The organism is Paenibacillus glycanilyticus (assembly GCF_051200795.1).
Taxonomy (GTDB): Bacteria; Bacillota; Bacilli; order Paenibacillales; family Paenibacillaceae; genus Pristimantibacillus; species Pristimantibacillus glycanilyticus.
Map to the genome: position 1 here is coordinate 6,453,009 of NZ_CP195155.1, position 57,671 is coordinate 6,510,679.

A 57,671-nucleotide genomic window follows, 5' to 3' on the forward strand; every position below is an offset into this window, starting at 1 on the left:
CAACAAGGCAAAAGTGGATGCCATTCTAGGCAAGTTTATTTAATGCTTCTCCTTCATAAATGCCGGGGTTGCAGGGAAAGGTAATACCGTCAAATTACGATGAGGCGGTGCGGCGAAATGGGAAGACGAAGCAGAAGATTACTTGTTCCTGAAGCAGGAGCGGCCATGCAGACCTTAAAGGCAAACGTGATGCGCCAGGAAGGCTACTCGGTCGACGAGAACAGACCGGATGACGTGAAATACGAAGTAGCTAGCGAAATGGGAATCCGGATGAACCGCAATGGCGACAACGGGAGTATGAAGACCGAGGATGCCGGCCATGTCGGCGGAAAAATCGGCGGTGCCATGATCCGGGAAATGATCCGGATGGCGCAGGAGAAATTAGCAAAGCGGCAGCCTTAAGCTGCCGCTTTATTTTTTGCCTGAATGAGGTTAAGGCAACGGTCTTAGCATTTTGGCCTGCCGGATATGGGCAACCCCTTCCTGACACAAACCGTATGGCTCCCATGGACAATCGTAGCAGAGCCTGTGAATGTCATCCGGTTGAACAGCGGCAGCAATATTCCCGATCAGCTCCTCCCAGCTTAATCGATTGCCTGCCGCCAGCCCGAGCTCGCCTAATATTTCGCTGTCTTTCCGGTATACGCTTGGATTATGGCAATGGTTCGGCTGGTCGGATGGAAAGGCCGCGCAGATCTTATCCGGGCCTTCGATAATTTCTATGATCGTCTTCGGGTCGTTCCGCAGCGTTTCATAAACGGCTGTCATGTTCGTGCAGAAGCTTTCCGAATATCCCTTGCCGCGGTATCCAAGCAAACAAAACAGATGATGCCCTCTTAACGCGATGCTTTGCATGGGAACTGCTCCTCCCCTTCAAATGTTAACCCGATTTTACCACAAAGGTTAACATATGGGGAGAGTTATCTATCGGGCGGAATATCCGGTTCATGCCTGTATTCATCCAAATCAATCATTCCGTTAATCCCTATATACACGCCTTCGGCCTCCAGCATATGCCTCTGCAGCATCCGTGATTCGTCTTCCTGGATAGCGATTTCTCCTTTGGCGTTCACCACCCGATGCCAGGGAAGCTGATGGACGCTGCTCAAGGAATGCAGGATACGAACGACCTGTCTTGCCCCGCGACTGCTGCCTGCCAATCCCGCGATTTGCCCGTAGGTCATCACTTTCCCTTCCGGGATCTGCTTAATAATATCGACTACTCTCTGCGTATAAGGCTGTAACATAAGCGTTTGTCCTTTCCCCTTATACTCAAAAAGGATCGGTTCCACTAGCGTTGGCTAATGAAACTGACCCTATTCTCGGTTAATTGATTTCCATTATCCCATATGAAGCCCTTCGAGAGCCGCTTCCGGCTGGTCGGCCTGCGCGCTCTCTCCGGAATTTTTCTTGCCTCTGCGCAGCAGAAGCCCCAGCAAGGCTCCGGTTATAGCCACAAACACCATAATGCCGAAGGTGTAGTCAAACGCATCGACCGCCAAGGCGAGGAGCTGCTGCAGCTGCTCCGGACTCGCCTGCGCGGCGCCGCTTCCCGCGGTCTGATTCGCCAGCGCTTCGGGCGGCACGTTCGCTTCAACCATAAGCTTTGCAATCCGCTTCGTCAGAATCGTGACGAGCAGCGCTACCGCCAGCGAGCTGATTACCTGCTGCATCGCGCTCGTAAGCGAAGTAACCCGGCTAACCAGCTCTCGAGGCGTCTTGTTGATCAGATGGGAATTAAGCGGCATCATCATAAGCCCCATTCCCGAACCGGCCATGATAAGCGGCAGCAGCAGATCCTCTCTTCCCGTATGAATGTCGAGATTCGAGTATTGGAAGATTGCTCCGGAAACAAGGCTGAGCCCGATAACCACCAGCCAGCGGACCCCGATCCGGTCGAATAAATACCCGCCGATCGGCATCATGCAGGCTGAAGCCAGCGCTTGCGGGAACAAGGTAAGGCCGGTATCAAAGGCCCCGTAGCCGCGGCCCTGCTGAAGAAACTGCGGCAGCAGGAAAATCGCGCCAAACAGCGAGAACTGGACAATCCACTGCACCACTATGCCGAACGAGAAATCAACCGAGCGGAACACCCGAAGATCCAGCAGCGGATGCTTCGCGCGCAGCTCTACGAAAATAAAGACGATTAACGCGATGCCGCCAACGATAAGGCCGGTGAGCGTTTTGTCCGAGGTCCAGCTTTCGGCGCCCTGGTTAACGCCATAGGATAAAGCGGCGAAAGCGAGCGGCCCCAGAATCATGCCCGGAATATCCAAGCCGGCAAGCTTCTTGGTTGCCAGCTTCGGCAGACTCCATAGCCCAAACAATACGCTGATAATCCCTACCGGCAGATTGATTAGGAAGATCCAGCGCCAGGAATGGTATTCGACCAGCCAGCCCGAGAGAATAGGGCCAATCGCCGGCGCCAGAAGGATCGGCACGCCAAGCATGCCCATGACCTGCCCCACCTTATTCGGCGGACTCAGCCGGTAAACGTAAGCCATCGCAACCGGCAGCACGAACCCGCCGCCAAGCCCTTGGATAACTCGGAACATAATCAACGTCTGCGGGTCGTTCGGCAGCGCGCATAGGAGCGAGCCAATCGTAAAGAGAATAACCGAAGTCAGAAAAACCGTCTTGGCGCCGAAACGGTCGGACAGCCAGCCCGCAAGCGGAATGACGGCGGCCTGCGCCAGCATATACCCCGTTACGGTCCACTGCAGAGTGGGAAGCTGCGTATGGAAATCCTCCACGAGCTTCGATAAAGCGACGTTCATCGCCGTTGTATCGAGAATAACCATAAAACAACCGAGAATAATCGCGACAAGCGGAAGCAGAATGCTTTTCATGCTGAATTCCTGCTCCTGCGGGTTATCCGTTAACCGTTGTTCCATCCGTATAACCTCCTACATGGAATATCCCATTACGCCAAGGTTGAGAAGGACAACGGCAGTCTGTAATGGTAGTGTGCAATCCCATGTTACTGAGCAAAATAGGCGAAGTCAATCGATTTTTTGGTAAAAAATAGATAAACCGTTTTCAGCTTAATTCCGCTATTTCATCAGTCTTTTGATGATCGACAGGCCGCCCTTGGCCGACGGATAACGGAAGGCGAAATCGAATCGGGTCGTTTGCTTCAGGACGCTTTTCATATGGGAAAAGGTCTTGAAGCTGTATTCGCCATGATAGGCCCCGATACCGCTCTCGCCCACTCCGCCAAACGGCAAATACGGCGTCGCCAGATGCATAAGCGTATCGTTGATGCATCCGCCGCCAAACGGCACCGCTTCGGTCACCCGCTTCTGAATAGCCGCGTTCTCGCTGAACAGGTAGAGAGCAAGCGGCTTCGGACGCGCATTGATCTGATCAATCGCCTCCTGCAGCTCGTCATAGACCAAGACCGGCAGAATCGGGCCGAAAATCTCCTCCTGCATGACCGGCATATTCCAGTCCACGCGGGTTAATACGGTAGGCTCGATCCGGAGCGCCATTTCGTCTGCCCCTCCGCCCATGACAACCTCCCCATCGCGAAGGAAACCTGCAAGCCGCCGGAAATGCCTCTCCGAAATGATTTTGCCGTAATCCTTATGCTCAAGCGGATTCTGGCCATAGAACTTCGTTACCGACTTGCGGAGCTGCCGCAGGAACTCCTCCAGCACGCTGTGATGCACGAGCGCGTAATCGGGCGCGATGCAGGTCTGCCCGGCGTTAATGAATTTGCCGAAGGCAAGACGTCTAGCGGCCAGCTTGAGATTGGCGTCATGATGCACGATAGCCGGGCTTTTTCCCCCAAGCTCCAGCGTAACCGGCGTCAAATGCTTGGCTGCCGCCGCCATGACCTGCTTGCCGACGTTCACGCTGCCCGTGAAGAAAATTTTATCGAACGGCAGGTCCAGCAGCTCTTTGCTTACTTCAACTCCGCCTTCCATAACGGCTATGTAAGAAGGGTCAAACGTATCCTGAACAAGCGAAGACATGACCTCCGATACGGCCGGAGACAGCTCCGAGGGCTTCAGGACTGCGGTATTGCCCGCCGCTATAGCTCCGACAAGCGGCGCCATCGCAAGCTGGAACGGATAGTTCCACGGAGCGATAATAAGCGCGGTGCCAAGCGGTTCCGGCACGATATACCCCTTGCTGCCCATGTGGGTAAGCGCCGTTTTGACCTTGGCGGGCTTCATCCACCGCTTCAGCCGCTTCTGCACAAAAGAGATTTCCTTCAGGACAAGTCCAATCTCGAGCATATAGGACTCCTGCTCGCTCCGGTTCAGGTCAAGCCGAAGCGCCTGCATAATCGCATCCTCGCGTTCCGTGACGGCCTGGCGCAGCTTGGCCAGCTGAGCCTGCCGGAATTCGAGACTCCGGGTTGCCCCCGTTCCGTAATAATGTCGCTGCTTCTCAAGCAACGCTTGAGCTGTATTCGTGTTCGAGTTCAAGTTCATATTCATGCGATACCCCGCCTTTTTTCGATATAAATCCGGACTTGCAAAATGAAATTGTATGCTATAGTTAGGAAAAAGGAGCGATGACGATTGAACAAAATGCTGCCTGCCCTTATTCTGCTTACAGGCTTGCTTTACATTTTTATCATTCCTGCTGAACCGCATGCCGTCAAGCTAATTTTCAAAGCGATTCCAATGCTTCTGATCATCGCTTATGCTTACTTGCAGTCCGCTCCAAACGGTAAACGGTTTCAATGGATCCTGCTGGCCGGTCTTGTCTTCAGCGTGGTTGGCGATGTTACCCTGGGTAACTTCGTTGTGGGACTGTCCGCCTTTTTGATCGGCCATTTGTTTTATTTAAGCGGATTTTTCGGGCAATGGCGATTTTCCTTCTGGCGGCTCGTCACTATTGTTCCGATCGGCGCGTATGCCGTGTATATGGGCTACGAGCTGCTTGATGCGCTTGCGAAATCGGGGGACGACGCTCTGAAAATCCCCGTTCTTGTCTATGTAACGGCTATTTCGCTGATGGGCTGGTCGGCTATGATGTCCGGCAACGCATGGGCGATTGCGGGAGCCCTGCTCTTTATGGCTTCCGACTCCATTCTCGCCTGGAATAAGTTTATTTCGGATATTGCCGGGTCAGACGTGCTCATTATGACCACTTATTATGCCGCCCAATTCTGCATCGCCACCTGCATCGGATACCGGAGCCGCACCGCTCCTAAGCAAAAAGCCATGATCCTCTGATCATGGCTTTGATTATGACGGCCCGGTTGTTATCCGGCTTTTTCCTTGTTCATTTGCTTGCTGCGCAGCTGGCCGCAAGCCGCGTCGATGTCGGCGCCATGCTCGAGGCGGACGCTGACGCTGACGTCTTGTTTTTTGAGCGTATCGTAGAAGCCCTTAATGGAATCGTTCTCGCTGCGCTGGTATTGGCTATGCTCGTCAACCGGATTGTAAGGAATCAGGTTCACGTTCACGAGGGAGCGGCGGCGGTCGCCCACCAGCTCGGCAAGCTCAAGCGCATGCTCCGGCTGGTCGTTGACGTCCTTGAGCAAAATATATTCCAGCGTAATGCGGCGGTTCGTCCGCTCCAGATAATAATCGATCGCATCCATCAGCTTCTCGATCGGAATCGCGCGGTTGATCTTCATAATCCGCGTCCGCAGCTCATTATTAGGCGCATGCAGCGATACGGCGAGGTTAACCCCTTGATCCTTGTCGGCAAACTCCCTGATTTTGTCCGCGAGACCGCTTGTCGATACCGTAATATGGCGCGGTCCGATAGCCAGACCTTTATGATCCTTGACCGTAGTAAGGAAGTCGTTCAGGTGAATAAAGTTATCGAACGGCTCGCCAATGCCCATGACAACGATATGGCTGACCTTCTCGCCTTGGCCCGCTTCGTCAAGATGGAGCTGAATCTTCATAATCTGCTCGACAATCTCGCCGCTTGTCAGATCCCTGCTCTTCTTCAGCAGGCCGCTGGCGCAGAAGCTGCAGCCGATGTTGCAGCCCACCTGCGTGGTTACGCAGACCGACAATCCGAACTTATGGCGCATCATTACCGTCTCGATCAGGTTGCCGTCATCCAATTTAAGCAGCAGCTTGACGGTACCGTCCTTCGACACCTGCTTCGTATGCTCGACCAGCGTCTGGATCGCAAAGTTCTCCTCCAGCAGCTTCACGCAGTCCGGATGAACATCCGTCATATCCGCAAAGCTCGTTACCCGCTTCCGGTACAAGTATTCCCACACCTGCGTCGCCCGGAATTTTTTATGCCCGCGCTCGCCAAGCCAAGCCGTTAATTGATCTAATGTAAATCCGTATATGGATGGTGTACTCATCGTTTTTCCTCTTTTCGTGAAACGCGGCCAAAACAAAACCGCATACTGCTCCTATTGTCCCAAAATTAGCTGACGAAAACAAGGGGCGAAAAAGTCCAATCGTTCCAGAATACGCCCATTCCTCCCTCTTATCTGGCAACCCGGATAAACCAATTTAGGCTTGGCATATACCTAAGTTTCACAACGAATTGCAGCATTCGGGAGATATAAGGTCCAAGAAGGAGCATGGTAGAGTTCCCTCCAAATGTAAACGCTCTAACCAAACTCCTTGTCAGAATTAGACAATATGCCGCCTCTACGGTTCATTTACAACTTCGGCCGTCAGGCGTAATATACGATTCAGCAAATGTAACAATCGCTGAGTTTCCGTTAAGGGAAACGGGGGAACCAATCGATAAGCGGCATGGCAACGGTGTGAGAGCCGGCGCGGCATGCTTATCCGGGGTGAATCCGGGAAAAGGCTGCGCGCGGCCGAACCCGGTAGGGCGACTCTCACCGTCCGAATCCGTCAGCTAACCTCGTAAGCGATGAAAATGCGACTGCCCATTAGGCAGGGCATTTTCCAAGTAGAGAGGATGATGTGATCTTGTGACCTTTAAAGGCCGCGGGGATCTTTCCTCTGCGGCTTTTTCTCATGCCATTTTTAATCAACTGTCTTTATCGCTTAATCCCCTTCTCGGGGAACGGGGGAACCAATCGGACGGGCGGCTGTTCCATACAGCCAGCTTGTCCACGGGGTGAATCGCCGAAGCAGCGCGGGACGCGCGGCATCGGCGTAGGGCGACTCTTACGCCCGAATCCGTCAGCTAACTTCGTCAGCGTACCAAGAGAGGCAACGATGATCGTGAATATAGGCGCGGTTTATTTTCTGCTGCGCTTATAAGCCGCGTGAAGAGTCCCTCTTCCGCGGCTTTTTTGTTTGTCGTTGATTCCTCTAACGAAAAGAGGAGCGTAAACCATGGACGATTATATACTCGTCTCCGCACCCAACGTGCAGGGCGAGGATTTCATTAAACAGCTGCTGCGCCGGCATATCCCGTTTGCCGCCATCGTAAACAACAAGACCGAATACGAGCGGATGCTGGAGCTTGGCGTATCCACGATCATCGTCATTAATACAACCGATGAAGCCACCTGGCGTGTTCCGGAGCTCCCCGTCGGACGGATCTTTTTATTCGAAAGAAGCTTGAACCTGTGCTGCCGTTATATCCAGATCTGCCGCAGCTGGACATCCAAATCGATCTGCGTCGTTACGGACAGCGCGAATCCCCGTCTGATCTATAAAGGGATGGGCGCCAATTACGTCATTCATTCCAGCCATGCGGATACTTCTTTTTTAATCATAAACGACCTCATGGCGAGCCAAGATAATCGGTAAGGTCGAAAGTTATTCGCCATTCTTTTAGGAGGAATTTGCTATGCAGGATATCTATATGGTGCTGCTTCTGGCAGCGATATTCATACTTTTCGCCGGCTTTATGCAATGGTGCGACCGGGCTATTCAAGAGGAGGATAAGCGATGATCGTCACGTTAGTGCTTGCCCTGTTTCTTTTTCTTTACTTGATTTACGCCTTGATCAATCCGGAGAAATTTTAAAACCTTATCGATCGCTGGGAGGCCACAATGGATATTTTACAGCTCATTATCGTGATTGGCGTGCTCGTACTGCTCGTCAAACCGCTCGGAACCTACGTGTACCACGTGTACTCGGATCAACCGAACCGGACCGACCGTTTATTCGGCGGCATAGAACGGTTCATCTATAAAGTCATCGGGCTGAAATCGCGTGACGGCATGACTTGGAAAAAGTACGCGTTAAGCTTCCTTCTTACGAATATCGTGCTCGTCGCGCTCAGTTATCTGATTCTGCGGCTGCAGGGCAGCCTTCCGGGCAATCCCAACGGCATCGGCGCTATGGAAGAAACGCTGTCGTTCAATACCGTCATCAGCTTTATTACGAATACGAACCTGCAGCATTACAGCGGCGAAACGGGGCTGTCCTATTTCTCGCAGATGGCCGTCATCATGATGATGATGTTCACCTCGGCGGCTACCGGCTTCTCGGTTGCGATTGCTTTTATCCGCGGCTTAACGAGCAGAGGCAGCACAATCGGCAATTTCTTTACCGATTTCGTGAAATCCCACACGCGGATTTTCCTGCCGCTCGCAACGCTTATTACGCTGGTTCTCGTGGCTCTTCACGTGCCGCAGACGCTGCAGCCTAACGTAACGGCAACAACGCTGGAAGGAGCAACGCAAAGCATCGCCATCGGGCCGGTTGCTTCGCTGGAATCGATCAAGCATCTGGGTACTAACGGCGGCGGCTTTATGGGAGCTAACTCGGCGCATCCTTTCGAGAATCCAAGCCCGCTGACGAACGTGATCGAGATTTTGTCCATGTGGGCGCTGCCTGCTTGTCTTCCTTATGTATACGGCCGTTTCGCCGGCAACCGCAAGCAAGGCTGGGTTGTGTTTGGCGCCATGATGTCGCTGTTCCTGGTATTTCTCGCGACGGTCTACACGGCTGAGCTGCACGGCAACCCGGTACTGAACAACCTTGGCGCAGACGCCTCGCAAGGCAGCATGGAAGGCAAGGAAGTCCGGTTCGGCATTGCCCAGTCCTCCCTCTTTACGGCGGTGACGACGGCGGCTACTACCGGTTCGGTCAACAACATGCATGATACGCTGACTCCGATCGGCGGTCTTGTTCCGCTGGCGGAGATGATGCTTAACGTCGTGTTTGGCGGCAAAGGCGTTGGTCTCGTCAATATGTTGATGTACGCGATTCTTGCCGTCTTTATCGCGGGACTAATGGTCGGTCGGACACCGGAGTTTCTCGGACGGAAAATCGAACCGAAGGAAATGAAGCTGATCGCGATCGCGATTCTCGTCCACCCGTTTATCATCTTGGCGCCAACCGCCATTGCTTTCCTGACGGATCTTGGCCAAGGTGCCATTACGAATCCGGGCTTTCACGGCATCTCGCAGGTGCTCTATGAATACACTTCTTCGGCTTCGAATAACGGCTCCGGCTTTGAAGGTCTTGCCGACAATACGCCGTTCTGGAACATGACGACCGGCCTTGTCATGCTGCTTGGACGGTATGTATCGATGATTGCCATGCTGGCTGTTGCCGGATCCCTGGTCCGCAAAAATACCGTACCGGAGACGATCGGCACATTCCGGACGGACAACGTGCTGTTTGGCGGCATTCTAGTAGGAACCGTCGTTATAGTTGGCGCGCTTACGTTCCTGCCTGCCGTTGTACTTGGACCTATTGCAGAGCATTTAACGATTCGCTAACGGATAAGGATGAGGTGAATAACCGTGACCACACAACGTAAATCTATGCTGACCTCGGCGATTATCAGTCGCGCGGTGAAGGACAGCTTTCTGAAATTAAATCCGCTGACCATGATGCGAAATCCCGTCATGTTTGTCGTGGAGGTCGGTACGCTGGTCGTGCTGCTGATGACGATCTTCCCCGGCTACTTCGGAACGGAGGGCCGGACCGGATTCAATCTGACCGTCTTTCTGATTCTGCTGTTCACCGTCCTGTTCGCCAACTTCGCGGAAGCGCTGGCCGAAGGACGCGGCAAAGCCCAGGCGGATTCGCTCAAGAAGAGCAAAAAGGATATTACGGCAAACAAAGTAACGGGCTCCACAACAAAGCAGGTGTCGTCAACCGAGCTTCGCAAAGGCGACATCGTCGTTGTCTCCGAAGGAGAGATGATTCCGGGTGACGGCGAGATTATCGAAGGTCTTGCCTCTGTCGATGAGTCGGCAATCACGGGTGAATCCGCTCCGGTGATCAAGGAAGCCGGCGGCGACTTCAGCTCGGTAACGGGCGGCACCCGCGTTGTCAGCGACCGTATCAAGGTCCGGATTATGAGCGATCCCGGCGAATCGTTTATCGACCGCATGATCTCTCTAGTTGAAGGCGCGAAACGCCAAAAGACGCCTAACGAGCTGGCGCTGAACACGCTGCTTACCAGTCTGACGCTGATCTTCCTGATCGTTGTGGTTACCCTTGCTCCAATCGCCAAATACGTTGGCGTAGAGCTCGATATTCCGGTGCTTATCGCCCTGCTGGTCTGTCTTATCCCGACTACCATCGGCGGTCTGCTGTCGGCAATCGGGATCGCCGGCATGGACCGCGTGACGCAGTTTAACGTGCTGGCCATGTCCGGTAAAGCGGTAGAAGCAGCAGGCGACATTAATACGATGATTCTGGATAAGACCGGTACCATCACGTACGGCAACCGGATGGCCAGTGACTTCCTGCCCGTCAAAGGCGTAACCGTTCAGGAGCTTGGCGAGTGGGCGGCGGTCAGCTCGGCCAAGGACGAAACGCCGGAGGGCCGTTCCGTGCTGGAGCTGATGAAGACCAAACAGCTGAGCTATCAGGCCCAGCTTGCCGAGAATGCGCAGGTCATTGCGTTTACGGCCGAGACCCGGATGAGCGGTCTGGATCTTCCGGACGGACGCAAAGTACGGAAAGGCGCCGTCGATGCCGTGAAGAAATGGGTAGCTTCCCAAGGCGGCACCGTGCCTTCCGACCTCGACGCTACCGGCGAAGGAGTTGCCGTGCTTGGCGGTACGCCGCTCGCCGTAGCGGTTGATAGCCGCATTTATGGGATTATTTATTTGAAGGATACCGTGAAGCCGGGCATGCAGGAGAGATTCGAGCAGCTGCGCCGCATGGGGATCAAGACGATCATGTGTACCGGCGATAACCCGTTGACTGCGGCAACGATTGCCCGCGAAGCCGGGGTTGACGATTTTGTGGCGGAGAGCAAGCCCGAGGATAAAATAGCGCTGATCCGCCGCGAGCAGGCGGCAGGCAGCCTCGTTGCCATGACGGGCGACGGGACGAATGACGCTCCGGCCCTTGCCCAGGCCGACGTTGGCCTTGCCATGAACAGCGGTACCGTTGCCGCGAAGGAAGCGGCCAATATGATCGACCTGGATTCCGACCCGTCCAAAATTATCGAGGTGGTTGCCATCGGCAAGCAGCTCCTGATGACGCGCGGCGCGCTGACGACCTTTAGCATCGCGAACGATATCGCCAAATATTTCGCTATTATTCCGGCTATGTTTATGATCGCGATCCCTCAGATGGACGCCCTGAACATTATGAAGCTGGGTTCGCCCTCTTCGGCGATTCTGTCCGCGCTTATTTTTAACGCGATCATCATTCCGCTGCTCATTCCGCTCGCTATGCGCGGGGTGCAGTACAAACCGATGAGCGCGTCGAAGCTGTTAAGCAAAAACCTGCTGATCTACGGACTTGGCGGCGTCCTTGCTCCGTTTATCGGCATTAAGCTGATCGACCTGCTTGTTCATGTATGGATCTAACCGATCTGAAAGGATGAGATAATCATGACGAACTCCACATCTTCATCGGGATCAAACGGCTCTCTCTTTATGATTGCCCTAAGAGCCAGTATCGCGTTTATTCTGCTATGCGGCATTATTTACCCGCTCGTGTCAACGGGCCTTGCACAGCTGCTCTTTCCCCATCAGGCGAACGGCAGCACGATCAAGGATTCGAACGGCCGGATTATCGGCTCCTCCTTGATCGGGCAAAGCTTCACCGACCCTGCTTATTTTCAAGGACGGGTATCCAGCATCGACTATAAAGCGGAAGCATCCGGCTCCAACAACTACGCGCCTTCGAATCCCGACATGCTTCAGCGGACCAAAGATTCGATTGCCGCCTGGCAGGCTGCCAATCCCGACGTCCCGGTCAGCCAGCTTCCCCTTGCGCTGATTACCAACTCCGGCTCGGGTCTTGACCCGCATATTACGCCGGCATCGGCAGAAGTCCAAATCCCCCGCATCAGCAAGCTGACCGGTCTATCGGCGGACACGCTGAAAGAGCTGGTGAAAAAGCATACCAACGGACGGGATCTTGGCGTCTTTGGCGATCCCCGCGTGAATGTACTGGAGCTGAACATCGAATTAAGCCAGCTCCGCAAGTAAGGTTAAGCCCCGCCTGCCCGCAAGTGGCGCAGACGGGGCTTTCCCGAGGTTTACGGAGAGGAGGAATGACCGAACATGAACGACAGCTATCGCCGCAAAACACCCGAAGAGCTTCTGAAGGCCATAACGAAGCTGCATCACGGACGGCTCAAAATTTATATCGGTGCCGTCAGCGGGGCCGGCAAAACGTATCATATGCTGCGAGAAGGCCAGCAGCTTCGGAAGCAAGGCATCGACGTAGTCACCTGCGCCGTCTCCACGATGCAGCGGCCGGAGACGATGGAGCAGCTTGCCGAGCTGGAACGAATCCCGAGCATTCATTGGCAAAAGGACGGGATAGAGCGCAAAGATCTTGATATGACGGCTATTAAAGCGCGCAATCCCGAGGTTGTGCTCGTGGACGGCCTTGCTCACCGAAACCGGCCGGATAGTCTGCTTCCCACTCGCCTTGAAGATATTCGTCATTTGCTGGAATGCGGCATCAGCGTGATTACAACGCTTAACGTGTACGAGCTGAACGGCGTATCGGACCTGGCCTTTCAGTTGACCGGCATCGAGGCCGAGCATACCGTTCCCGACGATATTCTGGAGCTGGCCGATGAAGTCCGATTAATCGACGTATCGCCGGAAACGATTCTAACCCGCTTGAATGAGGGGCATTTGCGCAACGCAAGCTCCCCCCATTTGCTGCTTAGGGGCAATCTCGGCAAGCTGAGAGAGTTAGCGCTGCGGCTGATGGCGGAGGATGTGAACGATTCGCTTGAAGATCACCGGAGACAGCAAGGCCTGGTAGGTCCGTCCGGCGCAGCCGAGCGGATCCTGGTTGCCGCCCAATATCACTGGAACGGCTCGATCCATATCCGGAGGGGCCAGCAGGTTGCCAGAAGGCTGAACGGGGAGCTCCTTGTCGTATCCTTCGTCAAAGCGGAGAAAGCAATGACGAAGGAAGCAGCCGCGTTCAAGCGGTCCATTATCAAGCTTACCCAGAAGATTGGGGCAGGCTTTGAAGAGCTTGCCGTTCCCCATCTGCACCGGCGCCATCTGTCCGAGCAGATGGCGAGATACGCGATGGATCACGGCGTGACCCGCATCGTGCTCGGCCATTCAAAGCATACGCCGCTGCAGGAGCTGCTTCACGGCTCGGTTGTAAACGGCATTTTGCGCTATGCGCGCCATATCGACGTCTTTTTCGTTGCGGACCGCACCGAAGCGGAAGGCGAGCGTATCCTGCCGGCCAGACATCGAACTACGCCGGAGCCCGTTTATAAAAGACTCAGCCCCACCCAGCAACAGCAAACCACGGAGCGGCTCAAGAGGGGCACCTTCAAGGTCTATATCGGGGCCGCGCCAGGCGTCGGCAAAACCTACACGATGCTGAGGGAAGGAAATGTCCTTCTCCGCAAAGGCATTGATGTTGTCATTGGGCTCCTCGAGACGCATGGACGCAAGGAAACCTTGGAGCAGATCGGCGATCTTGAGATGATCCCTAAAGCCACTATCCCTTACAAAGGAACGCAGCTTGCGGAAATGGATGTTCCCGCAATTCTGGAGCGTTTCCCGGAGGTTGTGCTTATTGACGAGCTGGCCCATACGAATGTGCCGGGAAGCGAGTACAAGAAGCGGTTCGAAGATGTCCTTGCCATTCTGGATGCCGGCATTTCGGTTATTTCAACCGTAAACGTCCAGCATCTCGAGAGCTTAAATGATGCGGTTGAGCAAATTACAGGCGTTAGGGTAAGAGAGACAATCCCGGACCGTATGCTTCGGCTGGCGGATGAGGTTGAGCTGATTGACGTATCGCCCAAAGCGCTGCAGGAGCGGATGCGGCAGGGAAAGATCTATCCGATGAACAAGGTCGAGGAGTCGCTTGGCGCGTTTTTTCAATTGGGCAATCTGATTGCCCTTCGGGAGCTGGCTTTACGCGAAATCGCCGATGACGTGGATGAACGGCTGGAGTCGTGGGAGAGAACGGGCGCGTTGCGCGGTCCCTGGCGGAGACAGGAGGTTATTTTCGTAGCCATAACCGATCTTGCCCACGGTGAGCGGCTGATCCGCAGGGGCTTCCGCATCGCCTACCGGCTAAAAGCGGAATGGCATGTCATGGCCGTGGATAACGGCCAAGCGGATCGTGCCGCGACAGAACGCCGCTTGGAGGAGCTGCGGCAATTAACGGAGCAGCTTGGAGGTGCGTTTAACCGAAAAGAGATGAAGCAGACGCGCGATATTCCGGCTTTTCTGCTTACCCATGCCAACGCGCGAAAATCCACGCAGCTAATCGTTGCCCAGGAGAAAAAGGGCTGGCTTGCGCGGCTGTTCCGGCCATCCATTATGAAGAAGCTGCTGCAGGGCGGCCGGAACATGGACGTGATGGTGGTCAGCTGCCTTCCTTCGCAAGAGCAATAATATCCTTCGGATCAAGAATATGGCGGTCGTAATCGGTATATGAGGTCTGAATCATGGCGAGGCCCACCTGACGCAGCGTAATGAGATGGTTAGGGAAGAGCGGCCTTAGAATCGGGTACAGCCAGGTTAACGCTTTTGCCCACTTCGGAACCCTTACCTGTCCTTTGCTTGGGTGCATATAGCCCGGACGGAACATAAAGGCCCGGCGGAACGGCAGCTGCAGCAGGTGATTCTCGGTTCTTCCCTTCACTCTCGCCCACATGCTTTTGCCCTGCTCCGTACTGTCCGTCCCGCCGCCCGTTACGTAACAGAACACCATATCCGGGTTCAGGCTGGAGAGCAGACGTGCGACATGCATCGTGAGATCGTAAGTCACACGGGTATAGTCGGCCTCCGACATGCCGATGGAGGAGACGCCAAGGCAGAAATAGCAGGCATTGTAGCCTTTTAGCTCGTCTTGGATCGGGGTCAAATCATGAAAGTCCTTATGGATGATTTCCTTCAGCTTCGGGTGCGCAACGCCGCAAGGTCGCCGGGTAATGACAAGTACCTGCTCAACATCGGGGTGAAGCAGGCACTCCATCAGAACGCCTTCTCCCACCATGCCCGTCGCTCCGGTCACAATCGCTTTAATTTTTGGTTTCGCCGGCTTCTCTTCCATCTCTCGCATCTCTCCCTTATTTGCAATCACTACAACCATTATGGCATAGGCAATAAACAGGTACAAAAAAAAGGACGGAGCAGCTATCGGGCTGCTCCGTCCTTGCCTTGTATTAGACCATCATTTGCTTCACAAGCTCGCGGTTCCGTTCTTTGAATAATTCATTATGGGAGGAGACCATTCCGTACTTATTGGCTTCCGGTTGAATGTAGGATTTCGCTCTGTTTACCGCATTCGCCGCATCCTGGAAACAGCCTGCAATAAGATGCAGCTTGCCGTCATGCATCAGGATATCCCCTGCCGCAAACATGCCCGGTACGGAGGTTTCGCCGCTTGGATTGCCCTTCACATACCAATTGTCGACCATCTCGATATTCAGCTTGCTGTTCTCGAGCAGCGAGGAATCCCGGTCGTAACCGTGATTAATGACCACCTCGTCAATCGACAGACGGGATACTTCGCCGGACTTGCCGTTCGTCAGTTCCACGTGTTCAACAAGCTCATCGCCGGAATTTGCCAGCAGCTTCGTAATTTCGGTATGGAACAAGCATTCGACTTTCGGGCTGTTCAGCAGCGTCGTTACATTCGCTTCATGCCCGGACAAAGCCTCTTTGCGATAAGTAATATAGATCTTCTTCGCGAATGGCAGGAGCTCCATCGCCCAGTCCACGGCCGAATTGCCGCCGCCGGAGATCACGACGTTCTTGTCTTTGAATCTCTTCAATGACTTAACGGTATAGTGAAGGTTGGTTACCTCAAACTTCTCCGCGCCTTCAATCGCAAGCTTGGTCGGATTCAGAATGCCGCCGCCAACCGCAACGATAACGGTCTTCGAATAATGGATGCGTCCCGATGAGCCATGGAGCTCAAAGATATTGTCTTCGTTCTTGGTAATGGATTCGACCTTCTCATTTAGGACAACCTTAGGATCGAAGGTCAGCCCCTGTTTCACCAGTTGCTCGATCAGCTGCGCGCCTGGCGTTGGCGTTAAGCCTCCAATGTCCCAGATCATTTTCTCCGGATACACATGAACCTTGCCGCCCAGAAACGGCTGGAATTCGATCAGCTTTGTCTTCAATTCTCTAAGACCGCTATAAAAAGTCGAGTAAAGCCCCGCAGGACCGCCCCCGATTACCGTTACGTCATACAACTCTTCTTGCGTCATGAACGTTCCTCCTCGGAAAAGCACCGTCGTAATTGATTATCATTATCAACAGTATAAAGCTTTTGAGAATAATTTTCAATAAGCGGTTGACAATTGGATCGAATCCCTATAATTTAGTAAATGGCACTAATAGTGATAATCATTATCATTAAGTGAGTGTTACATTGAGTATATCGCTTCGTTGCTTATGTATTCCATTCCAATATAAAGGAGTTCACACACCCATGAAAAAAGCACTTATCTCCCTCATGATGCTCTTCGTTATTATTCTGAGCGCATGCGGCAACAACAACTCTGGCCATAATGCCGAACCAGGGAACACGGCAGCAACAAACAACGCCGGGGCGGCAAACGCGTCTCCGTCTGCGGACGCGGCAACTGAAGCAACAGGCACGATTACGTTCCAATCGGAGAGCGGTCCTATGGAAGTGCCTGCTAACCCGCAGCGCGTCGTTGTTCTGTCCTCTTTCGTAGGCGATGTCCTACAGCTTGGCGTTCCCCTTGCAGGCGTTGACTCTTGGTCGAAGGATAACCCGAATTTCGCAGACAAGCTGAAGGATGTTCCCGTTGTATCCGAAGAGGATCCCGAGAAAATTCTCGAGCTTGATCCGGATCTGATTATCGGCCTCGACACGACAAAAAACGTGGATAAATTGAAGCAAATCGCTCCAACGGTTATCTTCACTTACAATAAAGTCGACTATCTGACGCAGTTCATTGAAGTCGGCAAAGCGCTCAACAAGGAGAAAGAAGCAACGGCTTGGGTGGAAGACTTCAAAGCCCGCGCAGCTCAAATCGGCAACGAGATTAAAGCGAAGATTGGCGAGGACGCTACCGTTACGGTCATCGAGAACTTCGACAAGGATCTGTACGTATTCGGCGATGCTTGGGGCCGCGGCACAGAGATTCTATATCAGGCGATGGGCCTGAAAATGCAGGAGAAGGTAAAAGAAATGGCTATGAAAGACGGCTGGTATTCGCTCTCCCTCGAGGTTCTGCCTGAATACGTCGGCGATTATCTGATCTTCAGCCAGACGAAAGAAACGGCAAGCTCGTTCACGAACACCGATACGTACAAGAACATTCCGGCAGTCAAGAACGGCCACGTCTTTACGGCGGATGCCAAAGGCTTCTACTTCAACGATGCGCTTACCCTTGATTATCAGCTGAACTTCTTCAAAGAGCAGTTCCTGGGGAACTAAGCCGATGACGCAGGAAACGAGACGCCCCATTCCTTTTACGTTTAAACTTTTTGCAGGGATCGTTTTCTTTGTTGCAATCTTCTTCTTGGCCATGGTGTTCGGCGCTGCCGACACCACGGTCCATGATACATGGCTCGCTCTGACGTCACCTCACGATACTAGTGAAAAGGTGACGCTTTTGCGCGAAATCAGACTGCCTCGCGAGATTGCGGCAATCTTTGTCGGTGCGGCGCTAGCCGTATCCGGCGCCATTATGCAAGGCGTGACCCGGAATGCTTTAGCCGACCCGGGGCTTCTCGGCTTATCGGCCGGAGCGAATGCCGCTCTTGCGGCAACGGTTGCGCTGTTCCCTCAAATCAATTATTTCGGCATTATGATTGCCTGCTTTATCGGCGCGGCCCTTGGCTCCATCCTTGTCATCGGAATCGGCGCGGCGAAGCGAGGCGGCTTCTCCCCTATTCGGATCGTACTGGCGGGAGCGGCTGTTTCCACGTTTCTGTACGCCGTTGCCGAAGGCATCGGCCTCACCTTCAAGGTGTCCAAGGATGTCAATATGTGGACCTCCGGCGGTCTGATCGGAACGTCCTGGGGGCAGCTTCAGACGATTGTTCCGGTCATCGTAGCCGGCATTCTTATAGCCATTGCCATGTCGAAGCAGCTTACCATCCTTAGTCTTAGCGAAGACGTAGCGACCAGCCTTGGGCAAAAAACCGGTCTGATCAAAGGTATTCTGTTCACCGTTACGATTCTGCTCGCTGGCGCTTCCGTTGCGCTTGTCGGCAACCTGGCTTTCCTCGGCCTGATGATTCCGCATATCGTGCGGGCTATTGTCGGCCAGGATTATCGTTATTCCATTCCGATGTCCGTTTTTGCGGGTGCTTCCTTTATGCTCCTCGCGGATTTGATCGGCCGGACCATCAATGCGCCGTACGAAACACCGGTGGCGGCTGTTATTGCGGTTGTGGGCCTGCCTTTCTTCCTCATCATCGTTAGAAGAGGAGGCAAAGCGCTGAAATGATTTTATCGCATATGGTTCGAAAACAACGCATTATTCTCGGGGTCCTGCTTCTGCTTATCGTGGCGACCGTCATTGTAAGCCTTAGTCTCGGCTACTCCACCTTAACCTTTAAAAGGCTGCTTCCGGTACTTTTGGGGGATGGCACGAAAAAAGAAAACTTTATTCTGTTCGACATACGAATGCCGCGCGTCATCATTACTTTGCTCGCCGGCATGGCGCTTGCCTTGTCCGGCTCCATTCTGCAAGGGGTATCCCGCAACGACCTGGCCGATCCTGGCATTGTTGGCATCAACTCGGGGGCTGGCGTTGCCATCACGGTCTTCTTCCTGTTCTTCCCGACGGAGGCCGGTCCCTTCGTGTATGCCCTGCCGGTTGTCGCCTTTATCGGCGGTCTGGCAACCGCGGTCCTTATAGCTCTTTTCTCTTGGAAAAAGCATGTCGGCATCCAGCAGGTCAGCATGGTGCTGACGGGCATCGGCTTCCAAATGGCGCTTAGCGGCGTCATGATCGTGCTCATCTCCTCGGCTGACCGCCAGAAGGTGGATTTTATCGCCAAGTGGATCGCAGGCGGCATTTGGGGAACGGATTGGGTCTTTATTAATGCCATGTGGCCATGGCTCGCCATCTTTATTCCGTTTACGCTCTACAAGGCAAACCGCCTTAACATTCTGACGTTAAACGAACCCGTCGCGGTTGGGGTTGGCATCTCGCTGACCAGAGAGCGCCTTGTGCTGCTCTTCTCTGCGGTTGCGCTTGCGGCCTCCGCCGTATCCGTCACGGGCGGGATCGCCTTCATCGGCCTGCTTGCTCCGCATATCGCGAAGGCTCTGGTAGGTCCGCGAAATCAATTGTTTATTCCGATCTCCATTTTGTTTGGCGGCTGGCTGCTTGTTCTGGCCGATACGATTGGCCGTCAAATCGACATCGCGGGCGGATTGCCTGCCGGTATCGTGGTATCGCTGATCGGCGCGCCGTATTTTCTGTTCCTGCTGCTCAAGAAATGAACAAAGGCCCCCTTATCCTAAGGGGGCCTTTGCCTTTCGCTTTAAATCCTATTTATGAGGAAGCTGCTGTACGTAGCTGTCCGACAAGTGCAGAAGCTCAAGCGCTCTATTGTACTCGTCTTCGGTTACGCCACCTTCCGTCGTTTCCGTGCCGTCGACCACTTTGTGGTTCGTGCCGTCTTTGTATTCGATACCCGGAACAAACAAGTTCTCGTTGTCGATTACCGAGCCGCTAGGCAGGAAGTGACGCATTGGAATCAGCTCGGAGCTTTGGTTCAGAAGATCTTCGCCAAAGTGAATCTGATTGGACAGCGACGCGCCTACCAGGTTTGCAACGGTTGGCAGAATATCGATCTGACCGCCCACTTTATCCACTACGGACGGTTGAGTTACGCCCGGAACGTGCATAATAAGAGGGATATTGAACATTTCGGTATGACCGTAATCCGTGCCAAGCATTTCTTTCATGAGAGCTTTTTCGTTATCGTCCAGCGAATACAGAGGCAGACCTTGGTGGTCGCCGTACATGAGGACGATGCTGTCATCCCATAGACCGCTCGATTTCAGGCCGTCGATAAACTGGCCAAGCGCATAGTCCGCATAGTTTTGTGCTTTCAAATAACGGGTTACAAGGCTGTCATCCTTGAATTCCGCAGGAAGCTCAATCCGATATTTCGAAGTCGGAATGTTGTAAGGGTGATGCGCGCTCATCGAGATGACTTGCGCATAGAACGGCTTATCCGCCTGATCCAGCTTCGCAAGCTCAGGAAGAGTCTTCGAGTACAACACTTCGTCCGAAGCGCCGAAGGCTACATGGTCTTCGTCGCCATAGAAGGCTTGATCGTAATATTTATCCCAGCCAAGAGCCGAGTACAGCTCCGTACGATTCCAGAACTCAACCGCGTTCGTATGGAACGTTGCGGTATAATAACCGTTCTCTTTCATCAGCTTCGGCAAGCTTGGCAGTGCTTTGTCGACGTTAACGTCTGTCGCTGCTTTATGCTTGGGCACGTACAGCGATGTATTCACCACATACTCCGCGTCGGAAGTCGTGCCTTGGCCGACCATCGTATAGAAGTTTTTGTAATGCGTAGCTTCTTGAACCAGCTTGTTCATGTTCGGCGTAATTTCAACGCCGCCAACTTTCAGGCCGATCAGGAAATCCTGGTACGATTCCATTTGAAGAATAATGACGTTTTTACCTTTCGCGGCGCCAAAGTATTTCGGCGATGCCTGCTCGGTAATGCCTTTGAGCTCATCGATCCTGGCCTGCGTAATTTGGTTGATCGGCGTAATCGGCTCTTTCTCCATCATTTTATCAATGATGTTGTATACTTCGTAATCGAGAAGACCCATCTCTTCGGCCTGCTTGTTCTCGTTCATGCTCGCGCGGTTCGGCCATACGTTCACCAGGCAGACGACTACGGACAGGGCGAATACCGCCATCCACGCTTTGCTTCTTACCGGGCGCAGCTGCGCATCCTGGCGTGCTTTCCGGAATCTTGGCAGAATCAGAACGACCGAAATAACGATAATATCAAGGAAGATAAGCAGATAATAAGGATCCATCAGCGAGTAGGTGCTTTCCCCTACCTCAGCCATTTTGTTGGCTTGGCTTAACGCATCCGTATTGACGATAATGCCGTAATACTTGTAATACATCAGTATGGCGAAATATAAGGCCGTAAACAGTAAATTGACGATCATGTAGTAAAGCATCTTGCGCTTGCCGGCAAAAAACTCAATCAGGCAGAATACCGCGACAAAGAACGGAATCTCCGTCATAATGGTCAGCCACGAGAACCCGTTGCCGAAGACGACATCGCGGGCAACGATACTTTTGATCAACAGGATAATAACGAAATAATAGAATCTTCTATTTAAAAATCTAGTTATTAAAGACACCCTAGTCATCACCTTTCATTGTATTTCATTGGGAATCGCACAAAAGAACCTTCGGCTTTTTCTCTGTAGCAGAAGGAGCTCTCCATAGATCTATTGTAAAATCCACATTCTCTTCCATGTGTTTATAAACATCCGGTTCGTTCAGGAGCTGTATCCCAACCGATTTGCTCATAATCGCATGCAAGGTCGTGGACAAGAATTGTCTCGACGCTATCCGGAAATCGAGCGCGCGAATCTCGCCTTTCTCGTGCCGGTCTCTCAGAAACTTCTCAAAAATGGCGCACTGCTCGCGAATCAGCGCCGTTAATTGCTCGGCTTCCTCGAAGCCCAGCAGGTCATTCTCCCGGAACAAAATCCGGGTTAAATCCATGTCTTCCGTAAACAGTTCGTACAAACGGCGCTTAATGGTGATCATCGCGTCCCGCAGGTCGAGATCCTTGATAACCCGTGGAATCTGCTTTATTCCTTCTCTGCGGTGCTCGAAGCTCTCACGTAGCAGCACCGCCATAATCTCCCGCTTGCCGCCCGGAAAATAATGATAAAGGATACCGTCTCCCATCCCGATCTTCCTCGTAATTTCTCGTACCGGGGTGCCATGGTATCCTTTTTCCGCAAATAATGATTTTGCTGCTTCCAATATTTTTTCTCGTGTCTCAGCGGCCTGCTCTTTTCGGATGTTGCGAGTCATCGTCGCCACCTCCTTACTTCGTAAGCGTAAATTTCACTGAACGATCGCACAGCGAAATTTTAGCGCAAGGCCGAGTTGATGTCAATCGGTCTGCCAAAACATCACAAAATCGCCTAAACTTTTCGGTTATCTCTTACGACGGCGTCTTTTCTTTTCTCGAAATGTTCCTTGAATTCGACAAGTCCAATCTCGCAGCCGGGTCCGATCACAACTTGGTTCCCTCTTACTATATCAGCAATCGTATTTTCCAAATAGATATGATCTCCTTCCATAACTGAGACGGTTAACCTAGCGCTGGAAGAAGGTTTGAAAAAGAAGCTGAGCGGATGCAGCCACTTGGCTTTGCGAACTATTATATGTCCTCCGCCTATCTCATGTGCCTTGCAGTCCCGGTACAGATGAATTTGGAGCTTGCCCGCATTCAGCAAACCGCCGATTTCAAAGATGCCCCGCGCCGTAAACTGCTCGGCCTCGCAGTCGCCCAAGGTGTGCAGCATGCCCCTCAGCTTGATTTGCTCACTGTAGACATGATTCTTCGATTCTATCGTGCCCGCTATATTGAGCTCCCGCAGCTGAGTAGTCCCGCCAACGCTGACCGTGCCTGAAGTCTTGAGCTCTCCCCCGCGAAGTCCGCCCGATACCTCGCAAGTACCCACAATGTTCATTTTGTCGGCCGCTACCGTTCCGTCTACCTCCAGCGTGCCCACGCAGCTAAGCTTGGCGCAGCTTGTATCTCCTTCAATCATGCCTTCTCCGACAATTTTGACGCTGTTGTAGGTACCGCCCATGACGCTGGAGCTGCCCGTGATTCTTAAGTTTCTTATTTCCTTTCCGACCACCTGCTGATTCATCAGATCTCCTCCTTTTCCGTTATCTTTGGACATGCTTGATGATTTTGGAGCTGCTATGCACATCAAGGCTTTGCTTATATTCCACGCTGCCGATGGTACAGCCCGGTCCGATTCGGACGATTCCCCCGCGCACGATATCCGCCGTCGTATACTCCAGATAGACGTTGTCCCCTTCTATGACTTCCGCGCTCAGCTTGTTGGCGAAGGGTCCCGGAACGGACTGCAGCCATTTGGCGAACCCTTTGCCGGGCTGCTTGCCGACATGAATGCTCTCGCCGCCAATCTCGTTGATATGACTGCTTCCCTGCAGCGTCAGCTTTATTTGACTCGCATTCAACGAATCGATGTCCATCCGGCCGTTTGCTTCGAAGATCTCGGTCTCGCAGCTGCCCTTCACCGTTACCATGCCGTTCATGCGCATCTGTTCGCCCGTGACGGGTCCGCCAAAGCTTACTTTGCCTTCAATGTTAAGCTTGTCGGCATGCAATCCCCCACGGATTGAAGACATGCCGTTGATAGAAGCCGTTACCGCCCTTACATGCCCCTGAACGTCGCCCTTGCCGTTAATCGACAATTCATAGCAGCGGACATCTCCTTCAATCTTGCCAACTCCCTCAATCTTCGCCAGATGAACGTCTCCGCCCCCGGATCTGCCGATTCCGGTAATAAGTATTTTTCGTTGTTTATCTCCCATTGTACGTTTCACACCTCCGTCATATCGCCATTAGCTTCAATTTTAATTGCTCGATCATAGCCGGCACATCCACTCGGAGAATGATCTTTACTCCGCTTTCGAAATGAATTTCGCCTCCGGATGGGACTAGAAGAAAGACGGACACGCCCATTTTGCGAAGCAGAATCAACTCGCATTGCTGCTCCTTGAACTTCTTATAGTGCTCGAGGAAGGTTGGCAGCATCGTTTTGCCCTCGTCCAGGCTGATCTCCCCCGTCTGCAGGCAGTAATCCAAAATGTAGACGCATAAGGTCTGCTCAAACGTGTACATTTCCGATTGTCCGATATAGGTTTCGGCTGCTTTTGAGGCGCTTAGTGAAACAATGTTTCGTTCTATTAATTCCTTCATCGATATCGAAATGGCCTTTGAGGCCGGCGAGAACATATCCGCCAGCTCATCCAAGGAAAGATCGTCCTTCATGTTAACGATTTTATCGATTCGGTCCAGGATCTTCTGCTTTGGAAAAAAGGTCTCTTGCCCGGTAAAAGCCGACTTGCGGATAAACCATTCCTCCGGCAGCAGGTTCTTCCGCTTCCAGCGGTACAGCTGCCCGTAAGAAATGCCCGTAAGCTCCAATAAATCTTTCTTGGATATTAGTTCTTCCTCCATCATTCCGCCCCCTTCGCTCTCAATATAACATAACATTGTTACGTTGTTAAGTTAAAAAGGAAGCCGCCCGCAAAATTAGGCTTCTGCAAGCGGCTTATTTTTTACTCTCCCCTCAGTTCCCGAGGTTCATACAGACAGCTTTTGAAATCCTTTTAATGGCCGCCCGCATGGTCCACATGCTTCACATGCTTATGGTTCGCTAAGATGAACAAGACCGAAACGATAACAAAACCTGCCCCCACATAGAAAGGAATATGCGGGTTGAACCATTCCGCCAGCTTGCCGGCGAAATAAGGGGCAATCGCGCCACCGATAAACCGGAGGAAGCTGTAGGCCGCCGACGCCGTCGAACGCTCGACGGGAGCGGCATTCATGACGCCCGTTGTAATCAGGGTATTATTGTTGCCCAGCAAGGCCCCAGCAAAAATAACGCTGGCGATAATGACCCATTGAGTATCCGTCCAGATGGCCATCGCAAGCAAGGTAAGACCAAACAACGTCAGCATAACCGCCATCGATTTGACCGTACCGAATTTGCGCTGCAGCCATGGCGCCATGAAGACGGAAGTAACGGCCAGCAAAATCCCCCAACCCAGGAACACGTAACCAAGCTCATGGATGCCAAGCCCCATCACGAACGGCGCATAAGCCATAAGCGTGAAGAAGCCGAAGTTATAGAAGCAAGCCGTCAGGCCAAAGACGACAAGCGGACGATGCCGCAAAGCCCGGAACGGATCAAGCAGCGATGTTTTCTTCGCCGGTGCGGACGATGCCTTGGGAGCTCCCGCTGTTTTGGGCATCATAAAGATAATTGCCAGGAAGGCAATAACCATAAGACAGGCAACGCCGATAAACGGTCCTCTCCATGAAATGGAGCCCAGCTCGCCGCCAAGCAGCGGACCTACCGAAATCCCGATGCCAATCGCGGCTTCATAAAGAATGATGGCTTTTGTCACGCCGCTTTTGGACAAGGATACGATAGCGGTTAACGCCGTTGCTACGAAAAACGCATTGCCTAGACCCCAGCCGGCCCGATAGCCGACAAGCGCCCAAATATCGTTCGACATCCCGCCAAGCAGCGAGAATACCGCGATAATGACGACGCCAAGAAGAAGCGTCCATTTGATTCCCAGCCTTGAGGTCACTACGCCGGTAATCAGCATCGCAACCGCCATAACGGCGTTGTAGCTGGTGAACAGCAAGCTTACTTCGCTGGGCGATGCATGCATTTCTTCCGCGATAGCCTTCAGGATCGGGTCAACGAGACCAATCCCCATAAAAGCGATGATGCCTGCGAAAAAGACGGCCCAGACCGCCCGGGGCTGATTGAAGAAACCGCCTTTTTCAACGGATAAAGGTTTATTGGCAGCAGACACTGCCGGTTGAGATGAATTTGCCACGCTCATTCTCACTCCTGTTTATATTTCTTTTTGGCTTCGTTGATTCTTTCTTTAAGCTGGTGAATTTCCGACCGCATGCTCTTCATCTTCTCCAGCTTCTGGTCAAGCAGCTCCAGCTGCTTATCTACCGTCTGCTCAAGCTCGTCAATCTTCTGAAGACGGAGCCCGGTGTCCTCCGTCTGCCGGATTTCATCGCGCTGGTTAATGAATTCCTCGCTCATCGCCACGTATTGCTGCAGCTCCTGCAAGGAGAAGCCCAGCACGTCGCGCGCGTTAATCAGCTTCTTCAGCCGCTCGACATGGAAGTCGGTATACAAGCGGAAGCCGCCTTCGCTGCGCTCCGGCGGAGTCAACAAGCCCAGCTCTTCATAATAACGAAGCGTGCGTTTCGTTAAACCAACCATTTTCGCAACATCCTCGATTTTGTAAAAGATCTTCATCGCCTCTTTCCTTTACTCTCTCTGCTAACTACTCTACACCCAAGTTAATGTTAACGTCAACGTTAACTTTGGAAAAATGACAAAGCTGGTGCCATCTTCCTCCGGGATAAAATTAAGATGCCCTTCGCTCCGCGGACTCATTCCGCGCTAGGCATAACAAAAAACCGGAGACGCCTCTAATGATTGCGTCCCCGGCTTAGCCGATTGGTTAGGGAAGTTGTTATGATCGTTATGGAACAAAAATAATCTTACCCGTGCTTTGACGGCTTTCGAGCAGCCGATGGGCGTCCGCGCCTTCCGCAAGCGGAAAAGCTCTGGACTGCTCCAGCTTCAGACTACCGTCCCGAAGCCAGCCGAACAATTCGCCCGCCCGGCGGATGCGGTCTTCACGCGACGTGACATGATTCCATAGATCCCCGCCCGTTAACGTTTTCGACGTATCCATAAGCATTCGCGGGTCTACAAAAGCCGGGTCTCCTCCCGCCATGCCGAAGAAAACAACCGCCCCTTTTATCCTCACAGCCGCAAAGCTGTCCATTAACGTAGAACCAACAGAGTCATACGCAACCGATACTCCTTCGCCGCCGGTTGACCAGTTCTTCGCCGCATCCGCCCAATTGCTGCCGTAGAGCAGCGCTTCGTCGGCACCCGCTGCTAGCGCTGCTTCCCTCTTCGCCTCGGAAGAGACAAGCCCCAGCACGCGCGCGCCCTGCCGCTTCGCAAGCTGCACGAGCAGCTGTCCGACGCCTCCGGCGGCGGCATGGACAAGCACTTCGTCGCCCGTCTGTACGCGATAGCTGTCACGCGTCAAGTAATGCGCGGTCATGCCCTGCAGCAGTACCGCGGCCGCAGTCTCGAAGCTGGTATCGTCCGGAAGCGGTATCGCCTTCTCCGCCGGTACCAGCACCAGCTCCGCATTAGCATGCGGTACATCGCAGAAAGCGATCCGGTCGCCCCGCTTCAATCCGCCTGCGTCCGGACCGGCCTCCTCCACGAAGCCCGCTCCCTCGTAACCCAAAATATAAGGCGGATTCCCCGCCAGATGATAATTGCCCCGCCTGCGGTAAATGTCGGCGTAGTTCAGACCGGCGGCTTTCAGCCGCACCAATACGGTTCCCGGCTTTACCTCCGGCGCGGGAATTTCCCTGTACGCGAGCACCTCCGGCCCGCCAAACGTTTCAAATACCAATGCCTTCATGCTATTCATCCTGCTGCCTCCGCATACATGCTTAATATCACTCTTATCTTCCCCGGTTGAAGGTTAAATCTTCATCAAATTTAAATCGATCATCCGCATTCCAACGCAGCTACTTCGTAGCCATCATAATGCTCCCGAAATCGGTTGGATCATCAAAGGTTTTGCTCGCCACAGCTTTTCCTTCACCGTTGAGAGCTTCAATCTTGTACGGCTTATCCGCTGCAGCCGGAAGGAGGGCATACCAGATTCTCTGCTGTACGCCTTCGCTAATGATCTTGGCGTTATATTCTCCGGCTGCCTCGCCGCCTACGGTAACTATGACGCCAGCTACAGCGCTATTCGCAAGCTGTCCGTAAATTATCGGGAACGGGCCATTTATCCCTTTATACTTCGGTATACTCATGAAGTCTAAAGCTTCATTCTGATCAGAAGAAACGGAAAGACCATAATTTGCGCCATAAACCCATTTCCAGCCTAACCACGTTTTACGAACGAAATCGATACCCAGATTGTTGTTGCTATCACTCTGCTCGTTCCGTTTAGTAAAAACCAGTACTCCCCTGTTAAACTTTTCTTGAAGTAGGACTTGATATTCAGGCATGCCTCTGAACTTCAATACCGCATCTTCTGGAGTCTCCCCGAGCGGGATCTTTACCGTTCCCGGGTATCCCGCCTCACGCGAGAGTCTCCAATCCGCGATACCGCCAGGCCGGTCATAAGCATACACAAATCCAATAAATAAAACCAAACATACCGCTATAGCAATTGCCGTTCTCATGAGCCATATTTGTCTGCCCGTTCGTATTTTCGGATACATGATTGCCTCCTTGCTTTATGTGTGCGAAGCATGCTGAACCAATCCCGCCGAGCGGAATTCCTCCAGGAATTCATTCAGCCAGTCCTCGCCGTAATCAAGCGCGCCGGACTGGGTCGGGACGAAGAGAACATCAAGGCTCATGATCCAAAAACGCCGGACAAGCACAAACAGCTCCACTGCCTGCTCATCCTTTTCGGAAAAAGACCTTACGCTGCGGTATCCGGCCAGCAAGGCCTGCCACAGCTGCTCCTTGTTATCGGCGGATTGCCGCTTTCTGCTCCGAACTTGGGCAAGATCGTACGCCCGCCAGCCGGGCGCCGACCACTCAAAGTCAAAATGGGTGTAGCGACCGCCCGTCTCAACGGCATTATTGTTGCCATGCATATCGCCGTGGCAGATGCCCCAATCCAGCCCGTCCGCTGCGGCGGAAGCAACTCTATCCTGCAGGGCATCGGCATACTCGCGGAGAAATACCGCCGCCGGATGCTCCTTGCCTATATGGCGAATAATGCGCTGCAAGGATTCCTCCACCAAAAACTCCGTATTCAGCTCCCGGCGCGGAAGCTCAAGCCTGACCCGATCCATCGCCAGATGGAGCTGCGCGGCCGATTGCCCAAATGCGTAACAGCTCTCCTCGTCCTGCAGACGGTTCTCAACGCCTTCCACATACTCGAAAAGAACGGCGATCCTCTCCCCTTCCGGCGCGGCAATAACCGAATAGCGGGTGCCGTCCGCCTTTCTAACCGGCCGTGCTATCGAAGCTTCCGATCCCGCCAGCAGCTCTTCCAATTGACCAAGAAGCTCCATCTCATACGCGGCTTCTTTCTTCCCAATCTCCTGCCGGTAGATTCTTAATATATAGGTTCCCTTTTCGGTTTGCACGCGATAGGTATCATTCAAGCCGCGGAGCCAATACACGCATTGGGCCCACGGGCCAAGCTCATACTGCCCGCTAAGGCCGTTCATCAAATAGTCGGGCGCCAGCACCGAGCTGACAGCCATCGGCTGATTGGTCATTTCATCGGTCCCCTTCCCTATTTCAGTATCTCTATCATAAACGAGCATCACTTCCACATAAAGGAATTTAATTGTTTTATCCGTTTCTATCACGCCCTCCATCCGTTAAGATAGTAAGAGTAGACCCTACAAGGAGGGAATAAAATGATCCCTGACCGCAAGCACCTTCGCGGGGATTGCGACAATTGCTTTGGATTATGCTGCGTTGCGCTCCCTTTTGCCGCTTCGGCGGACTTTGCCATAGATAAACAAAGCGGACAACCCTGCCGCAATCTGCGGAACGATTACCGCTGCGGCATTCATGCCAACCTTCGTCAGCAGGGCTTCCGGGGCTGTACGGTGTACGACTGCTTTGGAGCCGGGCAGAAGCTGTCGCAGCATACCTTCGGCGGGCGCAGCTGGCGGGAAGAGCCCCAAGGAGCAAACCTTATGTACGAGGTCTTTCCCGTGATGTGGCATTTGCAGGAGCTGCTCTGGTATTTAGCCGAAGCGCTTGAGAATCCAGCTGCCCAGCCGCTTCGATCGGAGCTGCGTGCCGCATGGGAAGAAACGGAACGCCTTACCGGCTTGGATGCGGAAGCTTTGCTCAAGCTGGATTTTGCCGCTCACCGGGCCGAAGTGAATACCCTGCTGCTGAAGACAAGCGAGGTCGTACGGGCTAAAGCGCCAAAAGCCAAGACCGATACCCGAAGAAAAAAACCGGTCGGACGCGGTGCCGACCTTATGGGCGCCAAGCTGCAGAACGCCGATCTTCGCGGCGCTAATTTGCGCGGGTCGTATCTCATCGCGGCCGATCTCCGCGGGGCCGACCTTCGCCATGCCGATCTGATTGGCGCCGATATGCGGGATACCGACCTGAGCGGGGCAGACTTAAGCGAAAGCCTGTTCCTCACCCAAGTTCAGCTCCAAGCGGCAAAGGGCAATGCGGACACCAAGCTTCCGCCCGCGCTTAGCCGCCCCGACCATTGGAGCGGCAAAAAGCCGGCCACGTCCTAAGACGAGACCGGCTTTTCTCCCTGCACCGCATTATTGATATTGCGCTGCAATCCGTTCCAAATATTCCTCAATCGGCAACGATTTTCTCATTTCCGTCAATTGATGGGCAGCTTCTCCGACCAATGTGCGGAACTGCTTGCTTTCTCCCAAGGCCAGACGGGCGATGGCATCCACAATCGTCTGCGGATCATCCAGCTCGCCTTCGGAAGATTTAGCCATCATCCCTTTTACTTTCGCGGTAATGTCGTCATAATCGGTAATCTCTTCGCTGTGGCCCCAGGCGATCTTGTTCACAAAGTTATTGCCCGACGAACCGCCCTGCTCCACCAGTCTCAGCTCAATCCCAAGCGGCTTCAGCTCGTAATACAAGCCTTCGATTAAGCCTTCCAGGGCAAACTTGGACATGTTATATAAAGAACCCGTCGGCACGGCTGTCGTTACGCCCATAAACGAGCTGATCGTAATGAACATCCCCGACTTATTCGCGCGAAAATGCGGGAGCATTGCGCGGATGACGTTAATGGGCCCACGCACGTTAACGCCGAACTGCCAGTCGATTGTCTCTTCCTTCGCCAGCTCCAAGGCGCCATAAGCGCCAACGCCGGCGTTATTGATGACAACGTCAATCCGTCCAAAAGCTTTAATCGCATCGGCTACCGCAGTCCGGACCTGCTCCACATCCGTAACATCCAGCTTAAACAGCTTCACATTGCTGTACTGCGTCAGCTCCGTCTCGTTCTCCGGCGTACGCATCGTAGCCGCCACATTCCAGCCCAGCTTGGCAAAATGAATCGCTGTCAGCTTGCCTAATCCGCTGCTTGTTCCCGTAATCAAAATCGTTTTATTCATTATGATTCTCTCCTCTAATTTTTAGTTTTAGATCGAACGTTCATTCTAGTGAATTCAGAAGCCGGCCATGGAAGACCGCGACAGCGGAAGCGTGCTCGTCATTGATCGCGCTATCCTCTAATTGCTCCCTGCCAGCATATTTCTATCGCCTGCCGAATCCCGGCTTCGGTTAAATCCGAATTGCCCTGCAAATAACTTTTCACCATGTAGACCATGGAGCCGTAATGCATCTGAACAAGCAGCTTGGGGTCCATTTCCCGGAACAGTCCTTGCTCCATAGCCTCCGCGTAAAGCTTGTTCATCGGCGCGCACCAGCCGCCGTTGTAGGCTTTTTGCTTCACCTCTTCGTAAATATACGGCGAGAAGGAGTACTGCTCGATGAACTGGAAGCCCTCCGGATACTGCCGGCTGGTCTCGATTACGCGTTCCCAGCCCCAGATGAACCGCTCCCGGATCGTTCCTTCCCGGTTCAAGCCTTCCTGGACGAATTGGCCGTTATACGCAACGATAGCCGTGTACAGCTCGTTAATAATTTCTTCCTTGCTGCTGAAGTAATGATAAATGCTGCCCGTCGATACTTTAGACTCCTTGGCGATAAGCGCCATCGAAGTAGCTTGAAGCTCTTTGCGGATAATGATCTGCAGCGTCGTCTCAAGCACGGCTTTCTGCACTTTGTTGTATTGTTCGAACATGTTGCTTCCTCCAACAAGTTAAGATCCACTAGATAGAACGTTCATTCTAGTGCAATTATGTACCTTGCGGCTGCCGCTGTCAACTGGTAAGGAGTAGTATGCCTAGCTTTCCGGCAATTACTCAAGCTCTAACGAACGTATCGTTAGAGCCCGCGACAAAAAAAGGCGGCTGCCCTAAGCCATTTCGGCTTGGGAGCAGCCTATTCTCATGTTCCGTAAGCGGCCTGCAGGCGTGCAGCCATTTTTTCTTTCTCCCGCACCAAGTCCTCTACGAAGGTATTGCCGTTACGGCGGTTAAACGCCTGAGCCAGACGCTCGATCTCTTCATCCAGCCAGGCTAAAGTGACGGTCTCCGCCTCGGCAAGCTTTTTCCTCCGTTTGCCCTTGCTCCATTCCTTCAGGAAAATACGGACGGACAGCATATATTGCAGCCGGTCCCATCCAACCTTGCTGCCTAGACCTAGCCGGATCGTCTGCTCATACAGCTTAACGGCCTTTGGCATATCCGTTACGGTGAAAAACTGCAGGAAGGTGCCGTATTCCTCCAGATAGGACGGCCCTTTAAGGGCACGGTAGGCCTTTTTCGCGGTCTCCAATGCCCGGTCGTATTCCCCAAGCTTAAGCAGCGGCATCATCATTTCGCTGTACGTGCTCTCCGGGATCGATCGGCAGGACAGCTTGCCATCAAGGATAGGCTTCAGCGATTGGAGCCCTTTTTTATGATGATTAATCGCAAAATGATAGCTGCCGAACATGTTCTGCTCGCAGGCGCTGCAGTCCGACAACGAATCCCGCTTCGCCGCTCTCCAGCTCTTGTAGTAATCTGCCGCTTCGTCAAGCTTCCCCTGCCATAGCATGAGACTAACCCGCTTCTGGTAGTAAACCCGGAGACTATAGCCGTAAGCGATGCATTTCTCCTTAAAATCCTCGTAAATCCGCTCAATCTGCTCCAGGCTTAATTCCGGTATCCGCCACACGTAACCGAGCACCCATTTATAATGCCACATGATATAAAAGTTCGAATACGCGCCCGGATTCTTCTCGAATTTGGACAAGCACCAGGAGAAGGAGACCAGCATCCGCTCCGGACAACCGCATTCCGGTGCCGCATTGGAGTAGTCCATTCTCGCGTGATAAGCCTCTTCTTCCGTCATATACCGGTCGGCGACGCGAATCATCTCCTCCAGAACGGCCAGCTTCTGCTTGCCGTCCGGCATGGACCATGTCGAGCGCCTCAGCTCCTGAAAACGGTTCTTCATCGGCCGACCTCGGCGTTCCGGTCAAGGCCCATATTCATGAATTGGAGCAGCGACTCGTTCATCAGCCTCAGCTCCTCGCTGCTCAGCGGGTGGTTCCCCATTAGCAGAGCCTGCGTATATAACAGCTCGATGCTGTTCTGCTGGAGCTTAAGATCTCCGGATGCGATAGCCTTGCGGACAATCGGGTTATTGTAGTTGAAGCACAGCCTTGCGTAAGGCTTCTCGTACAACTCGTCCTTGATCACGTGAACAACCTCGGCAAACAACGCGTTCGCCTGCTCTTCGCTTTCCTCCATCATCTTGAAGAAGTTGACCTCCTGATTAATGTTGAAGAGGACGGGAATGTCCGCAGGCTCGAACCATTTGATCAGCGAACGGCATTGATAAGGCGCTAGCAGCCGGTCCGCCAGGTCGAGAAAAGGCTGCACTTCATCCCGCTCGCTCCGACCAAGCGATTCGAACCGGCTGGAGAAGCTCAGAATATCGAGCACGCTGACCTGCACCTGTTCGTCAATGGAAGGAAGCTTTCGAATCAGCTCCAGATCATGGACGTAACCTCCGTTGATGACCATCATGTTCTGGGCCTTCGCCACGCGGGCTACCTGCCTGAACTCGTCAAAGCTGGAAGTCACCATAATATGACGGTGATTGCGCAAAATATCGGCCATCTTCAAGTCGCCGTAGGACGTTTCGAAGCTTAAATGCAGGATAAACAGCTCATACAGCTCATCGTCCTCGGCAGCCATCGTTTTAAGCGAGGCATAATGAATAAGGACAATCCGTGCGAACAACTCCGGATCTTTGTCGGCGAGTTCGATCAGATAACGCTTGATGCAGACGCCAAGCTCATCCCGCACCGCGTAGAAAAGGTCGTTTTCCTGGAAGGACTCCCTCGATGCCGTTGGCCGGAGGCTGTTTGTGTTAATGATGCCATTGACGAAAAAGGCCCACGATGGCAGCATATTGTTCATTTTGTCCGACAGCAGGACGCGCTTCAGATACGCCTTGTGGCGTTTCTCGTCCTGCAGGCTGACGGAATAAGGCAATATATAAGCAATTCCTTCCGTGTCTCCGATCAGAGACTTCAGAGGAATAATATCCATCGGCTTCTCGTACTCGCTGTCCTCGATATAGGAGATCGCTTCTGCTTTACCCATGCGCCAAGGAGGAGTCGTATCGTTGATTTGCCGGCTGTCCTTGTCCTCCGTCAGCACGATTGGCGTCTCCAAATATTTACCGAACCGCTCGAGCTGCTGGTACATCTTGTACCACTCGGCGTATTCCTCGTATTCCGGCTTCAGCTTCAGATACACCGTCGTTCCGATCGGAACGGTTCTCTTCAGCTTTTTCGTGACATAGGTGCCATCCGGCTTGCCGCGCCATTCCAGCGAATCTCCCTCGAGGGCGGACCGGGTAATGAGCACAATCTCGTCGCTGATGACGAAGCAGGACAGAAGGCCAACGCCGAACTGGCCGATATAATCGTCCGCCGAATCCTGATCCGCCTTTTTTGTTGTGCTTCCGATCCGCGCCAGAAACTGTTCGATTTCCGATTCCGTAAGACCGATGCCGTTATCCATGAAAGAGATTGTATGCGAGGACGGGAATAGCTCTACCGCTACCTTCCCCTCCGTTATATGTCCAAGTCTCTTTCTCGCCGTCACCGCATCCACCGCATTCTGAAGCAGCTCGCGGACGAATACGCCCGGATCGGAATACAAATGATTCGATAAGAGATCAATAATGCCCTGCAGATTCACTTGAAAATTCATATTGCCCAAACTCTCACCCCACGGTTCATTTCTCGTTTTCCTACTATAAGCCAACAGTACAGTATGAATATCGTCAGGAACAAGGGCACTTATAAGTATAAAAAAAGAAGCGCGCCAAAGCGCAACTGTAAATACGGTTTTTCCCGTTCTACAGTTGCGCCTTCGGCGCGCTTTACAATAACTTTATCTAGGCGTACATCGTTACGATTACGCCGTCGTAATTGTTGCCGGATACCTCGTACGGCTTGCCGTTCCGCACTTGAACGGTGGCGCCGCTTCCGACCATCGGGTAGTAGGCGACGGTATATTTTTGACCGCCTGCCGTGATTGACATGGCCTTCGTTTGCTTCAGCTTGTCCAGATACTGCTCCAGCGTCAGATCCTGCTTATACATGATGGCGCTATGCGCTTTCCCGACGTAACGGAAATGCCAAGGTTCATATTGAATGCCCGTGATATCTTCTTTCCCTTTCGGATACCGCAAAATAAACCCGTATTCCCACGCGTGCTTTTTCAGCCATTTGCCTTCCTCGGCTTCGTCCATCTTTGCAGTGGTTGAACCGATATCCAGCGATAAGCCGAGATTATGCTCGCTGTGGTAAGCAGGAAGCGCATAGTCATGCCCCATATCGCGGTACAGCTGGTCTTGCTTTTCCGCGTCGCGGTAGCCGCTGCTGATGAGAAAATGCTCCACACCGTCTTTTTTCGCTCCTTCCACCATCTCGCCAAAGTCCTTTGCCACCGACTCGGACAGCTGAATCGACGGATCTAGCAGGCCGTAGCCTTGCACCAGATCCGGGCGATCCGATAGCGAGACGATATCCGAGCGTATTCCTTCCGGATGCAGAGCATAGTCGTTATTCACAAGGAGCAGATCCCCCTTATACATCTGCTCCTTGCTTACGGTTATCATCTTGCTGTCTTGCTGCGGCAGCGACCCGTTTTCTATATCAACCTTGTCTTCCCCGGCGCTTTTTACATTAAGCTGCGAGATCCCGTAACTTAACAGGATGACAAGGATAAACGCAAAAACCCACTTCCTCATGGCCCCATTCCCCTTTGCTTTGTTCATGCAACTAAGGATATAGGACACAATTTAAAAAGAAGTGGGGTAAAAGTTAAAGTTTTTCTTAAATCGGCAGCTTAACCGTAAATACGGTACGGATCGTGCTGCTCTCGGCCGTTATGGTGCCTTGATGCTGCTCGACGATATTTTTGACGATAAACAGCCCTAGCCCCGTGCTTCCTTCGGGAGAACGGGCGCGGTCGCCGGTGTAGAACATGTCGAACAGATGCGGCAGATCCTCCGGCTTGATCGAATCGCCGTAATTGATAACCTCCAGAATGGCATGACCGTTCTCGGTTCTTCCCTTGATGTCGACATATTCGCCATCCTGACCGTAACGGTCGGCATTGGTCAACAAATTTTCAAATACCCGGGCCAGCAGCTCGCCGTCCGCCTCCATCACGAGATGGGGAGGAAGGTCCAGCCTTGCCGTCAGACGGCTCTTCACAAACACCGGGTAAAGCTCTTCGCTCAGCTGCATCAGAAGCTCGGACAAGTCAATCTGCTTCTTGTCCAGCGTCAGCATGCCGTAATTCATCCGGGTAACCTCGAACAGCTCGTCCACCAGCCGCTCCAGCCGCTGCGACTTGTTAAACGCGATAGCGGCAAAATGCCGGACCTGTTCCAGAGAGAGCTGCTCGTCGCGCAAAATAAAGTCCAGATAGCCAAGCACGGAGGTGAGAGGCGTTCGCAGATCATGCGCGAGATTAAGGACGAGCTGATCCTTGCTGCTCTCGGCGAAATCTCCACGCTCCACCGCCTTTTGCAGCATCTCGCCCGCCAGGTTCAGGTCTCCAGCAATAACGCCAAACTCATCGTCGGAAGGAACCAGCACCCGCCCGGTAAAATCCCCGTTGGCGAGCCGGTGAATGCCGGTCGAGATTTCCTTGAAATAAGAGACGTAAGGCTTGGTGAACAAATAAAAGAAGAAGAACGATAACGGCAGGAAGAAAATCAGGAAAAAATTCAAATCGCCAATATCGTTAAGCCAGCTGCGGGCCTGAACGATCGGATCGTCCGCGTAACGGATTCGCTGATTATAGTAAGATTTCAGCAGCCTGTAGATCAGGTAGGTCACCGCTCCCGAGATGAGCAGGCTCATGACGAACAGCTCGATCATGCGGGTGCGGAAGCTGCGTAATTTTTTAGCCTTGGAAGGCATAGCCTACCCCCCAGACCGTCTTGATCCATTGCTGATGCTGCTTGTCCTCGCCAAGCTTCTTGCGCAATGTCCGGATATGAACCATTACCGTGTTGCCGCCGCTCTCGTAATAAGCTTCGCCCCATACCTGCTGGAAAATATGCTCCGCGCTGAATACCTTCTTCGGATGGCTGGCCAGCAGGTGAAGGATATCGAACTCCTTCGGAGTCAGATCAATCCGGTCATTGTACAAGGTCACGGTACGCTGCTCCTGGTCAATCGTGAGCCCTCCCGCCACAATCGCAGAAGACGCATGACTTGGTGCGGCTACCGGCTGATTCAACTGCCTGAAGCGTCGCAGCTGGGCGTTTACTCTGGCGAGCAGCTCCATCGGGTTAAACGGCTTGGTCATATAATCGTCGGCGCCCATAACGAGGCCGGATATTTTATCGAAATCGGAAGTCTTGGCGCTTAGGAAAATAATCGGCATCCGGTACTGCTGCTCCCGAATAACGCGAACGACTTCGTAGCCGTCCATATGCGGCATCATAATGTCGAGAATAACCAGATCGATTGTATTCGTCTGCACGAGACGGACGGCTTCTCTCCCGTCAGCGGCCTTCAGCAGCTGATAGCCCTCCTTGCCCAGATGGAGCGCAATCAGCTCCGCGATATCCGGGTCATCCTCCGCAATCAAGATCGTTGTGCGCTGCATCCCCATTGCAAATCATTCCTTATCCAGTTTCTTGTTTATTCCAACTCTTATTGTAACCTCTTGGACGAGCCATTACACGAAGTAGTTGCACCTTGGGCTCCAAACCGCGAGGAGAGGGCTGTTTCCGCCCCGCATCCCCACGCACATCCCGCTGTAAGACGGTTTTTCCGTCTTACAGCGGGAGTGCGGTGGCACGGGCAAAATAAAAACGCCGTCCCCAAATGGGACGGCGTTTCACTTTCCATTATATAGAGGCGGCGGTTTGCGAAGCTGCCGCTTTTCCTTTTTTCACGCCTGCGGCAAGCAGCAGAACCAGGCATCCGCCCGCAATGCTCCACAGGACTGCCGCGTTCGAGCTAACGGCATCCAGCCCGCCGAAGTACATGATTTCCCGAAGTCCGCCCGCTACGAAGCGAAGCGGTGTCCACGAGTACAGCAGGTTCTGCGTCGCAACCGACAGGAATTCAACCGGCATGTTCAGAATTGGCATCGAGAAGAACATGAGCAGGACGAGAATCGCCATCGCCGGGAAGCCAATCCAGTTGAGCAGCATCGATTGCAGCAGGTAGAACGCCGAACCGCTCAGCCATAAGAACAGCCATGTATCCGCTGCATGCGAAAGCTCCATTCCGTACCAAGCGTTAGCCATCCATACGATCAGGCCGGAAGCGGCGCCGATCAGCACCAGGCCAATGACCGGCTGCATCAGGTGAGCCGGCCATTGGCGGCCGGCCGCCTTTTTCGCATTATTGCTGGCGAGGAACAGGATCATTGCCGTCACCAGGCTGCCAATCCACATAATTTGCGTGAGCAGCCCAGGCGCGTTGCCGCTTGCGTTATTAGCGCCAACCGGATGAACGGCTTCTTCCTTCACTTGAATAGGTGCGAGCAGTGCCGCTGCCGTAGCAGCCGGGATCTGCTCGGAGCGCTGGGATAACTGCTCAAGCGCCGATTTCGACAACTCGAGGGATACCATCTTCATTACTTGACCGAGTCCTTGCTTCACAACCGTTGCCGCCTGCGCGTTCATGCCTTCATTACTTATGATTTGCACGGTTGCAGGAGCAGGCGCAGGACCCATCGTTGAGGCTACTCCGGCACTCAAATCCTTCGGCAGCACAAGCGCGCCGTAATAATCGCGCGAGTCCAGCCCTTTGCGCGCTTCTTCTTCCGATCCGACAATCTTCCAGCTGATTGGCAGCTGTGTATTAGAGGTCAGCTGCTGCTTGATAATTTCGCCCACGGCCAGCTTATCTCCGGTTGGAAGATCAAAAGGTTCATCCTGCACGACCAAAGCCACCGGCACATCATGCGGTTTCGAACCAAGCACGGAACCCATCATCGCAAGTCCAAACACCGTAAGCACAAGCGTAATGATCAGTACGCCAAGCCATAACATTTTTTGTTTAAAAATATTCATAAATCTCCATCTCCCATCTCTATATAAATGAACATCGTGTTGATTAATGACCACGTTGTTAATTATAATGAGAGACAAAGGAAACACAATAATCATTCCTCACCTTACTGTTTATTACTCACCACTTCGGCGGGGCAGTGTTCATTATCGCCGCAAAAATCGCAGAGGGAGGCCCTCATGTCCGAGAAAATCGACCGGAGAAAAGCTAAAACGAAGCAGCAGATCCATGATTCGCTAATGGCTCTTATCGCCGAGAAAGGCGTGGAGCATGTAACGGTTACCGATATTACAAGCCATGCCAACCTGAACCGCGGAACCTTCTATCTGCATTACAAGGATGTGCCCGATGTCCTTCAGCAGCTCAAGGATCACGTATTCAAGAGCATCGAACAGCATGTGAAAAAGCTCGACTTCCGCACGGCAATGGAATATGCCGACCGCCGGGTGCCTTACCCGCTTGGGGTGCGGATTTTTCAGGAGTTTGCGAAGCATGCCGATTTCTTGAAGGTGATGTTTGGTCCTAAGGGGGATCTCTCCTACGCCATTCAATTCCGCAAGCTCATGGCCCGGCATATTTACCAGAAGATCGATATTCCCGAGGCCGCTAATCTTAAGATTCGTCGGGATTACGTTGTTGCTTATATGACCTCCGCGCATTTCGGCATGCTTATGCATTGGATAGAATGCGACCTGGATCAAACGCCGGAGCAGATGGCCTTCATTATGATGAACATCGTGAACTTTGGCCCGCTGGTTTCGTTTGGAATAAAAGAAATGCCTCCTGCCAAGTCGTAAAAAGAAGAAGAGCCTCCACTCCCCGTGAAGGCTCTTCTTCTTTATCGTTCATACTCGGAATACCACTTCGGCACCAAACGCTCAAAGCCGTCATGGTCCTCCCATACTTTATTTACCCGGGTCAGCATATCGTCCAGCTCCTCCGGGCGTACGCGAAGAATCCAGACGATCGAGGACAGAATCGTGAGCGCTATATAAAGCGAATATAAGGCCCAGAAGGAATCCTCAAGCCCCCCTTCCCCGTAATAGCCGTCGATCTGACCAACCGCAAACGGGATGCTGGCCTCCACGCTGAAAAAACCCGCCTTCAGAAATTCATGCACGGGATCTCCCCAGTCAAACCGGTTCACATCAATGACGCCTGATAGCCGTCCATCCTTCACGATGAGGTTGCCGGTATGAAAGTCGTCATGCTGAAGCTTGCTCGGGCGCCCCTTCAATAAGCCAAGATTCGCTTCAATAAAGGTAAACAGCTTCTCCTCGAAAGCAATCGTAACGCCGCTTTGCTCATAGCCCTCCCGGTACCGCCTGTATTTCGCAAGTACGCGGGTTTCCCAAGGCTCGATAGATGCCGGCGCCTCAATCCGATTGATTTTGCGCAGCTCAGCTCCCGCTTGCAGACCAATCTCATACTGCCGGCTTGCGCTTAAGGCCGGAAGCTCGTCTATCGCATCGCCGCCTTTAATGTAAGTCAGCAGCATGTAGCCAAGCCCCAACTCCTCCAGCTTCCCTATCGCAACCGGCAAAGAGCACATAACCTCTTGCTCCCGCAGCTGCTCAAGGACCCGGAATTCCTGCTGCTTCCTTGCCTCCTCTTCGAGCGCATAGGTTCTGAGCACATACACCGCCTGTCCAAGACGATCGCAAACGGTATACTTGCCGTCGCCGGAGTAGCCTTTCTGAATGGCCTCCAGCTTCATATCGTCTTGCAGCTCCGGTATGGCCGATAGCCATTCATTCATGTCTGGCCCTCCTTCCGGTAAAAAGCTTATAAAATCATCCGCATGAGCGCGGATATATAACGCAAGCCTGCGAAGACTGTCCGGCACCCCCGCCTGAAACCGTCTGTAGCAAGCTTCAACCTTCAGGCGCAGCTTATCATCCAGCTCGAGATCTTTGAAAGTTACTTCGCTTAAGGCACGGCCTTGCTGCACCGCATGCAAATCAAGCAACAATCGAAGCTCTTCCAGAATGCCGTGCATCGTCTCCGCTCCGAAAAAACGGAGTGCCTTCCAGACGCCATCCGCGTATCCGGGCTGACTGAGTACATGGGCGGACCAACAGTACAGCTCCATCGGCGAATGCTTGGCATGGTCGTACCAGGCACTGAACATAAACAAAGCTTTTTGCGGACGGTTAAGTCTGGCAAGCGCCTCGGACTTTACCGCCATGCTTTTGCCTCGGATTTGATCAGCCACCGGCCGTATGCAAGCCAGCCTTAACTCGTCGTCCCCAAGCTCATTGAACTGCTTCCTGCTCATCGCAACCAACAAAGAAACACCCCTTTTCCTCACAAAAGATACGCAAGCAAATGGAAAATGTTGCACCCTGAGTTTAGCGGTTTTCCGCTCGTCCGCAACATGGTTCGGACGAACTTGGCAAACAATACAGATACCTGTTTTTGTACCGTTCTTCCCAGTTCCCATATCTTTTTCAAGAAAACCCGCTTACTATAATTGAGAAACTGTTAAAAACTTAGTACACTAGAAGAAATAAAGGAGGCGGACTTATATGACCGAATCGGCAAACCATTTTGAACTTGGCATTAGTACCTTTCTGGAAGCAAAACCACATCCGGGCATGGGCGGGGCTTACAGCCACGCGGAACGGATCCGCAATAGCGTGGAAGAAATGATTCTGGCCGACCAGGTTGGCCTTGATGTATACGGAATCGGGGAGCATCACCGGCAGGATTACGCGGCAAGCGCTCCGCATGTCATTCTTGCGGCTGCGGCCGCGCAGACGAAGCATCTCCGTCTGACCAGCGCCGTTACCGTATTGTCGTCGGACGACCCGGTGCGCGTGTACCAAGGCTTCTCCACCGTTGACGCAATCTCGAACGGCCGTGCCGAAATTATGGCGGGCAGAGGCTCGTTTATCGAGTCGTTCCCTCTCTTTGGCTACAGCCTCGAGGATTATGACGAGCTGTTCGACGAGAAGCTGGAGCTGCTGCTCCAAATTACGAAGGAAGAGAAAGTCAGCTGGCAGGGCAACCACCGCGCCGCGATCGATAACCTAGCCGTCTACCCGCGTGCGGTGCAGGACCCGCTTCCGGTCTGGATCGCAACAGGCGGCAACCCGCAGTCGGCAATTCGCGCGGGCGTGCTTGGCCTTCCTGTCTGCTTCGCGATCATTGGCGGCATGCCGGAGCGATTCGCTCCGCTTGTTGAGCTTTACAAGGAAGCTTATACCCGTGCCGGCCATGATCCGAAAAAAATGCAAATCGGCACGCACTCGCATGGCTTCGTCAGCGACACGGATACAAGAGCAACCGAGCTCTTCTACCCTGCCCAGCAGGCGATGATGAACGTCATCGGCCGCGAACGCGGCTGGCCGCCATATACCTTCGAAGCTTACGATGCGGCTCGCAGCATGCGCGGAGCGCTTTATGTCGGCGAGGCGGAATATGTAGCGGAGAAAATTATTTTGCTGCATAAGAACCTGGGCTTAACCCGCTTCTTCCTGCATGTCGACACCAGCTCCATTCCGCATAAGGATATGATGCGCGCTATTGAGCTGCTTGGCACCAAAGTAGCGCCGATTGTCCGCAAGGAGATCGCTGCTTCGGCAAAATAATGGATTAGGCAAAAAAAAGTGCGGGCCTGCGAAGGCTCGCACTTTTTCTATGGGAACAGCGGATCAATCGCCGCCCGCATTTCCTCTTCCGTCATATGGCCAACCCTTCTGAAAACCACGTCGCCCGATTCGTTCACGAGAATTGAGACGGGGATCGATTTGATGCCATAGGCATACGTAACGCTTTTATCCGAATCCAGCACCACCGGGAAATGATATTGCTTCTCCGCGATATATTTCGCCACTTCCCCATGTTCCTCCCCAACATCAACGGATAGGACAACAAGTCCTTTATCCTTATAATCCTGATACACCTTCTCCAGCGCAGGCATCTCCTTGTCGCACCATTTGCACCAGGTCGCCCAGAAGTTGATGTAGACGGGCTTTCCTTTCAGACCCGACAGCGTTACTTCCTTGCCGTCTAGATCCTTCAGCGTAAAGTCATCCGCCGGTTCTTTGGCTGCCTCTGTCTTCGTTTCCGCTGCCAGGGCAGCAGCATCCGTCTTGATCCCGTAGTTTTGTGTCACGTAAAGCGAGAGCAGCACGAACGCAGCAACGGCTCCAATCAGAATCCAGGTAGATTTTTTCACGGCTTGCCTACCTCCCTATAGTTGAATAAGCCCGGCATACTTGCTGAATACCTCCAGCTGATTCGTAAACACAAGAACGCCCATCAGCATCATAACGGCTCCGCTGACAACCGAGATTTTCGGGAGATGCTTCGTCACTTTTCGAAGGTACGCGGATAGGTTATCGATCAGCACGGCAGAGAGCAGGAACGGAACCGCTAGCCCCAGCGCGTACATCGAGAGCAGGAGTACTCCCTTCCCAAGGGTTGCCATGCTTCCGGCGTAGATCAGAATGGAAGACAGAATCGGCCCGATGCAAGGCGTCCAGCCGACGGCGAAGGCCATGCCCAATACGAGAGCTCCCGCTTTTTTCCCCGGTGATCCGCTTGGCAGAAACCGTTTCTCGGAATAGAGCAGCTTGATTCGCAGCAGCCCCGTCATATGCAAGCCAAAAACAACGATTAGAGCTCCGCCGATCTGCTGCACAAGCCGCATATGCTCGGATAGCAGCCGGCTGACGGAGCTGACGGATATCCCGAGCAGGACAAACAGAATGGAGAAGCCTAGAATAAATAGCGCCGTCTGCGAGATAACCGTAAGCTTATTGGGGCTGTTCTTCAGATCGGTGGCCGAGGTGCCCGCGATATAGCTGAGATAGACCGGAATAAGAGGGAGAACGCAAGGCGATAAAAAGGACAGCAGTCCCGCCGAAAAAGCCAATAAAATATCCATTATTTTTCACCGCCACGTGGAAAAAGGGGCGGCCAAGTCGGCCGCCCACCTCTTCTTCGAGTTTCTATTATTGGGACAACAGGTTATACAGCACTTGCGCCGCTTCCGCTCTTGTCGATACGCCTTCCGGATTCAGCTTATTGCCGCTTCCTTTAATAACGCCAGTCTCGACAAGCGTTGTAAAGGCCGTTTGCGCATAACCGGCAATATCGGCAGCATCCGCATAGGAGGCTACGGTTGCGCCTGTTTTGGCCGTTGGCAGCTCGCCTAATTGCTCAAGCGAACGGTACAGCAGCGTGAACAGCTCTTGGCGCGTAATTTTGTTATTCGGATTAAACTTGTTATCGCCCGAGCCTGTTGCGATGCCAAGACGCTTCGCAGCCGCCAGGTAATTCGTGTAGTACGTATTTCCTGCGTCGGCGAAGTTAGCCGCGCCTGCCGCTTCCGGCTCGATTCCGTATGCCTTCAGCAGGAAGACGATGAATTGTCCTCTTGTCAGCTCCGCATTTGGACTGAAGTGATCGGCATCGGTACCGCCGGTAATCTCGCGGGCAGCCAGGAAGCTGACCGCATGATGGAACCAAGCTGTTGCCGGCACATCCAGGAAGCCTACTTTATTGAAGCCGATAATGTATTGCGAGAAGTGAGTGGTTGCGAAATCTACGGTTCCCGTTGCTGCATTGTAATGACCGCGAATCGTTTGCAGCTCGCCGGAATCCGCAAGGTAGTACACCACGATAGATTCGGCATTCTCGCCGGCTTTCAGCGTGTACGGGAGGCTTACCTGCACCTTGCCGCCGCCGAAGCTCGAGATTTGCTTATCGCCTGCAAAGAGGGACAAATCGTAAACCGGACGGTCGCCCAATACGGCCTTGCCTTCTTCCGTCAGCTCGAACTTCGATACGATCACGCTGATATCTCCGGACAAGGCGTTGCCGCTAATGCTTTCCACCGCTTTGGCATCGAAGGTTACGGTTCCGACCGACAGATCCGCCTTCACCGCCGCGTTCGTTCCCGAAGCAATCAAGTTGAAAGAGTCTCTAGGAATCGTCAGCTGCGTAGACGTTGTAGCCGCGGTTCCAGGCACCTGGAAGCCGATCACAGCCTCTTTGCCCGCTGCTTCCGCTTTGGATGCTTTCGTAATCAGGCTTGCTACATCGCTTGCCGACACTGCCGCGACCGTCTCGCCTGTTGCCGGATCAGTAGTACCCGTAACCTTAACCGTGTTCACCGCATCGACAGGCACTGGTGTTGGTGTTGGCACCGGTGTTGATGGTGTCGATGGTGTTGGCGTTGGTGTTGGCGTTGGTGTTGGATCAGTGCCAACATAAGCCGGAACAACCACGTCTACCGCCTGACCAGCCGCATAAGGAACTGCTGTTGGTCCGGTTTGAGAATTTGTTGGACCGTTATAACCGTTCTTCGCCGCGTATCTGACGGAGTACGTACCAGCGGCAAGACCTGTGATGGCATTGCCGGATACGGCTGTATACGCCGAGTCCGCCGCGCTTTTCAGCTTGTATTCCAACGCTTTGTTTGTTGTGCCCGTGATTTGACCGTTATTGTTTGCGCTTGAAGTTGGCGCTACGCCAGTCAGACCGGTTGGCGTTGCTTCCAGGCGCGTGAGCAATTTATTCAGCGCGTTCGTGTAATTCGTATGATTGCGGATCGTGCCGTCAGCTACGGCATAATCCGGCTGAATGTTTTTCCAGGTGTACATCAATTCCACGTGGCCAAGGATTGGCGCTTTGCTGCCGTCGGCGTTCACGTTGTCCTTGTTGTAGGCAAACAGGTAAGGAACCTGCAGCTTGTTTGCAACAACATTTGTGCCGTTATCTTTCGTATAGTTTACGTTATTCGTAGTAGGTAGATATTGGGTCTTAATATTAGGCAGATACGTATTCACCAAATCCACATACAGCTTTGCCAACGGATGGTTCGTATCGCGCACCTGCAGGAAGCTGCTGTTATGCGGATCCGCGCTTGGATCAAGCACCGAGATGCCCGCATCCAGCTTCGTGTCCCAGAAGTAGACTTTGTCGACGTTGTACTTCTTCGCGTACTCATTAATGAAGCGGATTGCTGCCTGCGTATTCGGGCACCACGAGCCGCCGAACAGAATGACATAGTTGCCTTTGCTTTGCAGCAAATGAGTCAGCTCATTGTAAGTGACATGCTCGTAGACAAGCTCGCCGTCATCGCCAACGACTTGACCGTTTTCCTCGTGCGTCGGGAAGATGTCGCGTCCTACCGTTTTGTCCTCGTGCTTGTTAAACGCCGGAGCGATAAAATCCCAATTGGTGAGGCTGTCGTAATCGGCAGCAGGCACTTTATTAAATACATTCAGAACCTGTTCCTTATAGCTGTCGACCTTCGCCGTATCCAGCGTATCGCCGTCGTTAGGATCGGCTGTCAGGAAATCGTTCCAAGTATAATTCGCGGAAGAACCGTGCTTCTCGAGCGAAGCGATGATCGGCGCGGCGTTGCCTTCGCCGTCCTTGTGATCCTTGTCATAGATGAACAGGAACGGAGACTCGATTTTTTTCGCCTCGCCGCTCGCAATGACCGTAGAAGGCGTCGTTACCGTACCGCCGCTTTCCTTTTGCGGGGAATTCTTGCTGTAAGTGATCGTAGCATCGGTATTGGCGCTGAGGTTCGTCAAATACTTGTCCACCAGTTCTACATACAGCTCGTTGAAATCATAGAAGTTCGTTGTGTTTGTCGTTCCGGAGGTTACCACCTTGGTATACGGAGCAGCCTGCTGCTCGGCAATATCAACCGATTCGCCGTCCAGCTTCGTATCGAAGTTGTAAATGGTGTCTACCCCGTATTGCTTCGCAACCTGGTTGATGAAGCCGATATCCGCCTGCGTCTCGTCGCTCCAGGCTCCGCCGAACAAGACGGCATATGTACCTTTGCTATCGAGCAGCGTAACCAGATCCTCGTAAGTAACCGTCTTGAGAATATGGTTCGCGTCGTTCAAATGCGGGTAAACATCACTGAAATAATCATAATGGCTGACAGCGCTATTAAAGCTGCTTACTTCCGCGGCGCGTGCCGTGCCGGCCTGGAAGACCGGCAGCACTAGCGCGGAGGCGAGTAGAACGGATAGTGTACGATTAAAAGTTTTCATGTGTATATACTCCTCTCCCTATTTGACCCATTCGTCTTGCAAAAAGCCGATTAGCAGCTTTCTTCGCCGTCTACCGCGCAATCCTCATCCGAAGACGAAGGAGCCGGAGAAGGGGACGTGGAGGATCCGCCAGAGGAGCTTGTCGAGCCGGAAGAAGATGAACTGCTTGCCGGAGCTTTAACAGCAGGCGTCTTAGGCTGGGACTCTTCTTGCTTGACAAACGTTACTTTTTTGCCCGAATCATCCGATTGGCTTGCGGCAGGCGCCGAAGCTTCCGGTTTGCTTGCTGCCGGCGTGGATTGGGCCGGTTTGGCGGCTGGAGCCGGCGTTGCTGCGGGAGCAGCTGAAGTGCTGGACGGCTTAGTGGATGCCGCTGGCTCGGAAGCTTTAGCTGCGGCTGGCTTCGAAGCTGCAGGTGTAGATGTCGGAGCCGGAGTAGAAGCGTTTTGAACGGCTTCCGTGGAGCTTGCTTTGGCTGTTTGCGCTTCTGCTTTCGTCTCTTCCGCAGGTGCGGCAGCCGTCTGTGCCGATTGAACCTCGGCAGCTTGAACGGCCGGCTCTTGAGCTTGCGTCTCGGCCGCTGCGGTTGTTACTTCCGGTGTCGCCTGTGGTTCAGCTACTACAGCCGTATTGGCAGCATCTGCTTGCGGCTGCTGTGCAACAGCCGGCGCTGCAGGCTCTTGCGCCTCCGCTGCAGCCGGCTCCGTGCCGGAGGTGTCCTTGTTCGCGTAAACGGCAGCATATGTCAGCGATGAGAAGACTACGGCTGCGGCTACGAAAGTAACTGTCAATTTGGAGCTAAACCATTTTTTCATGATGAAACTCATCCTTTCCCCTTTGGTTATAGACGGCTCATTCAGTAATCAGGCATAAAAAAAGATCCAATGCCCGCATCTAGTGATGCTTGAGCATTGAATCTCTGGAGGTCCAGTCGACTAATTTCTTATCCGAATTACGTTATGATGTTCCGATTTCTAACCCTATCTTAGGATGTAAAAGATTGGATGTCAACTATTTTTTAATAATTTCCCATAGAAATAGTCGGATTTATTTAATTCTAAGAGTTTATAAGTTTTTTCTTAATAAACATGACTTAGAATTCTCCGGATTGAAACGCGCTCCGCCAAGGACGGCGATAGCCGTTTCACCTTGTTCCAATAAAAACGATTGACAATTGCCTCTAACGTTTGTAAATTATTGAATTGTAATTCCTATCAAACAACTTGGATTAGGGGGTAATAGTAAGATGGATAAAATAGATAACAACCTGTTGCTGGCTATCGAGACGAACTGGTACAGCTTTGTTACCGCAATCTTCGTCTTTGCTTTTCTGTATTTCCTGGCACGCAAGCGTGTCGGCTTCGGCACGCGGGTGCTAGTCGGATTAGGGCTGGGGCTGGTCGTCGGGATCCTGTTCCAGAGCCTTGATTCCCTGGAGATCAAAGGGATCACCACCTTCGGCAGCATTTATATCAGCTTGATCCGCATGCTCGTTATTCCGCTTGTTTTCGTTCTTGTATTAAATAGTATCGCTTCGCTCACAAGCCTGGACTACCTGCGCAAAATCGGCTTCAAGACGTTTGCCTGGTTCCTTGGCACAACCGGCATCGCATCCGTTATCGGCTTACTGACCGCTCTGGTATTTAACCCGGGCAAAGGCATCCAGCAGCCTGCCGCAAGCGATGCGGCAACGCGCGAGATTCCGACTTTCTCCGATGTTATTCTCAGCCTTGTCCCTTCCAACCCCGTTAGCGAAGCGGCGGACGGCAAGGTTGTTCCGATCCTGATTTTCGCGATTTTCCTGGCCGTAGCCATCATTAAGGTTGGTTCGAAAAACGAAGAGGCCGTCAAGCCAGTCCGCGATCTTATCAAATCGGCTACCCAGGTCCTGCATCAGGTCGTTAAATTCGTTATCCGCCTTACGCCATACGGCGTATTCGCCCTGATTGCCGGCGTTGCGGCCAAATACGGCTGGGACACCCTGCAGGAGCTGGGCAGCGTTATCGTCACCTCGTATGTCGCCCTTATCATTCATTTTGTGCTTGTGTTTGGCGGTCTGGTGCTCTTCGTCGCGAAGGTTAACCCGCTCAGGTTCTTCAAGAAGGTCTACCCGACGGTTGCCGTAGCCTTCACGACCCGAAGCAGCTATGCTACGCTGCCCATTAACCTGGAGGTCATTACGAAGCGTCTCCATGTCTCGCCGAAAATCGCGAGCTTTGTTGCACCGCTTGGCGCATCCGTTAACTTCAACGGCTGCGGCGGCGTATGGCCGGCGATTGTTGTCGTCTTTACTTCGCAGGCATTTGGCATTGAGCTTGGCCTGACCGACTACATCGTGCTTGTATTCGTAAGCATCATCTCATCCATTGGCGTTGCGGGCGTTCCCGGACCGGCTGTTATTTCGACAACGGTTGTTCTTACCGCGCTTGGCCTTCCGCTCGAGGCGCTTGCGATTGTTGCCGGCGTTGAAGCTTTGATCGACATGGCCCGCACGGCCGTTAACGCAACGGGCACATCGGTTACCGCTCTGCTCGTAGCCAATTCCGAAGGCGAATTCGACCGCGACGCATTCAATAACGACGAAGATGAAGAAATCGCGTTAAACGCTGTGTAAGCAGAGAACAAAAGCGAAAAGCCGCCTTTTCCCGCATAATACGGGAAAGGCGGCTTTTTCATTTGCAGGCTTCCAGCTGCCGGTCAATATAGGCCAGCAGCCATTCCCGCTCGCCGGGAATTTGCTCGCGCAGTCTTGCCGCGGCAACCGGCAGCCGCCAGCGGTCAATTGCAGCTCTATCCGCTCCCGTCAGCCTGCAATATTCGGACAAATACGCCTCGTTCAGCCGCTGTCCAGTTTCCGGAGGGATAGACAGCGGAGGCATGGAAACAAACGGCGACAAGAACATCATGGAGGTTCTCGCCGCGTCGCATAGCGGATCGCCCGAATTGGCATCGATCCAGTCAATCACGGTCAGCCGCCCTCCCGTCTGGAGCACGTTATCCGGATGAAAGTCGCCGTGACAGACGGATTCGCCTTCCGGCAGACGCTCCAGCTCCGTCAGCACCGGCTCCACCCGATCGCCCAGAAAAGCTGAGGACTGCCTCACAAACATAGCCATCCGATCCTTCTGCCTAGGCAGCCGGGATGCCCTGCAGCGGTGAATATCCGCATGCAGTTGGGCCAGGAGAGCACTGTAATGTTCCGCCTTATCCATATCATGCAGCATCAGGGCCAAAAGGGATGGCCCGGCGATCTTCTCGTAGACCAGACCGCTTCTCCCATCCACCTCGACCTGTCCAAAAACCTCAGGCGCAGGTACGCCTGCCTTATAAACGGCCGTGCCGATCTCCGTCTCGTAATGAAGCCAGTCCTTCGGGATGTTCCCGTAATAAAGCTTCACGACCTGCCCTTCGCCCCAATCGTAGACCTCGGCGGTCATGCCTTTCCCGATCAATTGCCCTGCAGTCATCCTTTTCCTCCTTCTTGCGGTCAGGACGACATCGTCCGGCCGCGGTTTTCCAGGTTTTTTGCGGTGGCGCTTGTGGGTACGTCCTTCTCTTCTTTAAGCGTTCCAAAGAGAGCATCCACAAGCGGCGTCGATACGCCATACCAGTAATTCTCGTTCTTGAAATGATGGAGCAGATGCATCCGCTTATTCCACTTCCAGAATCTCGTCTTGGGCTGGATCGGCCGGTGCGCGACATAATGCTTCCATTCATAGACGAGCAGCATCGCCACAAGTCCCGCCGCAAAGGCAAGAGTGAAGTCCATTGAGCCCGCGATGAGATAGAACAGGAGCGCAAATACGCCTAGGTTGGGCAGGCTGTACCATACCGGCAGGAACAACAGCTTCAAATCATGCGGATCCGCGTGATGATCGTAATGCAGACGCTTCAGAAATTTGAGGAATAACGGGTTTTGGGGGGTCTTCAGATGAAAGAAGAACCGGTGGGTCAAATATTCGCTGAACATAAATCCGATAAGGCCAACGATAAAGAAAACCAGACTGTGCCAGTTCAGGGCCGCAAACGCGGCCCAAGTCGCCAAACCGATCAGCACCGCTGTCATCATCATAATATCCGCATGCAAAAAATAGTCGCGGTAAAGCCCTTTTTTGCCCACTTTTAACCCCTTCCTCTACCCTCTTATGATGTAAGCCCTTACTTCTTATCTTACCAGTAAATTTACAAAAAATGTTCTTGCTTATATGCCCGCGAAGCGAAATAATAGGGTTTATTATTCAACAAGATGTACTCATCAGAAAGGTTGGCTTTACCTTATGGAAGTCTCGCAGCAATTAAACAATAAGCAAGTCTTGAAAGGGCAAGCCGGGAAAGAGCCGTTCCCGATCTCCGTCTTGTCTCTGACCGTTGGCGCCTTTGCAATCGGCATGACCGAGTTTGTCATTATGGGCATTCTGCCGAATGTCGCAAGCGACCTGAATGTAAGCATCTCGGCAGCCGGCCAGCTGATTACGATGTATGCCCTTGGCGTAGCTGTCGGCGCTCCGATTATGACGATACTGACGAGCCGGATTCCGCAGAAAAAGCTGCTCTGCATTCTTATGCTGCTCTTTATTCTCGGCAACGGCCTGTCGGTTGTAGCACCTAATTACGCGGTTCTCATGATCGCCCGGATGATTACGGCCTTGACGCATGGCACCTTCTTCGGCGTTGGCGCGGTTATCGCCTCCAAGCTCGTAAGAGCGGATAAGCAGGCGGGAGCCGTCTCGATAATGATGGCGGGCCTCACGATCGCCAACATTATCGGCGTCCCGATCGGTACGTATATCGGTCAGAACTGGGGCTGGCGCGCTTCCTTTGGCGCTATTGCCGTCATGGGGATCCTCGCACTAATAGGCATCATCATCTTTATTCCCAAGCTTAAGCTAAGCAAGCAGGTCAGCGTTCTTAAGCAGCTATCGGCGATTGCCAGACCCAAGCTGCTTGTCTATCTGCTGATCGCGGCACTCGGCAACGCCGGACTGTTTGCGGTATTTACGTATATCACGCCGCTCCTCACGGATATTACCGGCTTTGCGGAGCATAACGTAACCTGGATTCTGATTCTGTTCGGAATCGGCGTAACGGTCGGCAATATCGTTGGCGGCAAGCTGGCCGACTGGAAGCTGATGCCTTCCATTCTTGGCCTTTATCTCACGATTGCGGTTGTGCTGACGATCTTCACCTTTACCGTTCATAACGAGATTGCATCCGTCATTACGATTTTCCTGTGGGGGGCGGCCTCCTTTGCCGTATTCCCGGGGCTTCAGGTACGGATTATGAGCCTGGCGCAGTCCGCGCCGGCGCTAGCTTCGACGTCCAGCCATTCGGCAGGCAACCTCGGCAATGCCTCCGGCGCCTTTATCGGCGGCTGGGTCATTACCCATCTTTCCTTAGGCGCACTGCCATGGGTAGGAGCCATCCTGGTCGGCCTTGCGCTGGTGCTTGGTCTGCTCAGCTACCGTACAGACGCCAAGAACCCATAAAAGCAAGAACTACAACCCTCTGGACTGCAGCAGTCCAGGGGGTTGTTTCATTTTTAGGCTAAGCCGGCAGCCGGATGGTAGCCGTCGTTCCGATATTCGGCTCGCTCGTAATCGATAGAGTGCCGCCATGGGATTGAATGATTTTGAAGCATACGGTAAGTCCAAGTCCGGTTCCCGTATCCTTGGTTGTATAGAACGGCTCGCCCAGCCGGTCAATGACATGCTGGGGAATGCCTACTCCCTGGTCGATAATATCAATGACCAAAAAGCCTTTATGGTCCTTCTTCATATGCACGTGAAGCTCGCCTCCGCCGGGCATGGCTTCAATCGCGTTTTTCATCAGATTAACGAGCACCTGCTTGATCTGATTGGCATCGCATTGGACAATCGGCAGATCCGGACTTTTCTCCGCGGATATGCTGACATTCGTGATAATCGCTTGCGACTGCATAATCGGAATGATATCGTCCAGCAGCGAGCTCATGTCGCAGCTGCTGATCTGCTGCCACTGATGCGGCTTAGACAGCAGCATAAACTCCCCTACGATATAGTTAATCCGCTCCAGCTCGGTCAGCATCATATCGAAATAATGGCGGTTCTGGTCCGTTGTTCTCCTGTGGAGCAGTTGAGTGAACCCTTTCAGTGCGGTTAAAGGATTACGAATCTCATGGGCAACCCCCGCCGCCAGCTGGCCGATAACGGACAGCTTCTCCGACCGGATCAAATGCTGCTCCGACAGCTTGCTCTCCGTCACATCCAGCAAAAGTCCGGATATGGCCGGCTTTCCTTTGAAAAAGGCGGGAGCCGCCTGCATCTCGAGGAACAGTTCCGTTTGATTGGATTTCCGCGCGGCAAGAGCAAGCCGGGAGGATTGATTCAACCGGCAGATCATGCTGAATTCCTGCTTCAACCGGTCGCGGTCCGGCTCCAGCAGGAAGCTTGCCAGCGGCTGGCCAAGCATTTGCCCCGGCTCGCAGCCGAACATGCTCTCCCCTTGCGGATTCATATAGACCAATCGGCCATTTTGCTCAATAAATACGCCAAGCAGCGAGCTCTCAACGAAATTATCGTAATTGACCCTCGACTGCATGAGAGCGGCCCCTGCCGATTCCAGCTCGTAAATACCCACCGACAGCCGAATGGCAAGCAGCACAACGGCTACAATCGCTCCTACGCTAATCATCGAGAAGTCGCCAAGCCTGCAGATGACGGCGATAAGAGCAGCGCAGACAAAGATAATAAGCGCGTAACGCCTCATAAAGGTCTGCCTGGACTCGTTGCCCGGCCGGAGAGAAGCACCAAGCGGATCCTTGTCCGGCAGTGCGGCAAAGCCGATAAACATCATGCCGATAAACCAGCAGAAGTCCGCAATCCAGGACCATTGCTCGCCTGCGGCGGCATAGGACAATAAATAGACAAATGCCGTGTTGCCTAATAATTTGATTAAAAAGCCGCTCAGCAGAAACCTATTGGCCCTGTTAGAAATAATCTTTTTGCCGTACCAGCTGAAGAACAGCAGAAGAAATACAATAACCGCATTAAAGGATGAGTTAAACATGTGGTATCCCACAACATCCCGGTTAACGTGATGATGGGACAGGATCGGTTCAATCAGAAGGTTCCAATAGAGCGTGGAAGCCATCGTGCCGTACAATAAAATATCGAGTATGAATCGAAACGCAAGGTTGGAGCGGCGCTGCTGGTACTGCATATAGAGAGCAATAAGATAGAATAAATATTGAAGTCTCCATAGCAGCTCCGGGATGCCCAGATAATCCGGCTCGGCGCCTCTAATAAGCGTAACAATAGACCAGATGAGCTGGGCAACAAAATAAACCAGCAGGCCCAAGCCGTAAAACAGCCAGTATTTCGCCTCTTTGCTGGAGGCTCTAAGCAGAAGGACTGCCGCGTAAAGAGCGGCCAACGTTTGAAGAATATGGCTAACGGCCGCCCCGGTAAAGGAATCTCTCCGCAGAAACAGAAGCCAGCCCGCGCATAACACCAATAGAATGATTCCGAAGTAAACCGCAAAGCTCCTGCCGCGAAACAATCATGAACCTCCCTTCGCACACTTACAACATTTACTAATTTCTATATTTCCTATAATACGATTTATTCTACCAAAATCCTCCTTTTACCTACGTTTCGTACAAGATTTCTATTATATACGCGTAAATGCTCGGCTTTTCGACACCAACTGTCGCAAAGCGAACCGGCTTCGCCGTCCTTAGGCGGGGAAGCGCGTTCATTGACTTATGACTTAGCATTCAAAAAAGCGCTTCTCCGTTAACGGAGAAGCGCTTTTTCACCAGGCTCTATATGGGCTGAACGGACCGTATTCCGTCCGCTGTTCTTGGCTTCGTACAGGGCATTGTCGGCTGCCTTCAGCAGCTGGTTAATGCCTCCTCCCGCCTCTTTGCAGCCCGCTCCCGTCATGGCAATGCCAAAGCTTGCCGTCACGGACAACGGATGCTCGGATGAAGCCGCGACCATCGCTTGGGCGGCAATCTCGCTGCGGATTCGCTGTGCGGCGGCCTCCGCCTCCTCGAGGGACAATCCGGGCATTGCGACCACGAATTCCTCGCCGCCATACCGGCCGAATACGTCCTCCGGACGAAGCAGCTGCCGGCAGATGTCGACCACATGCAGCAGGGCGCGGTCTCCAACATCATGGCCGTAAGCATCGTTAATCTGCTTGAAATGATCGATGTCGAACAGCAGCAGGGCAAGGGGCTCGTCCCGCTCAGCCGATTGATGCAGAAGGGCTTCGCTTAAATGAATGAAGTGAAGACGGTTAAAGATCCCCGTCAGTCCGTCATGATAAGCCAGCACCCGAAGCTGCTCCTGGAGCCGCACTCTCTCCGTTATGTCAATCATAACGATCAGCTTGCTCGTCTCCGGGCCCCTTTTCTTCCGGATAAAGGAAGAGCGGATCTGATAATAGTAGGACTGTGTGCCAACGGTCCACTTAACCTCATCGTAGATATGGGGCATATCGCCGCCTGCTTCCGAATCCAAATCGGGCATCGCAAGATCCGTATGCAAGGCAAGCAGCGGTTCAATTGCCTGGCCAAGCGCGGAGGTTGTAAGCTCAGGCAGAATAGCCGCGGCGGCCGGGTTAAAGTCAACCAGCCGGTTATTGCGGTCCAGCACCAGTACGGCGTCGTTCATGCTCTCAAACAACGTATCCCTGGCGACCGGCGCAACGTTCAGCATTCCTTTTGAGACAAGTCCCCACATATACAAAGCGGCCGTAACGGCCATGATGACGGGAATCGGATCAATGCCTTCCGGCGTCAGGTTGCCCAAGTAGAGGAAGTCGCCGGCGATCGGCAGGAGAAGCCCCACCATCATCGTAATATGCTGAAGACGGTAAGAGGACCGCATCCGGTTCCAATAGATCAGCAGCAAGGCCACTCCGCCAATCATGCAGCCAAACGTATAACCGCCCTGAATGATATACCATGGCCCCGCGTTTAATTCGACTTTATGAATACCTTCGCCCAGCTGCAATTCAACGGAACGGTAATAGAAATGGTGCAGGTCGTTTGTCATTACAAGAATCAGCGTAATAAACGGCATCAGATACATCAGATACCGCATCTGCCACTTCAATAACCTTTCCATTCCAAGGAAATACATGATCAGCATCAGACTGACCGGCGGAATAAACGGCATCCCGAAGTACTCTACCGTAATCCAGAACTTCACTTCCTTAAGCGTACCGGCAGACAGCTCTAAAGCGGAACCGAATATATAGATGGCCGATAGAAAGCACATCGCAATAAAGGTCCTGGCCATCGCCTGCTTGGAACGGTTCATGAACACGTAAATACCCATTATGATATTAATAACACCGGCTGTAACCATTAACGTCAAGACAGCGGAAAAAGGTGTTCCCATACTTGGTGCACTCCGTTATGTAAGATTAGCTTTTGCAACTGATCGTAACACAAATAACAGCAATTGTGGGCAGTCCCTGAAATTTCTATTTCCGGGCGGACAAGAGCAGGAACATCGGTCGTCGCGTTTCATCCTTCATTTCCGCATATTGATTTAGTGCTTCTTGCGAGGGTCCTGGCTCCGCAACCTCCGCAACCTGGAACCCGGCTTGGATAAGCGCGTTCATAATGGCGGATAAGGTGCGATGATATTTGATGACGTCGGAGTCCAGAAAACGGGCGATACGAGAGCCTTCGTCCTGATAGTTGTCAACCGGCCAGTGCAGCCGCTCGCCCGATGGACCATAATGCCAGTCCTGCGCGGCAACGGCCGTAAAGACCGGATGCTCCATGGACAGGACAAAGCTGCCTCCAGGAGCCAGACTGTCGTAAATCTTGCGGCAAGCTCCCGCGAAATCCTCGACGTAATGGAGCGCCAGCGAGCTGATGACAACGTCAAACTCTCCGGGCTCGAAAGAGATATCTTCGATAGCCGCCTGACGGTAGGTGATCGCGGCATCCTCGTTAAATGATTTGGCACGCTCGATCATTTTCTCCGAGATATCGATTCCCAGAACGGAACGAGCGCCTTGCTCCCGCGCATATCGGCAGTGCCAGCCATACCCGCAGCCGAGATCGAGCACTCTCTTATCTCTCAAATCCGGAATCATCTCGCGCAGGACATGCCATTCGCCTGCCGCCTCCAGACCGCCGATCGAACGGGCCATCTGACTATATTTATCGAAAAAATCCGGATCGTCGTATTTATTTTGCTTCATAACGTGTCACTCTCCTCTTATCATTCAGCCTTTACAGGCCTTTTCGACATCGTTCCTAATAAAATGAGTATAACCTCTTCTCTTCTATAGCGGCAGCTTTCTCTCATCGTCAATAGCCAATAACCTTAAGGCTTTCCCGG

At 53.0% G+C, this 57,671-nt stretch carries 52 protein-coding genes and 2 riboswitches (1 of these 54 only partly in view); of the genes, 16 read left to right on the top strand and 36 right to left on the bottom strand.

Going from position 1 to position 57,671, the window contains the following annotated elements:
* The first annotated feature begins 117 nt into the window (after window positions 1–117).
* A complete protein-coding gene (locus ACR9FF_RS29130; protein WP_201002680.1) occupies window positions 118–402 on the top strand; it encodes an alpha/beta-type small acid-soluble spore protein in 285 nt (94 codons plus the stop codon).
* A gap of 30 nt (window positions 403–432) precedes the next feature.
* On the opposite strand, the gene ACR9FF_RS29135 is transcribed toward ACR9FF_RS29130, so the two are convergent.
* The 4 genes from ACR9FF_RS29135 to ACR9FF_RS29150 form a co-directional block, all read right to left on the bottom strand.
* Window positions 433–855: a DUF1284 domain-containing protein gene (locus ACR9FF_RS29135; RefSeq protein ID WP_248756603.1), complete on the bottom strand. Its 423-nt coding sequence runs from the start codon at window positions 853–855 to the stop codon at window positions 433–435.
* A 65-nt stretch (window positions 856–920) separates the two neighbouring features.
* Window positions 921–1,247 (bottom strand): MGMT family protein, encoded by a 327-nt coding sequence (locus ACR9FF_RS29140; protein WP_435167499.1) that lies wholly within the window; start codon window positions 1,245–1,247, stop codon window positions 921–923.
* 93 nt (window positions 1,248–1,340) lie between these two features.
* Window positions 1,341–2,894: a DHA2 family efflux MFS transporter permease subunit gene (locus ACR9FF_RS29145; protein WP_435167502.1), complete on the bottom strand. Its 1,554-nt coding sequence runs from the start codon at window positions 2,892–2,894 to the stop codon at window positions 1,341–1,343.
* A gap of 159 nt (window positions 2,895–3,053) precedes the next feature.
* Window positions 3,054–4,448 (bottom strand): aldehyde dehydrogenase, encoded by a 1,395-nt coding sequence (locus ACR9FF_RS29150; protein WP_435167505.1) that lies wholly within the window; start codon window positions 4,446–4,448, stop codon window positions 3,054–3,056.
* 93 nt (window positions 4,449–4,541) lie between these two features.
* Here ACR9FF_RS29150 and ACR9FF_RS29155 point away from each other — a divergent pair, with 93 nt between their 5' ends.
* Window positions 4,542–5,192, top strand: a complete 651-nt coding sequence (locus tag ACR9FF_RS29155) for a lysoplasmalogenase (RefSeq protein ID WP_307719642.1) — start codon at window positions 4,542–4,544, stop codon at window positions 5,190–5,192.
* Between the two features lie 29 nt (window positions 5,193–5,221).
* On the opposite strand, the gene rlmN is transcribed toward ACR9FF_RS29155, so the two are convergent.
* Window positions 5,222–6,292 (bottom strand): 23S rRNA (adenine(2503)-C(2))-methyltransferase RlmN, encoded by a 1,071-nt coding sequence (gene rlmN, locus ACR9FF_RS29160; RefSeq protein ID WP_127496439.1) that lies wholly within the window; start codon window positions 6,290–6,292, stop codon window positions 5,222–5,224.
* Between the two features lie 346 nt (window positions 6,293–6,638).
* Window positions 6,639–6,834: riboswitch (cyclic di-AMP (ydaO/yuaA leader) on the top strand.
* 109 nt (window positions 6,835–6,943) lie between these two features.
* Window positions 6,944–7,129: riboswitch (cyclic di-AMP (ydaO/yuaA leader) on the top strand.
* A gap of 121 nt (window positions 7,130–7,250) precedes the next feature.
* Here rlmN and ACR9FF_RS29165 point away from each other — a divergent pair.
* From ACR9FF_RS29165 to ACR9FF_RS29190, 6 genes are all read left to right on the top strand, one after another.
* Window positions 7,251–7,670 (top strand): hypothetical protein, encoded by a 420-nt coding sequence (locus ACR9FF_RS29165; protein ID WP_248756599.1) that lies wholly within the window; start codon window positions 7,251–7,253, stop codon window positions 7,668–7,670.
* A 141-nt stretch (window positions 7,671–7,811) separates the two neighbouring features.
* Window positions 7,812–7,889 carry a K(+)-transporting ATPase subunit F gene (kdpF, locus tag ACR9FF_RS29170; protein ID WP_201003172.1) on the top strand — a complete coding sequence of 26 codons (78 nt, stop codon included), beginning with the start codon at window positions 7,812–7,814 and terminating at the stop codon, window positions 7,887–7,889.
* 27 nt (window positions 7,890–7,916) lie between these two features.
* Window positions 7,917–9,596, top strand: a complete 1,680-nt coding sequence (gene kdpA / locus ACR9FF_RS29175; RefSeq protein ID WP_435167509.1) for a potassium-transporting ATPase subunit KdpA — start codon at window positions 7,917–7,919, stop codon at window positions 9,594–9,596.
* A 45-nt stretch (window positions 9,597–9,641) separates the two neighbouring features.
* Window positions 9,642–11,651, top strand: coding sequence for a potassium-transporting ATPase subunit KdpB (gene kdpB, locus ACR9FF_RS29180; protein WP_435172242.1), 2,010 nt, complete (start codon window positions 9,642–9,644; stop codon window positions 11,649–11,651).
* A gap of 24 nt (window positions 11,652–11,675) precedes the next feature.
* The gene (kdpC, locus tag ACR9FF_RS29185) at window positions 11,676–12,278 is read left to right on the top strand and encodes a potassium-transporting ATPase subunit KdpC (protein WP_435167512.1); all 603 of its coding nucleotides are present in this window, start codon (window positions 11,676–11,678) and stop codon (window positions 12,276–12,278) included.
* Between the two features lie 75 nt (window positions 12,279–12,353).
* Complete coding sequence (locus ACR9FF_RS29190) at window positions 12,354–14,681, top strand: histidine kinase (protein WP_435167515.1); 2,328 nt, start codon at window positions 12,354–12,356, stop codon at window positions 14,679–14,681.
* Here ACR9FF_RS29190 and ACR9FF_RS29195 read toward each other — a convergent pair.
* Both ACR9FF_RS29195 and ACR9FF_RS29200 read right to left on the bottom strand, forming a co-directional pair.
* Window positions 14,653–15,342, bottom strand: a complete 690-nt coding sequence (locus ACR9FF_RS29195; protein ID WP_127496445.1) for an NAD-dependent epimerase/dehydratase family protein — start codon at window positions 15,340–15,342, stop codon at window positions 14,653–14,655. The genes ACR9FF_RS29190 and ACR9FF_RS29195 overlap by 29 nt on opposite strands.
* A gap of 112 nt (window positions 15,343–15,454) precedes the next feature.
* On the bottom strand, window positions 15,455–16,507 hold the full coding sequence (locus ACR9FF_RS29200; protein WP_435167518.1) for an NAD(P)/FAD-dependent oxidoreductase: 1,053 nt from the start codon (window positions 16,505–16,507) through the stop codon (window positions 15,455–15,457).
* Window positions 16,508–16,731: 224 nt separating this feature from the next.
* Between ACR9FF_RS29200 and ACR9FF_RS29205 the strand changes: the two genes are divergently transcribed.
* Genes ACR9FF_RS29205 through ACR9FF_RS29215 form a run of 3 tightly spaced genes read left to right on the top strand, consistent with a single transcriptional unit; the run spans window position 16,732 to window position 19,731 of the window.
* Window positions 16,732–17,709 carry an iron-hydroxamate ABC transporter substrate-binding protein gene (locus ACR9FF_RS29205; protein WP_435167521.1) on the top strand — a complete coding sequence of 326 codons (978 nt, stop codon included), beginning with the start codon at window positions 16,732–16,734 and terminating at the stop codon, window positions 17,707–17,709.
* A gap of 4 nt (window positions 17,710–17,713) precedes the next feature.
* Window positions 17,714–18,727, top strand: a complete 1,014-nt coding sequence (locus tag ACR9FF_RS29210; RefSeq protein ID WP_435167524.1) for a FecCD family ABC transporter permease — start codon at window positions 17,714–17,716, stop codon at window positions 18,725–18,727.
* Complete coding sequence (locus ACR9FF_RS29215) at window positions 18,724–19,731, top strand: FecCD family ABC transporter permease (protein ID WP_435167527.1); 1,008 nt, start codon at window positions 18,724–18,726, stop codon at window positions 19,729–19,731. Before ACR9FF_RS29210 ends, ACR9FF_RS29215 begins: the two co-directional genes overlap by 4 nt.
* Before the next feature lie 48 nt (window positions 19,732–19,779).
* Here ACR9FF_RS29215 and ACR9FF_RS29220 read toward each other — a convergent pair whose 3' ends face one another.
* The 10 genes from ACR9FF_RS29220 to ACR9FF_RS29265 form a co-directional block, all read right to left on the bottom strand.
* Complete coding sequence (locus ACR9FF_RS29220; RefSeq protein WP_435167530.1) at window positions 19,780–21,636, bottom strand: LTA synthase family protein; 1,857 nt, start codon at window positions 21,634–21,636, stop codon at window positions 19,780–19,782.
* A gap of 25 nt (window positions 21,637–21,661) precedes the next feature.
* Window positions 21,662–22,324, bottom strand: coding sequence for a TetR/AcrR family transcriptional regulator (locus ACR9FF_RS29225; protein WP_201002732.1), 663 nt, complete (start codon window positions 22,322–22,324; stop codon window positions 21,662–21,664).
* A 113-nt stretch (window positions 22,325–22,437) separates the two neighbouring features.
* A complete protein-coding gene (locus tag ACR9FF_RS29230; protein ID WP_435167533.1) occupies window positions 22,438–23,175 on the bottom strand; it encodes a polymer-forming cytoskeletal protein in 738 nt (245 codons plus the stop codon).
* Between the two features lie 19 nt (window positions 23,176–23,194).
* On the bottom strand, window positions 23,195–23,869 hold the full coding sequence (locus ACR9FF_RS29235) for a polymer-forming cytoskeletal protein (RefSeq protein WP_435167536.1): 675 nt from the start codon (window positions 23,867–23,869) through the stop codon (window positions 23,195–23,197).
* A gap of 19 nt (window positions 23,870–23,888) precedes the next feature.
* Window positions 23,889–24,518 carry a YhbD family protein gene (locus ACR9FF_RS29240; protein ID WP_201002738.1) on the bottom strand — a complete coding sequence of 210 codons (630 nt, stop codon included), beginning with the start codon at window positions 24,516–24,518 and terminating at the stop codon, window positions 23,889–23,891.
* A gap of 152 nt (window positions 24,519–24,670) precedes the next feature.
* Window positions 24,671–25,924, bottom strand: a complete 1,254-nt coding sequence (locus tag ACR9FF_RS29245) for an MFS transporter (RefSeq protein ID WP_435167540.1) — start codon at window positions 25,922–25,924, stop codon at window positions 24,671–24,673.
* 2 nt (window positions 25,925–25,926) lie between these two features.
* Window positions 25,927–26,358 carry a MerR family transcriptional regulator gene (locus tag ACR9FF_RS29250; protein ID WP_435167543.1) on the bottom strand — a complete coding sequence of 144 codons (432 nt, stop codon included), beginning with the start codon at window positions 26,356–26,358 and terminating at the stop codon, window positions 25,927–25,929.
* Between the two features lie 229 nt (window positions 26,359–26,587).
* Window positions 26,588–27,556, bottom strand: coding sequence for a quinone oxidoreductase family protein (locus ACR9FF_RS29255; protein ID WP_435172244.1), 969 nt, complete (start codon window positions 27,554–27,556; stop codon window positions 26,588–26,590).
* Between the two features lie 109 nt (window positions 27,557–27,665).
* Entirely contained in the window at window positions 27,666–28,373 is a 708-nt protein-coding gene (locus tag ACR9FF_RS29260) for a hypothetical protein (RefSeq protein ID WP_435167546.1), read from the bottom strand.
* 15 nt (window positions 28,374–28,388) lie between these two features.
* A complete protein-coding gene (locus tag ACR9FF_RS29265; RefSeq protein WP_435167549.1) occupies window positions 28,389–29,390 on the bottom strand; it encodes a phosphotransferase in 1,002 nt (333 codons plus the stop codon).
* A gap of 144 nt (window positions 29,391–29,534) precedes the next feature.
* On the opposite strand from ACR9FF_RS29265, the gene ACR9FF_RS29270 reads away from it, so the two are divergent.
* Window positions 29,535–30,386: a pentapeptide repeat-containing protein gene (locus ACR9FF_RS29270; protein ID WP_435167552.1), complete on the top strand. Its 852-nt coding sequence runs from the start codon at window positions 29,535–29,537 to the stop codon at window positions 30,384–30,386.
* A gap of 30 nt (window positions 30,387–30,416) precedes the next feature.
* Here the strand turns inward: ACR9FF_RS29270 and ACR9FF_RS29275 are convergent, their stop codons facing one another.
* The 8 genes from ACR9FF_RS29275 to ACR9FF_RS29310 all read right to left on the bottom strand — a co-directional run bounded on the left by ACR9FF_RS29275 (window position 30,417) and on the right by ACR9FF_RS29310 (window position 39,300).
* Window positions 30,417–31,235, bottom strand: a complete 819-nt coding sequence (locus ACR9FF_RS29275) for an SDR family oxidoreductase (RefSeq protein ID WP_435167555.1) — start codon at window positions 31,233–31,235, stop codon at window positions 30,417–30,419.
* A 110-nt stretch (window positions 31,236–31,345) separates the two neighbouring features.
* Window positions 31,346–31,927 (bottom strand): TetR/AcrR family transcriptional regulator, encoded by a 582-nt coding sequence (locus ACR9FF_RS29280; RefSeq protein ID WP_248756579.1) that lies wholly within the window; start codon window positions 31,925–31,927, stop codon window positions 31,346–31,348.
* A 206-nt stretch (window positions 31,928–32,133) separates the two neighbouring features.
* The gene (locus tag ACR9FF_RS29285; RefSeq protein ID WP_435167559.1) at window positions 32,134–33,186 is read right to left on the bottom strand and encodes a hypothetical protein; all 1,053 of its coding nucleotides are present in this window, start codon (window positions 33,184–33,186) and stop codon (window positions 32,134–32,136) included.
* A complete protein-coding gene (locus ACR9FF_RS29290) occupies window positions 33,183–34,958 on the bottom strand; it encodes an HSP90 family protein (protein WP_435167562.1) in 1,776 nt (591 codons plus the stop codon). Before ACR9FF_RS29290 ends, ACR9FF_RS29285 begins: the two co-directional genes overlap by 4 nt.
* Before the next feature lie 187 nt (window positions 34,959–35,145).
* Window positions 35,146–36,003 carry a M15 family metallopeptidase gene (locus ACR9FF_RS29295; protein WP_127496466.1) on the bottom strand — a complete coding sequence of 286 codons (858 nt, stop codon included), beginning with the start codon at window positions 36,001–36,003 and terminating at the stop codon, window positions 35,146–35,148.
* A gap of 85 nt (window positions 36,004–36,088) precedes the next feature.
* Complete coding sequence (locus ACR9FF_RS29300; protein WP_435167565.1) at window positions 36,089–37,186, bottom strand: ATP-binding protein; 1,098 nt, start codon at window positions 37,184–37,186, stop codon at window positions 36,089–36,091.
* Window positions 37,170–37,880: a response regulator transcription factor gene (locus ACR9FF_RS29305; protein WP_127496502.1), complete on the bottom strand. Its 711-nt coding sequence runs from the start codon at window positions 37,878–37,880 to the stop codon at window positions 37,170–37,172. Before ACR9FF_RS29305 ends, ACR9FF_RS29300 begins: the two co-directional genes overlap by 17 nt.
* 244 nt (window positions 37,881–38,124) lie before the next feature.
* Complete coding sequence (locus ACR9FF_RS29310) at window positions 38,125–39,300, bottom strand: YhgE/Pip domain-containing protein (RefSeq protein ID WP_435167568.1); 1,176 nt, start codon at window positions 39,298–39,300, stop codon at window positions 38,125–38,127.
* A gap of 177 nt (window positions 39,301–39,477) precedes the next feature.
* Here ACR9FF_RS29310 and ACR9FF_RS29315 point away from each other — a divergent pair, with 177 nt between their 5' ends.
* The gene (locus ACR9FF_RS29315) at window positions 39,478–40,095 is read left to right on the top strand and encodes a TetR/AcrR family transcriptional regulator (protein ID WP_435167571.1); all 618 of its coding nucleotides are present in this window, start codon (window positions 39,478–39,480) and stop codon (window positions 40,093–40,095) included.
* 41 nt (window positions 40,096–40,136) lie between these two features.
* Here the strand turns inward: ACR9FF_RS29315 and ACR9FF_RS29320 are convergent, their stop codons facing one another.
* A complete protein-coding gene (locus tag ACR9FF_RS29320) occupies window positions 40,137–41,588 on the bottom strand; it encodes a phosphotransferase (protein WP_435167574.1) in 1,452 nt (483 codons plus the stop codon).
* Between the two features lie 238 nt (window positions 41,589–41,826).
* Between ACR9FF_RS29320 and ACR9FF_RS29325 the strand changes: the two genes are divergently transcribed.
* Entirely contained in the window at window positions 41,827–42,891 is a 1,065-nt protein-coding gene (locus tag ACR9FF_RS29325) for an LLM class flavin-dependent oxidoreductase (RefSeq protein ID WP_127496470.1), read from the top strand.
* A gap of 47 nt (window positions 42,892–42,938) precedes the next feature.
* On the opposite strand, the gene ACR9FF_RS29330 is transcribed toward ACR9FF_RS29325, so the two are convergent.
* The 4 genes from ACR9FF_RS29330 to ACR9FF_RS29345 all read right to left on the bottom strand — a co-directional run bounded on the left by ACR9FF_RS29330 (window position 42,939) and on the right by ACR9FF_RS29345 (window position 48,140).
* Window positions 42,939–43,481 carry a TlpA family protein disulfide reductase gene (locus ACR9FF_RS29330; RefSeq protein WP_435167577.1) on the bottom strand — a complete coding sequence of 181 codons (543 nt, stop codon included), beginning with the start codon at window positions 43,479–43,481 and terminating at the stop codon, window positions 42,939–42,941.
* A gap of 15 nt (window positions 43,482–43,496) precedes the next feature.
* Entirely contained in the window at window positions 43,497–44,192 is a 696-nt protein-coding gene (locus ACR9FF_RS29335; RefSeq protein ID WP_435167580.1) for a cytochrome c biogenesis CcdA family protein, read from the bottom strand.
* A gap of 67 nt (window positions 44,193–44,259) precedes the next feature.
* On the bottom strand, window positions 44,260–47,325 hold the full coding sequence (locus ACR9FF_RS29340) for an S-layer homology domain-containing protein (RefSeq protein WP_435167583.1): 3,066 nt from the start codon (window positions 47,323–47,325) through the stop codon (window positions 44,260–44,262).
* A 50-nt stretch (window positions 47,326–47,375) separates the two neighbouring features.
* Window positions 47,376–48,140, bottom strand: a complete 765-nt coding sequence (locus ACR9FF_RS29345; protein ID WP_435167586.1) for a hypothetical protein — start codon at window positions 48,138–48,140, stop codon at window positions 47,376–47,378.
* A gap of 431 nt (window positions 48,141–48,571) precedes the next feature.
* Here ACR9FF_RS29345 and ACR9FF_RS29350 point away from each other — a divergent pair, with 431 nt between their 5' ends.
* Window positions 48,572–49,939, top strand: a complete 1,368-nt coding sequence (locus tag ACR9FF_RS29350; RefSeq protein ID WP_435167589.1) for a dicarboxylate/amino acid:cation symporter — start codon at window positions 48,572–48,574, stop codon at window positions 49,937–49,939.
* A gap of 58 nt (window positions 49,940–49,997) precedes the next feature.
* On the opposite strand, the gene ACR9FF_RS29355 is transcribed toward ACR9FF_RS29350, so the two are convergent.
* Both ACR9FF_RS29355 and ACR9FF_RS29360 read right to left on the bottom strand, forming a co-directional pair.
* Window positions 49,998–50,792, bottom strand: a complete 795-nt coding sequence (locus ACR9FF_RS29355) for a phosphotransferase (RefSeq protein WP_435167592.1) — start codon at window positions 50,790–50,792, stop codon at window positions 49,998–50,000.
* 20 nt (window positions 50,793–50,812) lie between these two features.
* Window positions 50,813–51,445 (bottom strand): sterol desaturase family protein, encoded by a 633-nt coding sequence (locus ACR9FF_RS29360; RefSeq protein ID WP_435167595.1) that lies wholly within the window; start codon window positions 51,443–51,445, stop codon window positions 50,813–50,815.
* Between the two features lie 157 nt (window positions 51,446–51,602).
* On the opposite strand from ACR9FF_RS29360, the gene ACR9FF_RS29365 reads away from it, so the two are divergent.
* Complete coding sequence (locus ACR9FF_RS29365; protein ID WP_435167598.1) at window positions 51,603–52,811, top strand: MFS transporter; 1,209 nt, start codon at window positions 51,603–51,605, stop codon at window positions 52,809–52,811.
* A 58-nt stretch (window positions 52,812–52,869) separates the two neighbouring features.
* Here the strand turns inward: ACR9FF_RS29365 and ACR9FF_RS29370 are convergent, their stop codons facing one another.
* The 4 genes from ACR9FF_RS29370 to ACR9FF_RS29385 form a co-directional block, all read right to left on the bottom strand.
* Window positions 52,870–54,861, bottom strand: a complete 1,992-nt coding sequence (locus ACR9FF_RS29370) for an ATP-binding protein (protein WP_435167601.1) — start codon at window positions 54,859–54,861, stop codon at window positions 52,870–52,872.
* Between the two features lie 236 nt (window positions 54,862–55,097).
* Window positions 55,098–56,714: a histidine kinase N-terminal 7TM domain-containing protein gene (locus ACR9FF_RS29375; RefSeq protein WP_435167604.1), complete on the bottom strand. Its 1,617-nt coding sequence runs from the start codon at window positions 56,712–56,714 to the stop codon at window positions 55,098–55,100.
* 85 nt (window positions 56,715–56,799) lie between these two features.
* Window positions 56,800–57,531 (bottom strand): class I SAM-dependent methyltransferase, encoded by a 732-nt coding sequence (locus ACR9FF_RS29380; protein WP_435167607.1) that lies wholly within the window; start codon window positions 57,529–57,531, stop codon window positions 56,800–56,802.
* Window positions 57,532–57,656: 125 nt separating this feature from the next.
* A protein-coding gene (locus ACR9FF_RS29385; RefSeq protein WP_435167610.1) for a TetR/AcrR family transcriptional regulator crosses the window boundary here: on the bottom strand, window positions 57,657–57,671 show its end. The gene runs 594 nt beyond the window's last position; only the last 15 of its 609 coding nucleotides appear in the window; the start codon falls outside the window, past its right edge; its stop codon occupies window positions 57,657–57,659.

Coding starts and splice junctions, on each gene's coding strand:
- ACR9FF_RS29205 (WP_435167521.1), top strand. CDS start 16,732: ATGAAAAAAGCACTTATCTCCCTCATGATGCTCTTCGTTATTATTCTG.
- kdpB (WP_435172242.1), top strand. CDS start 9,642: ATGCTGACCTCGGCGATTATCAGTCGCGCGGTGAAGGACAGCTTTCTG.
- kdpA (WP_435167509.1), top strand. CDS start 7,917: ATGGATATTTTACAGCTCATTATCGTGATTGGCGTGCTCGTACTGCTC.
- ACR9FF_RS29135 (WP_248756603.1), bottom strand. CDS start 855: ATGCAAAGCATCGCGTTAAGAGGGCATCATCTGTTTTGTTTGCTTGGA.
- ACR9FF_RS29210 (WP_435167524.1), top strand. CDS start 17,714: ATGACGCAGGAAACGAGACGCCCCATTCCTTTTACGTTTAAACTTTTT.
- ACR9FF_RS29325 (WP_127496470.1), top strand. CDS start 41,827: ATGACCGAATCGGCAAACCATTTTGAACTTGGCATTAGTACCTTTCTG.
- ACR9FF_RS29365 (WP_435167598.1), top strand. CDS start 51,603: ATGGAAGTCTCGCAGCAATTAAACAATAAGCAAGTCTTGAAAGGGCAA.
- ACR9FF_RS29265 (WP_435167549.1), bottom strand. CDS start 29,390: ATGACCAATCAGCCGATGGCTGTCAGCTCGGTGCTGGCGCCCGACTAT.
- ACR9FF_RS29350 (WP_435167589.1), top strand. CDS start 48,572: ATGGATAAAATAGATAACAACCTGTTGCTGGCTATCGAGACGAACTGG.
- ACR9FF_RS29380 (WP_435167607.1), bottom strand. CDS start 57,531: ATGAAGCAAAATAAATACGACGATCCGGATTTTTTCGATAAATATAGT.
- ACR9FF_RS29190 (WP_435167515.1), top strand. CDS start 12,354: ATGAACGACAGCTATCGCCGCAAAACACCCGAAGAGCTTCTGAAGGCC.
- ACR9FF_RS29225 (WP_201002732.1), bottom strand. CDS start 22,324: ATGACTCGCAACATCCGAAAAGAGCAGGCCGCTGAGACACGAGAAAAA.
- ACR9FF_RS29340 (WP_435167583.1), bottom strand. CDS start 47,325: ATGAAAACTTTTAATCGTACACTATCCGTTCTACTCGCCTCCGCGCTA.
- ACR9FF_RS29335 (WP_435167580.1), bottom strand. CDS start 44,192: ATGGATATTTTATTGGCTTTTTCGGCGGGACTGCTGTCCTTTTTATCG.
- ACR9FF_RS29245 (WP_435167540.1), bottom strand. CDS start 25,924: ATGAGCGTGGCAAATTCATCTCAACCGGCAGTGTCTGCTGCCAATAAA.
- ACR9FF_RS29200 (WP_435167518.1), bottom strand. CDS start 16,507: ATGACGCAAGAAGAGTTGTATGACGTAACGGTAATCGGGGGCGGTCCT.
- ACR9FF_RS29270 (WP_435167552.1), top strand. CDS start 29,535: ATGATCCCTGACCGCAAGCACCTTCGCGGGGATTGCGACAATTGCTTT.
- ACR9FF_RS29375 (WP_435167604.1), bottom strand. CDS start 56,714: ATGGGAACACCTTTTTCCGCTGTCTTGACGTTAATGGTTACAGCCGGT.
- ACR9FF_RS29250 (WP_435167543.1), bottom strand. CDS start 26,358: ATGAAGATCTTTTACAAAATCGAGGATGTTGCGAAAATGGTTGGTTTA.
- kdpC (WP_435167512.1), top strand. CDS start 11,676: ATGACGAACTCCACATCTTCATCGGGATCAAACGGCTCTCTCTTTATG.
- ACR9FF_RS29300 (WP_435167565.1), bottom strand. CDS start 37,186: ATGCCTTCCAAGGCTAAAAAATTACGCAGCTTCCGCACCCGCATGATC.
- ACR9FF_RS29145 (WP_435167502.1), bottom strand. CDS start 2,894: ATGGAACAACGGTTAACGGATAACCCGCAGGAGCAGGAATTCAGCATG.
- ACR9FF_RS29275 (WP_435167555.1), bottom strand. CDS start 31,235: ATGAATAAAACGATTTTGATTACGGGAACAAGCAGCGGATTAGGCAAG.
- ACR9FF_RS29215 (WP_435167527.1), top strand. CDS start 18,724: ATGATTTTATCGCATATGGTTCGAAAACAACGCATTATTCTCGGGGTC.
- ACR9FF_RS29285 (WP_435167559.1), bottom strand. CDS start 33,186: ATGAAGAACCGTTTTCAGGAGCTGAGGCGCTCGACATGGTCCATGCCG.
- ACR9FF_RS29255 (WP_435172244.1), bottom strand. CDS start 27,556: ATGAAGGCATTGGTATTTGAAACGTTTGGCGGGCCGGAGGTGCTCGCG.
- ACR9FF_RS29150 (WP_435167505.1), bottom strand. CDS start 4,448: ATGAATATGAACTTGAACTCGAACACGAATACAGCTCAAGCGTTGCTT.
- ACR9FF_RS29305 (WP_127496502.1), bottom strand. CDS start 37,880: ATGCAGCGCACAACGATCTTGATTGCGGAGGATGACCCGGATATCGCG.
- ACR9FF_RS29165 (WP_248756599.1), top strand. CDS start 7,251: ATGGACGATTATATACTCGTCTCCGCACCCAACGTGCAGGGCGAGGAT.
- ACR9FF_RS29290 (WP_435167562.1), bottom strand. CDS start 34,958: ATGAATTTTCAAGTGAATCTGCAGGGCATTATTGATCTCTTATCGAAT.
- rlmN (WP_127496439.1), bottom strand. CDS start 6,292: ATGAGTACACCATCCATATACGGATTTACATTAGATCAATTAACGGCT.
- ACR9FF_RS29280 (WP_248756579.1), bottom strand. CDS start 31,927: ATGTTCGAACAATACAACAAAGTGCAGAAAGCCGTGCTTGAGACGACG.
- ACR9FF_RS29230 (WP_435167533.1), bottom strand. CDS start 23,175: ATGAATCAGCAGGTGGTCGGAAAGGAAATAAGAAACTTAAGAATCACG.
- ACR9FF_RS29315 (WP_435167571.1), top strand. CDS start 39,478: ATGTCCGAGAAAATCGACCGGAGAAAAGCTAAAACGAAGCAGCAGATC.
- ACR9FF_RS29345 (WP_435167586.1), bottom strand. CDS start 48,140: ATGAAAAAATGGTTTAGCTCCAAATTGACAGTTACTTTCGTAGCCGCA.
- ACR9FF_RS29155 (WP_307719642.1), top strand. CDS start 4,542: ATGCTGCCTGCCCTTATTCTGCTTACAGGCTTGCTTTACATTTTTATC.
- ACR9FF_RS29310 (WP_435167568.1), bottom strand. CDS start 39,300: ATGAATATTTTTAAACAAAAAATGTTATGGCTTGGCGTACTGATCATT.
- ACR9FF_RS29295 (WP_127496466.1), bottom strand. CDS start 36,003: ATGAGGAAGTGGGTTTTTGCGTTTATCCTTGTCATCCTGTTAAGTTAC.
- ACR9FF_RS29195 (WP_127496445.1), bottom strand. CDS start 15,342: ATGGAAGAGAAGCCGGCGAAACCAAAAATTAAAGCGATTGTGACCGGA.
- ACR9FF_RS29260 (WP_435167546.1), bottom strand. CDS start 28,373: ATGTATCCGAAAATACGAACGGGCAGACAAATATGGCTCATGAGAACG.
- ACR9FF_RS29235 (WP_435167536.1), bottom strand. CDS start 23,869: ATGGGAGATAAACAACGAAAAATACTTATTACCGGAATCGGCAGATCC.
- ACR9FF_RS29355 (WP_435167592.1), bottom strand. CDS start 50,792: ATGACTGCAGGGCAATTGATCGGGAAAGGCATGACCGCCGAGGTCTAC.
- ACR9FF_RS29140 (WP_435167499.1), bottom strand. CDS start 1,247: ATGTTACAGCCTTATACGCAGAGAGTAGTCGATATTATTAAGCAGATC.
- ACR9FF_RS29240 (WP_201002738.1), bottom strand. CDS start 24,518: ATGGAGGAAGAACTAATATCCAAGAAAGATTTATTGGAGCTTACGGGC.
- kdpF (WP_201003172.1), top strand. CDS start 7,812: ATGATCGTCACGTTAGTGCTTGCCCTGTTTCTTTTTCTTTACTTGATT.
- ACR9FF_RS29130 (WP_201002680.1), top strand. CDS start 118: ATGGGAAGACGAAGCAGAAGATTACTTGTTCCTGAAGCAGGAGCGGCC.